Genomic DNA, 57,671 nt, shown 5'->3' with positions numbered 1-57,671 from the left:
CAGTCCAAAGCCGCAATGGATGCAGATGAGTTCATGCGGTCTGGCATACCGGAATGGAATGCGGCTCATCAGGAGGAATTGAACGAGCAGGAGATGCAGGAAGCTCAGCTGGAATAGGTTAATATCATTTCTCTTCTCCAACGAAGGGGATATTGAATAAAGAGAGCACATCACGACTGTACAGGTCAGGATGTGCTCTTGGTGTTTTGGTCTCAACTGTGAATATTTCTTCAAATTAACAACGGTCTGCAGGGGATTCGTACGTTATACTGTGAGAAGAAGATGAACCGTACTCGGATGGTCTGAGTGCTGATAGATTTACGATAGATACGGATTAAGACTGAAAAGATTGGAGGATGCACATGACCCCGGTACCTCTGGACATAATGTCCTATATTACGGAAGAGAATATTCGATATTGGCTGGAGCAGTTTCGTTCCCTGGGGCCGCTGCCGGGGATATTGCTTACGTTCATGAAGTCCTTCATACCTCCGCTGCCGACCCTGCTGATCGTGGGAGTTAACGGTGCGGTGTACGGACTGTGGGCAGGATTTTTATACTCGTGGATTGGAATGGTGCTGGGCTGCACCCTGACATTCCTGCTGGTGCGAGAGATTGGAAAATCAGCCTTTGTGGAGCGATGGGCGAGCAAACCTCGTGTTCAGCGGAGCATGGTATGGATTCGGCGGAATGCCTTCAGTTATGTATTTTTGCTGAGCATCTTTCCGGTTGGTCCGTTCGTCATTATTAATGTGGCAGCAGGCATAGCCCGGATGAGACTGATGTCTTTCCTGGTGGCAGTAGGTTTCGGCAAAGCCATCATGATTTTCTGTGTAACGTATATTGGCTCCAATGTGGCACAATTCCTGGAGCACCCGGTACGATGGGGAGGCGTATTGCTGTTTATCGCTGTATCCCTGTGGGCCAGTCGGAAGCTGGAGAGACACTTTACCCGTTCATCGGCACAGGAGGAACTGAACGATTCCAAACAACCTTCGGGAAACTCCATCTCTTCCTGAAAATGAAGCGTCTGACCTATAACAAGGACGGCAAAACACACACGATGCGGTTCTACGGCCTCCGGTTACGCGCATAATCTAAACAGACTGTTATCGAGGATATAGATATGTCTCGTTAACAGTCTGTTTTTCTTTTTGAATGACTCATATACGGCTTTACCTCTTATTTTCTCTTGTTCCACAATTCCAACAATGGCCCCTCATTCCCATAGACCGGATCGGCATCAGGAATCGGCACATCCCGAATTTCTCGAAGCACCTCTGGCCTCTCACCGGGTTCACCTGTACGTGTATTGTAGTCCGTGCCACCAGGATAGGCACCCGCAATCCGGAAATCAGGGCTGGCCTCAAGCCGTTTATGCCCGGTTCCTGCAGGAAGCACAACAACGTCTCCCGTTTGCAAATAGACCCGCTGTCCTTTCTCCCCACCCAAAACAAGCTGTACGAAACCGCTTACCACAGCAAGTGCTTCATGTGCATTACTGTGATAATGATGGTAATCAAATACACCGTTAAGCCAGCTGTTTCCCCAACCATTCCGGTTCAGCAGTGACTCTGCTCGGGACGGCTCTTTTGCCCATACTCCCTTATACAGGAGAACTGGCAGGTTTGGGTGATTGGGAATCACACCATCATCCGTAAAAAATAACGTCTCTATGTTCTCTTTTCGTTCATTCATTATAATCACCTCTCTATACATTACCCGCTCAGGAGAAAGAGAATAAAAAAATGATTGGAAAATGATACAAAACGTATCACATTAAGGGTATACTCTATACATACGCTCGACTCATGAGCCCGCCTGAGTAAATCCAAGGAGGAATGGTTTAGTGAACATTGTCATTACAGGGGCTTCCGGATTTGTGGGATTCAATCTTTCTCATTATTTGGCGCAAAAAGGGCATCGTATTACCCTGATTGACAGGGATGACTATTGTCAGAGACTTGTTCACAGCTCTCCACTGCATGAGATGACCTTCACCTGTTGTGACCTCGCTTCAGACCGATTCAGCTTGCCGCACGGAACAGATTATATTATCCACCTGGCCGCCATGCCGCATGTCGATTATTCCTACCATCATCCAGGAGAAGTATTTCGCAACAATACACTGAGCACGCAGGCCATTTTGCAATATGCTGCCGATCATCGTATTCCAGTTGTACTGGCCTCCTCGGTAGAGGTATACGGCGGGCAGTTTGGCAGAGTTTACTCCGAATCAGACGTGTATGCCCCGGTATCGCCCTATTCTGCATCCAAAGTAGCCTGTGAGACACTGGCTCATTCCTATGCCCAATGTTATAACCTTCCTGTTAAAATCTTTCGCCTGACTAACCTCTACGGTCCATGGCAGCTGCCCGACCGGATCATCCCCCGGAATTATGGACGGATGATGGATGGCTTACGTCTGGATATCCAGGGATCGGCTGTACGTGATTTTCTGTATATTGATGATGCACTAAAAGCCATCGAACAGATCATGCTGCATGGACAAGATCGACATACCTATAATATCTCCACCGGTCAGGGTACAACGATGCAGGAGATAGGACAGCTGCTGCAGTCCCTGCAGCGCTCGACAACGGGAGCTGTAGAGATCCGTGATCAGGAGCCGACACAATCCAGAGGTTCCAGTTTAGTGATTCATTCGGGGAAATTAAGAGAAGAATTGGGATGGAGACCGCAGGTTACATTGGAGCAGGGTTTGGAAAAAACATACCGATGGTATCAGGAACATCCGGATTGGGTGCGTCAGTTCAGCAGGCATTATCAAACGTCACGAGGAAGCCATGATTTCATTGTTGATATGGCGAGGTATATGGTACCGACTGTCTGATGCAAGCCAAAAAAAGCCAGGGAAGGGTGATTGGAATAACACCTTCCTTGGCTTTTTTGTGCCCCCGTATGACAGCAAGTGCATGCTATATGTCTACGGGTGGACATACTCTGTTATATATTGCATGAATTGATCATGCGAAACGATCTAATCCTGATGCCTAGTGTCGATCTTTCACATCAGCAATTTTGTCTTGAACAGCACCTTTAGCTTTGTCCTTTTTACCCTCAGCCTGAAGGGATCTGTTATTAGTTGCGTTACCGATCTGATCCTTCACTTCGCCTTTGGCTTTATTCACGCCTGCTTTGATCTTATCGCTAGTGGAATTACTCATATCGAACATCTCCTTCATTTCTGGTGTAGTCCTTATTAACCGGGTTCCCGGAGTTCTAAACGTAACGCAGCCAAAACCGATATGATATGGGCCCGAATGAAGGCGAAGATACAAATCGGGAAGAAATGAGCGGAATAGGGAATAAGCCTGCATCACTAGCTGCATAATAACGACAGTGACCAAATTCGTTGCGTGAAATTCGTGATTTTGGAAAACAATCCCTAAACGTATGGCTGAAAAAATCCTCGCGTATGTACTTTTTCGCACATATGGACATATGTGATCTTGTCTTAATACCACATGTGGTAGAAATGCAGATCTTGGACAGAAGGATAAGCGGTTACATCCCGATTGCGATGCTTGACAAAAAGATCGATTTTGTTACAATGTTCACAATATCTTCACAAGTGTAAAAAATTTCTTTTTCATGTTCATGTGTAAGAGGTGTAATATAAGGGTATAGAGTTCGGTTTCGGCCTGCTTGTCGTTTTGCGTCAACACATGTTGTCCGCAATAGACCCAATACAATACATGATCCGGGAGCGGCCTTTTGGACTTCGCTCTTTCTATTGTGTGAAATTTGGTACATTTCATTGTATCGCTTGTATTCGTGGTTCGGCTCTGCTTGACAGGCATCATGAAAGTCGCGGACTTCTATCCCAAAGTAAAGGAGGACTTTCTCTTATGTCACAATCGCCTACTCAACAAGAGGTGCCAGTTACAGAAGGTGCCAACGAGCGCCAGTCCTTGGACGTGCTCGATCAACTGATGAAGCCTGAGGTACAGGAATCTCTGACCGTTCTGGTGGAAAACCTGCCTAAACTGGCTGAAATGGTCACTGCCATGACCAAAGCATATGACTTTGCACAAAGCGTAGCTACAGACAAAGTTCTGATCAGCGACACAATGAGCGCAATGGGTGAATTCGCTAAACCAGTTGTAGAAAAAGCTAAAGGTGTAGCTTCCGCTGCAATCGAAGCAAATGACCGTGCGCAAACAGAGCAAACTTCGGTTGGTCTGTTCGCTATGCTCAAAATGCTTAAAGATCCAAACGTACAACAAACGCTGCGTTTTGCTCAATCATTCCTGAGCATTCTGAACGAGCGTCAACAACAGCAACGTTAAGATTAGAAGAACGGAGGATGGATATGTCGAAGCAAATTTTGATCTTGGGCGGAGGTTACGGTGGTCTTTTGACTGCGCTGACTGCGCGTCAATACCTGACACCGGAAGAAGCGACAATTACAGTCGTGAACCGTTACCCTACGCACCAAATTATTACGGAGCTGCACCGTCTTGCAGCAGGAAGCATTGCTGAGAAAGCAGTTGCTCTTCCACTTGAAAAATTGCTGCGTGGTAAAAACGTGAACTTGAAAATCGATACGGTGGACACAATCAAGCCGGACGAGAAAAAAGTTCTGATGACTAGCGGCTCCACTTACTCTTATGATGCACTCGTCGTTGCCCTGGGCAGCGAAACGGCATTCTTCGGAATTCCGGGATTGCAGGAGTACAGCTTCACGCTGAAATCCGTTAGTGATGCAAACCGCATTCGTGCACACGTTGAAGCACGTCTGGATGCTTACAAACAATCCGGCAACAAAGCAGACGCAACGTTTGTTATTGGTGGCGGCGGTTTGACAGGTATCGAGCTTGTCGGCGAATTCGCAGACCTTCTTCCAGGCGTATGCCAAGAGAAAGGTATCGATTTCAAAGATATCTCCCTGTACACGGTTGAAGCAGGTCCTTCCATCCTGGCAGGATTCCCGCCAGAATTGGTTGACCGTGCTAAATCAAGTCTCGAGAAACGTGGCGTTAACTTCATCGTTGGCGTAGCGATCACGGAGATGAAAGAAAACGAAGTATTGCTGAAAGACGGCAGCTCGATCCCTACGAACACACTCGTATGGACAGGTGGCGTACAAGGTAATGCGGTAGTTGCCAACAGTGGAATTGAAGTGGATCGCGGCCGTGCAAAAGTTACGGAAGTTCTGCAATCCACATCCCACAAAGATGTGTTCGTTGCTGGTGACAGCGCAGTGGTCTTCCCTAGCGAAGGCGCTCGTCCATACCCACCAACTGCACAACTGGCATGGCAAATGGGTGAAACCATTGGTCACAACCTGGGCGTAATGTTCAAAGGTGGCGCAATGGAATCCTTCACACCAGTATTCTCCGGTACACTGGGAAGTCTGGGTCGTAAGGATGCTGTCGGCATGATCGGTGGCAACCAGACTCGTCTGAAAGGTCTGCCAGCAACCATGATGAAAGAAGCAAGTAACATTCGTTACCTGTCTCACATCCACGGATTGTTTGCACTGGCTTACTAATTTAGTAGCCATCCATATAAGGGTGCCCCTTGGGGCGCCCTTTTTGCGTTTCTTGCTTCTGATTCAAGGCAGAGGTGCCAAGATGAATGGCAGCGGGAACGGATGTAACAGGCAGGTATAGACAGTGCAGGATGTATGGTATATTAAGAAGTATATTGAATGAATGTTCTTGCGCGGGCGATGCGCTGGACGGATTGAACAACAGCAGCCGGCGCTTAGAAGCGTCGGCTTTCGTTTAAATTAAAGACAAGTCCAGGATAGAATATAAAATCAAACGGGAATGCCCCGTTTAACCGAGAGGAGCATGACAATGAAAGTTTTGGTTATTGGAGCAAACGGACAGATTGGCAAAGTTTTAGTGGAACAGCTGGCCCGGGAAGGCAAGCATCAGGTGACGGCGATGATTCGCAAACCGGAACAGGCAGATGCATTGAAAGAGCTGGGTGCAAATGTGGTCATCGGCGATCTGGAGGGCAGTGTGGACGAGCTGGCCGAGGCAATGAAAGAGCATAATGCAGTTGTATTTACAGCTGGTTCTGGTGGCTCTACAGGCGCAGACAAAACACTTCTAATTGACCTCGACGGGGCGGTGAAAACAATGGAAGCCGCACAGCAGCAAGGCATTTCAAGATACATTCTGGTCAGTGCCTTTGGCGCAGATCAGCGGGAGAAGTGGTCGGATGCGATTAAACCGTATTATGTGGCGAAGCATTATGCAGATCGTGCTTTGTTTGCGAGCGAGCTGAATTATACGATTATTCGTCCAGGCGGCTTGAAAAACGAACCGGGAACAGGCAAAATCGCCGTAGGAACGGATTTGAAACCAGGCAGCATCTCACGTGAGGATGTAGCTCGCGTGATCGCTGCTTCCTTGCAGGAAGAGAAGACGTATCGAATGGCTTTTGATCTGATTGCCGGGGATGACCTCGTGGAGGATGCATTGGGCAAATTATAGACTCTATTGTAATATATCGGGAGAATGGAATGAGGGGGAACGCTGTATGAATGAAGCCGTGCTGGTAATTGAAGATGAGCCCAAAATCGCGCGCCTGCTTGAGCTTGAGTTGCAGTATGAAGGGTATCAGGTAGGCAAGGCAGAGAGTGGCACGGAAGGGCTGGAAATGTACAATGATGGCCAGTGGGATCTGATCCTGCTGGATATTATGCTTCCGGGTCTGAGTGGAATTGAGGTATTACGGCGAATTCGTGCCAAGGATGCCATGGTACCCATCCTGATGCTGACAGCGAAGGATTCTGTCGAGGACAAGGTATCCGGACTCGACCTCGGTGCCAACGACTACATTACCAAGCCCTTCCGAATTGAAGAACTGCTTGCCAGGGTGCGAGCAGCGCTCAGGCTGAGTGCAGCCGCCGCGGCTTCTTCATCAGGGGTTTCACCGCATGCCTCGCACGAATCATCAGGCCATGCAAGTGAAGACGAAACAGGCTGGCTAACGGCCGCTGGATTAAAATTGAATGAGGGTACTCGTGAGGTATCCCGGGATGGTACACCGATTGAGCTTACTCCGCGTGAGTTTGATCTGCTGGTCTATCTGCTTCAAAATCAGCGTCAAGTATTAAGTCGTGACCAGATTGTACAGGCGGTTTGGGGTTACGATTATTATGGAGATACCAATGTGGTGGATGTGTATATCCGTTATGTGCGCAAAAAAGTAGATAACGGATTCAATCCACCCTTAATACATACGGTTCGGGGTGTGGGATACGTCCTGAAGGAGCAATCATGAGCCTGCGCAGCAAAATCTACGGATACTCCTCGGTATTGTTTGCCGTGCTGCTCATTGCTGTGAATCTCTCGGTATACATCGTGTTCGAACGTATTTCGCTGGATAACGAAATCAAACGGGTGGAAGCTGAGGCTGCGGCCATTGTAACGGGAGTACGCGATTCTGCCGAATCCATTCCACCGGACGACCTGCTGCGTGCCTATGCACCAGTGGAAGGAATGCTCCGTATTGTCAATGAGGACGGCACCAGCTCTGACCCGGTAACGACAGCAGCAGAGCCTCAGTTAAACGTAACGCTGAGCAAGCTGCCATACAAGTATGAGAGTCAGAAGAAATCGGAATATAACCGGGTTGGACAAGTCGATTATGTATGGGTATCCGTGCCGGTGATCTGGCCTGACGGTGAAGTGGTGAATGTGCAAGTCACCGAAAGTGTTGCAGATACCGAGAATGGCCTATCGGTGCTGCGTACAGTCCTTGTTGCCGTGACGATCATCGCGCTAATCCCTGCCATTATCTCCAGCCGGATTCTGGCCAACCGGATGACAAGGCCCATTCAGCAGATGACACGTACGATGAGTGATATCCAGTCAAGCGGTCAGTTCAAGCGGCTTCCGCTGGCAGCTCAGTCCAAGGATGAGCTGAGTACGATGGGCCAGACGTTCAACCGCATGATGGATTTGCTGGAATCCAACTTCGAGCGTCAGGAGCGTTTTGTATCGGATGCCTCACACGAGCTTAAAACACCGCTGACCATCATCGAAAGTTATGCCAGTCTGCTGCAGCGACGAGGCAAGGAGCGGCCAGAGGTGTTTGATGAAGCCGTAGAAGCGATATTGTCCGAATCAGTCCGCATGCGGGAGATGACGGAACAGCTGCTCCTGCTGGCGAAGCAGCCAGAGCAGTGGAATGTGCAGCTGGAACGGGTAGATATCACACGGCTTGCCCAGGAATCGACTCGTGCGTTTCGTGAAGCATACCACCGTGAGGTTTATTGTGATGATCCGGGCAGTATATGGGCGATCAGCGATGAGAGTAAGCTGAAGCAGATGCTGTTTATTTTGCTGGACAATGCCCGTAAATATAGTGAAGCTGCCATTGAGGTCCGACTGGAATCCATAGGGCAGGAATGCCGGATACGCATTGTGGATTCAGGGATCGGAATGCGGGAGGAAGATCTGTCGAAAGTCTTTGACCGTTTCTATCGTGTTGACCCGGCCAGGACACGCAGCGGAGGAGCAAGTGGATCCGGCTTGGGATTGTCTCTGGCGAAGGACATCGCGGGGGCTATAGGGGCACGTGTTGAGCTGACCAGCACCGAGGGGATCGGAACCGAGGCTTCGATTATTTTGCCAGTATCCGTTCATACCGCTCCATTCTCATGAAATTCTCATTCTTCTCTTATATACTGATGGCAAGAGTATTTCGGGAGTAGATGAACGTGTGAAAGGAGGAGCCCGATTGGAAAAATCACAGATGCCACCGGAAATGAAACGAGAACAGCAGCAGTCCAAAAGGAGTTCACGGCGTCCATTATGGTGGGGAGCAGGTCTTGTGGCTGTACTGCTTGTGATAGTCGTTGGCTGGTGGAAACCATGGCAATCAGGCCATGTCATGCTGAGTGCAGAGGCAGCCGCTCAGGCAGTTTTGGAGCAGTACCCCGGTGAAATTGTGAATTCCACATTGAAGGATGGCACATATATCATGCAGCTCCGTTCCGAGACGGGGCTGTACGATGTACAACTGGATGCAGAAACGGCTACAGTCAGTGCCATTAAACGACTGGAATCCAATCCTCAAGCGGAAGAAAAAACATTGCTGAGCCGGGAGCAAATCAAGACAGAGCTGCTCAAGCAAACAAATGAGCAGCTGGTCTCATTGGAGCTGGTGGAGCAGCAGGGGAGCCCGGTATATCTGGCCGTTCTGAAAATGAAGGACAACAGCCGTGAGCAATGGACGGTTGATCCATATAACGGGGAGAAGCAATCTTCCAAAACGTTGGACACACCCGCCTCGGAACCGACAAAAGAGGACGATACGCCCCGGTTTCTAAGCGAAAAGGAAGCTGAGCAAAAGGCGCTTGCCAGGGTGCCTGGGGAAGTGGATGACACCGAACTTCGTGGAACGAATAGTGGAAATCCGTATTATCTGGTGGAGATCGATCTGGAGGATGGCCGAGAGGCCATCGTGCAGGTGAACGCAATCTCGGGCGCGATCCGGTCCGTGACTTGGGATGAGGACGAAGAAGATTAAACGGAAAATAGAATAATGTGAATGTTCTACTCATTTTCTCATCAAATTCTAATCTGACTCTCGCTAATCTCTCATCCGCAGGGGTTATTCTATAACTGTAGACGAGAACGAGAAAAACAACGAGGAGATGAATAATGATGATGAACAAACACAAACTATGGATTGGCAGCCTTTCGGCAGCGGTGCTTCTTGGAGGATCAGCGGTAGCAGCAAGCGGCAGTGTAAACGGACAATCGGTGGAAACTACGCCAACATCGACTTCGCAGTCGGTCACGCAGAGCAGCACAGGCAAATTGCTGACTGGAGCACAAGCAAAAGCGGCGGCCCTGAAAGCAGCGGAAGGTAAAGTGGATGACATCGATCTGGAACGCAGAAACGGCCAAACCTACTACGAAGTCGAGATTGACAAAAAAGGAAGCAATGATGTCGTGGTTCGTCTGGATGCATACACAGGCAAGATCCTGGCAGTTGTGGACGATGAAGACTATGATGACGATGATGATTACAATTACAATGGCTCTGCCAAGAACACTTCTTCCAGCCAATCTGCTGCGAAACAGGTTAAACTGACAGAAGCACAGGCTTCTGCCATTGCCCTGAAACAAGTGACTGGTGGAAAGGTAACCGAAATTGAGCTCGACCATGATGACGGTCGATATGTGTATGAGATCGAGATCAGAACCGCGGATGGCGAGGCCGACGTTGACGTGGATGCCAATACAGGTAAAGTGCTGTCCTTTGACCAGGATTTTGATGATGAGGATTAAGCAGTAAAGCTAAATATTACACGTTTGAACAAATACAAGTAGGCATGCTCCTACATCATAAGAGGGTACACATCTAGAATCTGAGCATGCACACGGTAGAGGCGCTTCATATGAAGCGTCTTTTTGCTGTTTTTTCTGCAGTCTGATACACAAATTACATATTCGGACACCACCTAAACTGTGGTAAACTAGTAGAATTATAGAAATAGATAGAGACAGGAGGCTGGATAACGAAGTGGGCGAAGAACAAGTACTGTCCATTGAAGGCTTGCGTATGCGATATAACGGACGTTATGTCCTGAACGGAATCGATCTTGAGGTGAATCGGGGAGAGATGATCGGGTATATCGGTCCGAATGGAGCCGGCAAAAGCACCACGGTCAAGATCCTGCTTGGTCTGGTTGAAGGATATGTAGGCAAGGTTTGCATCTTCGGCAAGGATATCGCAGATGGCGATGTGGAGTATAAACGCAGAATCGGTTATGTACCGGAAGTTGCAGAGCTGTATGAACAACTAACGCCAGCAGAATATCTGACATTCATTGGAGAATTATATGGCCTGTCCTACGACGATGCCGATTACAAGGCCAAGCAGCTGATGGATTGTTTTGGACTCGAAAAATCCTATCATTCCCGAATTGCAACCTTCTCGAAGGGGATGCGCCAAAAAGTATTGCTCGTCTCAGCATTGCTGCATGACCCGGATCTGTTGTTTCTGGATGAACCGCTCAGCGGACTGGATGCCAACAGTGTGATGGTGGTCAAGGAGATTTTGTCACAGTTGTCTGCTAAAGGTACAACCATCTTCTATTCCTCACACATCATGGACGTGGTAGAGAAGATCAGCAGCCGAATCATCCTGATTGCGGAAGGCAGGGTATTGGCTGATGGATCGTTTAAGCAGCTGCAGCAGCAGTCCATGGAAGGCACGCTTGAGGAAGTGTTCAACCAATTGACAGGTTTTAATGAGCATAAGGCGATTGCCGAACGCTTTGTGTCGATTGTGCAGGAGGTGTACTGATATGGCGGAATCCTCCGAATTCCGTACGCTGAAGATTCTGGATCGTTTCCGACATGTCATCGCCAGGACAGGGGCAGATTATGATGTGCTGCGGCTTATTTTGCGGGTAAAATTCCAAATCGATCAGCGCAGGGTACCAACCGTATTGTCTGCGCGCAGCAGTAACAAGGAGCAAAAAGAAGGAAACCTGTATCTTCGCTCCCTGTGGTTGTACGGACTGATGGGTTTGATTCTGGTGCCTTTTATCGTCTGGGATACCGGTCACTATATGCTCCAGATGAGTCTGGTCACCGCAGTGCTGATGTTTATCATCATGACGTCCATGATTTCGGACTTTTCGTCCGTGCTGCTGGACATCCGTGATCGAAATATTATTATGACCAAACCGGTAAATGGACGCACCGTTGGTATGGCTCGTGCCATTCACGCCGGGATCTATTTGCTGCTGTTAACAGGTTCCCTGTCGGCTGCACCGCTAATTGCGGGATTGATTACACACGGCATCGTTTTTTTTCTGATTTTTATCGCAGAACTCATTCTGATCAATATGTTCATTCTGGTGACCACATCTCTGGTCTACCTGTTCATGATGAAATTTCTCGATGGAGAAAAGCTGAAAGACATGATCAATATGGTACAGATTCTGTTATCCGTTGGAATTGCTATTGGATACCAACTGGTTGCACGCTCGTTCAGTATCATTAATTTTGACATGGTCTTCACACCTGCCTGGTGGCAGCTGCTGCTCCCTCCTATGTGGTATGCGGCTGTGTATGAATGGCTGTTCGGCGGTGGCGGAGATGCGTGGCTGTATACCTTCAGCGCTCTGGCTGTTGTAGTTCCCATCGTCTGTCTGGGCGTGTATGTGAAGCTAATGCCGTCCTTTGAATTGTATTTGGAGAAAATGACCTATTCAGGATCCACTTCAGGACGAAGAAAAGGGTTGTGGGATCGTACACTCGCCAAGCTATTCTGTAGGTCGGGGGAGGAGCAGGCCTGTTTCCGGTTGTCAGCGAGTATGATGCGGAATGAACGGGAATTCAAGCTTAAGGTGTATCCATCAATTGGCTTATCCTTTGTTTTACCTTATGTGTTCTGGTTCACCGAATTGCAGTCATCCTCGTGGGCAGAGCTGAAAGAAAGCTCGTTTTTTTACACGCTGTATATCATGTTAATCCTGGTTGTATCGGTAGTGATTATGCTTAAGTATTCAGGCCAATACAAGGCGTTCTGGACGTTCCGGGCTGCACCAATTGCAAATGAGAATGTACTCTATAAAGGTGCGTTGAAGGCATTTTTATGCAATATGTTTTTGCCCGTGTTTCTGCTGAATGCCCTCGTGTTTGCCTGGACATTTGGAGTTCGGATTCTGCCTGATCTGGCCGTAATTCTGCTGGTCGCTACGGCCCTGATTCCGTTAACAGGCAAACTTTTATTGCGTAAACCGCCGTTCTCCCTATCCTTTAGTATTGCCCAGCAAAGTGATGGCTGGTTCGTTTTCGCCGCCTTCCCGGTGCTTGCCCTATTATGGGGAATACATGTTTTCTTCCGTACGCTTCCTGGAGGCGTTTGGATCTTCGGGGGGCTTCTGATTGTGGCGAATGTTATGCTCTGGACCATGTTATTTCGGGTCAAGCGGGTACAAGAAGTACAGGTCTGAAGCAAAATAGGGAATATAAAAGAAACAACAACAAACAAAGCTAGCTGGAATTAGAAAGAAAGCCAACCTTGCTTACCTCAACCAGGTTGGCTTTTTGTGTGTGAACATTACTATCGCTCGTGTTCTTCACGGTTCGTTCTTCTTCACGCCGGGACAAAGGTGAAAAGTAGCTTCCAGCACTCGCAAAGGGGAAGTTAAATTCAACTTATGGCTGTGCGAGTCTGGCTTCAGCCATCTGGTCTGCGGCATCAGCAGTCGGGATGCTTGATGTGGCAGCTCTTTGGTAGACCTGGGTGAGTGTGTCCGCGATTCCCGCCACTCGCTGGCGGATCTGGTCTGGACCTGCACCCTCAAGCTCGTAGGCGGTGCTGATGATGCCGCCTGCGTTAAGCACATAGTCAGGCGCGTACAGGATACCCCGCGCCTGCATGCGGCGAACGACCAGCTCCCGGTGGCTGAGCTGGTTGTTCGCCGCCCCGGCAACGATGGAGCAGCGCAGCTCCTCCACCGTTGCCGGGGTCAGTACGCCCCCCATGGCACAGGGGGCGAACACCTTGCAGTCAGCGGCGTGAATATGGGCCGGATCGGCCGGAGTGGCGCCGCTGAACTGCACAAGGGCACGTTGTACACGTTCCGGTACAACGTCTGCCACAATGAGCCGTGCCCCGGCTGCATGCAGGTGACGGCACAGGGCATACCCAACCTTGCCCAGTCCCTGGACGGCAACGGGAATGCCCTGAAGAGAAGGGACACCTTGGTGACGCAGAGAGGTCACAATGCCCGTGTACACCCCATAAGCGGTCATCTCGGCTGTGAAGTCATTCTGAGCGCCCAGCGATCCGGTGGTATCTGTCACATATGTGGTCTCCATTCGGATCTGGTCCATGTCTGCCACCGTAGTACCCAGGTCAAGGCCTGTGACATAGCGTCCATTCTGTCGTTCCAGAAATCGTCCCAGAGCACGGAAGATGTCGGCGCGTTGAGAGACATTCAGGTTCATGACCTGACTGCCCGACGGATCAACTCCGGGTAGCTGTTTCACTGTCTTCGGGTCTGCAGTGGATTCAGTGGCACGCTTACTGTCTTGGCTGTCTTGATTGCCGGTATCCAAGTTATTCGCCTGCACTGCCGCCGGCATCTCCCAGACCACGGCTTTTCCGCCGCCATACGGCAGGTTGGAAACGGCATTTTTGTAGGTCATGCCCTTGGCCAGCTTAATCGCGTCCCGAACGGCTTCTTCCTCCGACGCATACGCCCAGCAGCGGCATCCTCCCAGCGCCGGCCCCAGTACAGTGCTGTGGATGGCAATAACAGCTTTCAATCCGCTGTGAGGATCATGACAAAATACGAGTTCTTCCAGGCCTTCCCGCTCCATCTCCTGCCATAGCTGCATGGCCCTTCCCCCTTTTGTCCCTTTGTACCGAACTTGTAGTCTGAAACGTTTGCTATCCGTTTGCTGATCATTCAGCATATTCACCAAACTTTGGTTTCGCCCTGGGTCTTCGGCCGGGTTGATAATCGGTACAAACGGTTCTATAATGGCAGTTCCAGCTTGTCATCCGACAGGAATGCCCGGAGATTTATATTCAACCGTTTAAAATGACCGTATAAGGTCCAATGATGGAGATATAGGAAAACGTACAGGAAATGGACCGAAGTCGGAAAGTGGGTCCAATCGGTGTGCAGCCAGGAAAGAGGGATTGCTGTTGTTTAAAATATTATTGTTTATCTTTTTAATCCAGATCGTATATGTGTCAGCGTATACGCTTCGAATGATTCTGACACTGAAAGGGCAAAAATACATTGCTGCGTTGATCAGTATGGGTGAGATCGTAATCTACGTGCTGGGGCTGAATCTGGTCCTCCAGTACTTGAAGCAGCCTTCCGCATTGATCGTATATGCCGTAGGCTATGGCCTGGGTGTATTGCTTGGTGCCTGGATCGAAGAGAAGATTGCGCTTGGTTACGTTACCGTTAAAGTAATCTGTAATCAGATGGGCGGCAATGTAGCCAATGCACTAAGGGATAAAGGTTATGGTGTCACCGCATGGGTGGGCAGTGGACGTGATGGAGATCGGTTGGTCATGGAAATCCTGGCCAAACGCAAAAACCAGAAATTGCTCTACCAGACCATTTTGGAACTGGATCCGAAGGCGTTCGTTATCACCGTTGAGCCGAAGCAGTTCCATGGCGGGTTCTGGACACGCTCCATCAAAAAATAGGATAAGGCAGGCCTGCAGTGTTGCAGGCCTGTTTTTTTGTGGGCAGTGTAACGGTTTCATTACGCATTCTCCATGTCCCTGAAGTTCCTTTCAGGTTAATTGCGTACGATTTGAGGTTGCATACAGTACACTCCATGCAGCTCCGACAACGGTTATCACGAATGTAAAATAGGGATTATTGTTGTAATCGCTTCCAAGATGTACATTGTGGACATGTCCTTCATGACATGCGCTGGCAGAGATGGACGGACATGCTCATTATAATTCAGGGAGGAATGGTTTTATGAAAAGCAAAATTCGTACATGGTGCAGTGCAGCGCTGGCGTTGACGTTGGGTTTTACCCTACTGTCTGGACCCGCAAGTGTACAGGCAGCGGGCAATGCAGATTACAATCTTACAGGTTTCTCCCAAGGGAACACGGGTGGAGGTACCATCAGCGAATCGGATACGTCCAAGTATAAGAAGGTATACAATGCAACCGATCTGGCTGCGGCGCTGAAAAAGAACTCCGGGGTCAAAGTCGTCGAGATCATGAACGACCTCAACCTGGGATGGAATGAAATACCGAGCTCAGCTCAGACATCTCCTTTTGCCAAGCATAATGATGCACTGACTCACCCTGTGTTGAAGCAAACGGGCATCAGCAAGCTGACGATCGACAGCTTTAATGGCCTGACCATATTTTCGGCCAACGGGTCCAAGATCAAACATGCAGCCATCAGCATCAAACGCAGTTCCAACATCATCATCCGCAATCTCGAATTCGATGAGTTATGGGAATGGGATGAAGCAACCAAAGGCGATTACGACAAAAACGACTGGGATTACATTACCCTGGAAGAGAACAGCAACGTATGGATTGATCACTGTACCTTTAATAAAGCTTATGACGGGCTTGTCGATTCGAAAAAAGGAACCAGTGGTGTGACCATTTCCTGGTCTCTCTTCAAAGGGGATGACGGCAGCGCGAACAGCTGGGTTACCCAGCAGATCAACGAGTTGGAAGCGAACAAAGCTTCCTATCCAATGTACAACTACCTGCGCAGCAGCGCAGTTGGACTCAGCAAAGCGGACATTATCGCCATTTCGGGACCGCAGAAAAAAGGGCACTTGGTTGGCTCAACCAGCTTCGAATCAGCTAACGCCAATCTGTCCATGACCCTGCACCATAATCTGTACAAGGATATCCAGGATCGCATGCCGCGTCTGCGCGGAGGGAATGCTCACGCCTACAATATCGTGATGGATGCGGCAGGGGCACGTGCGGCCAAATCCAGAATCACTTCTGCGATGGCAACGGCGATTTCGTCCAAAGGATATCATTTCGATATCATCGGTAACGGAGCGATCTCCACCGAAAGCGGTGCAGTGCTGGTCGAAAAATCGGTGATCAGAGACGTACTGTTCCCTGTTCGCAATAACCAGACAGACCCAGCTGATGCAACGTATACTGGTAAAATCCAGGTGACTGACACGATGTATTCTCTGGATGGAAGCTCATTCCGTGGAAACAGTGATACGTCCGGCAGTCCGCTCAGCCCGGTTCCGGCTGCGGTGAAAGCCTTCTCCTGGAATGGGTTCTCTTCACTTCCTTACAGCTACACTACAGATGATCCAGCGACGCTGAATGCACGCCTCACCGGTTCAAGCGGAGCAGGTGCAGGCAAATTAACTTGGTCTAAAGATAACTGGCTGAAGACGAGTTACTAGACTGCAACAGGAATCGGGTACTGAATCGAGTGGCGAGTGTCTGTGATCAAAAGGGGTTCCTGGCCGCTTCATCGTTTTTTCATAAGCAAAGAGTGCTCCTGCAGCCGTATTGGCCGGGAGCACTCTTTTTGTGGAATGGGAAGTCTTAGTTCCTTTTTAATTAGACGCGGCATCCGAGAGAGCAGGCGCAGCACTTACCGAATCCCGATAAATGATGTTGCCCTTCACATGCACACGGCCGAAGCTGCGATGCGGATTCTCAATTTTTTTGAGCATGGATTGAACGGCAGTGCGCGCCATCTGTTCAATATCCACTTCAACCGTAGTCAGCTTGGGATCGGAGAGCGTGGCATAGATATCGTTATCGAAACCAACGACCGAGCATTGAAGTGGTACCTGAATACCCATTGTGGTGAGTTTCTGCACCAGTAGATGAGCAACCTGATCACAGTTGCAGACAAAAGCGGTCGGCATCTGCTCCGGCAGATCAATCTCAATGAAAGTTCCCCGTTCATCACGGTCGTTGAGAACAAAATCCTGATTCATGGGCAGCCGGTGTTCGAGCAATGATTTGTAGTAACCGAGGAACCGGTCCTGAATACTGCTCGTGGAATACAGATTCCCGACATAAGCGATGTTTCGGTGTCCCTGCTGTACGAGATAGTTCGTCAGCTCATAAGCGGCATAGAAGTTATCCGTAACGACAGAATCGATCTCGGAATGCTCGTCATAGAAGTCGAGGAACATTTTGGGGACATCCATGGACTGTACCAATTCGATATATTCCTTGCTGATCTGTCCAAGCACGATGAAGCCGTCTACCTTGGAGTCGCTGTACAGCTTGGGCAGTGTTAATTCCTCTTCGTCCTCCACATTCAGAATGTGCAGAATACCATAGTATCCCTGATCCTCCAGGTGCTTGGTGATGCGCTGGAATACACGTACATAGAACGATTGTGTTGGCCCGGTAAAACGTTCCGGAATGATAACGCCGATATTATGAGTCAAGCCTTCCTTCATCGAACGGGCTGCAGCGTTATATCGATAACCCATCTGAACGGCAAGTACTTTGATTTTTTCCTTCAGTTCGCCACTGACGCCATCTTTGTCATTTAATGCTTTCGAGACCGTCACACTGCTAACCCCGAGCCTGTCGGCGATATCCCGCATGGTGATATTGTTTTTCAGCTTTGGTCGCCTCCTTCAAGCCGGTTTAAGTACAATGTGTTGTCATTATGCTTAGCGTTTACTTAAACATAATAACCATCCATATCAGTATACATCGTTACCAACGTGGAATAAAGAAAATCCGGCTCAAATCATGCAGACGGGGTCCATTTGTCGGACAAATTCATGCGAATTGCTTCTGCAAGAGCAGTTCATTACGCTCGATCAGGTCACCGCGCTGGACAGCACAGTCCAGGGACCGATATGGATCTGCAGGTGTGTTGAAGGTATAGTCGACCAGTTTATCAAGGGTAGTTGTGGCTACATGACAGCGGGTATCGCTGGACGCGTAATAAATGAAGACCTCACCATTTTCATTGACCACGGCCCCATTGCAGAAAATAACATTGGACACATCGCCTACACGCTCATCATCGTAAGGAGCAATAAAGTGTCCGCCAGGCTTGGCAATGATACGTGCCGGATCATTCAGATCTGTGGCGAACGTGTATAACACATAACGCAGACCAGCTGCGGTGTTCCTTACCCCGTGGGCAATGTGAATCCAGCCCCGTTCCGTCTTGAGGGGAGCGGGCCCCTGTCCATTTTTCACTTCATACACCGTATGATATTTTCGTTCGTCAATAATGGTCTCTTCATGAATAACCGGATTCAGGATATCATCACACAGACCAAAGGCAATTCCGCCGCCGCTGCCTGTCGAGATGAATCCGTCCTGTGGACGTGTATAGAACGCATACTTGCCATCGACAAATTCCGGGTGCAGTACCACATTTCGTTGTTGGGGTGAGTTGGTCGTGATGTTGGGCAGACGCTCCCAGCTGACCAGATCTCGTGTTCGGACAAGTCCTGCTTGCGCCACCGCGCTGGATGTATCAAACGCCGGGGCCTCGGGATCTTTACGCTCAGAGCAGTAGATGCCATAGATCCAGCCGTCTTCATGCTGAACAAGTCTCATATCATACTGGTTGGTTTCTTCTGCATCGATATCTTCCCATACTAATGGCTTGCCTGTGAAGCGGAATCCGTCGATGCCATTGTCACTCTCCGCCAGGGCAAAAATGGATTTGCGGTCCAAACCTTCCGTGCGGATGACCATTACGTATTTGCCATTGAAATAGATGGCTCCCGGATTCAACGTAGCGTTAATGCCCAGACGCTCCATAAAATGCGGATTCGTTGTTTCATCCAGATCAAATCTCCAGTGCAGCGGTACATGATGACGTGTAATCACCGGATAACGATACCGATCATATACGCCGTTGTAAAATGATGGATCGATCTCATTTTGGCGTGTAAGCAGCTGCTCCTGTTTCTCCAACAATTCATTGTACTTTGGGTGTATCATCGTTATCCCATCCTCTCAATTAGTTCAATGCAGAACCGGCTATTGTGATACGGGCATTTCCAAGGTCCGGCGATTTCACTTTGATCCGGTGTGCCGTCCCCGTCCACCGACCAGTACCATTCCCCGCCGGCGCGGTGATCGATAATATGTTCCTTTGTATATGTCCACAAGCGTTCCACTCTCTCCAGAAACAAAGGGTCACCTGTACGCTGATAGGCATTGTAGAAGCCGACCATCGCCTCTGCCTGAACCCACCATATCCGTTTCTCATCCACATGATCCCCTTCTTGTTCATTCATCAGGGAGCCATCTGGCTGTACGGCCACATTGGAAATGTTATAGGTAATATCCGTGACCATCGTGGCATACTGCGGGTGCTGCTCCAGTCCCAGTACTTTCAGCGTTTCATCGATCAGCCAGCTGGCTTCAATGTCGTGTCCGAATGATCGCAGATCGATAATGGACTGCCACTGTTTGTTGAAAAATACGCCGAGAAACTTGGTGTCCTTGTCATACACTCGTTCATACAAAATGCCAAGCAGGCGCTCCAGTGCTGCCTTCACTTGTTGATCCGGCCACACTCTGTAGAGCGTGGTATAAGCTTCGAGCACATGGATATGCGTGTTCATGGTGTAGTCTGCAATGACACCGTTCTCACTCAGCATTTCATTGGGCTGTTCATTCCAAAACCGGTCAAACTGCTCCTTATATGCAGGTAATTCTGTATTCAGGCCACGATCCTCAATAAGAGCAAAAAGCGTTTTCGCCAGTTCCAGTGCAGAAGCATCCCCGGTTGCACGATAGTACTCACTGAGTGAGTAAACCCCGAAAGACTGCGTGTACACATGTTTACTCGTATCCAGTGGTTCCCCTGTGGCATCTACCATCCAGTACATGCCGCCGTATTCCTTGTCCATCACATGGTCTGCAAGAAAACGATACGCGTGCTCGGCGTGCTCGCGCCAGACTTCATTTCCGGTAACCCGATAGGCTGCGGCAAAAGACCATAGTTGACGTGCAGTGGCAATTCCGCCCTTGGGCGCGAGCCGATCTACCTGAAGATCGTTGCCGACCCACCCGTAGAATCCGCCGTGAACAGCGTCTTTGAGGTTGGACCAGAAGGGAAGGATGTGTGTTTCCCAATGTTCCTTTATTTCTGTTTTGACATAAGTCATTTGAGTCATCGTGAGCGCTCCTTCAACATAACAAGAATCATAATTGATTAAGTTATCGGTAACTTTATTAAACAATATTAGTGATCTGAAAAAGCGTTGTCAACGCATCCGGTCACAAAACTTTTTTGTTAAGTTATAAATAAATCAATTGACAGGTAAGCGTTACCATAATAAAATTCATTTTGTAACTTTATCGATAACTTAATTTAACTTAAGAAAGGGGCCGAAACACATGAGAAAAAATAAAGGTTGGACGTTGTTGCTTACCATGCTGCTCATTACTTCACTGCTTGCCGCTTGTTGATCAGGAGGTGAGTCTTCACAGGCTGGAGAGGAGATTAGCACAGATCCCGCAGATATTAAGGGTGAGATTACTGTTCTGACGCAGCGGACGGATATTGTTGATACCGTATTCAAAGATTACGCAGCAGAGTTCAACAAGGAGTACCCTGATGTAAAAGTGAACTTCCAGGCACTCGCCGACTATGAGGGCCAAGTGAAAATCCGGATGAGTACCAAGGATTACGGTGACGTGCTGATGATCCCCACCAGTGTACCGATTGCTGACATTCCCGACTTTTTCGAACCGCTGGGCACGTATGACGAGTTGAAAGACAAGTACACGGGGATTGAAGAACGGATGGTGGACGGTCAGGTATATGGTATCCCTACGGTTATCACATTCTCCGGCATCATCTATAACAAACAGGTATTCAAAGACGCCGGCATTGCGGATGTACCAAAGACGCCGGAACAATTTCAGGCGGCTCTGCAGTTAGTCAAAGACAATACCGATGCCATTCCGCTCTACACCAATTACGCTTCCGGCTGGGCATTGACGCAATGGGAATCGGATCTGCCAACCGTTGCAGGCAGTGTGGATTACGTCAACATTGACCAACCGAACACGGATGAGAACTTTGTGCCAGGCAAACCACACTATGAGCTGTACAAAGTGCTGTATGATGCAGCGAAAAACGGCCTGATCGAGAAGGATCCAACAACAACCGACTGGGAAAGCTCGAAGGCCGATCTGGCTAACGGCAAAATTGCGACGATGGCGCTGGGATCTTGGGCCATTACCCAAATTCAAGGTCTGACAGATACACCGGACAACATTGGCTTCTTGCCCTTCCCTACAAATGCAAGTGATGTCGTCGTTCCGCTTGCTGCAGACTACAACATCGGGATGAATGTGAACAGCGAGAACAAACCGGCAGCCAAAGCCTGGATTGACTGGTTCCTGGCGAAGTCCAACTATGCGGTAGAACAAGGCGGAGGCATGAGTGCAGACAAGAATGCTGAACTGCCGCCGATTCTGGATCAGTTCCAAGATGTGGAGTTCTCCACGCTTACACCTGCGAAGGAAGGGCAGGAAGGGCTGGTCGACAAAATTGATAACGAGGGTGAAATCGGCCTCTGGCAGCCCGACTTCAAGAAACGCATTATAGAAGCCGCTATTGGAAACCGCAGCGAATCGTATGATGACATCATGAAAGATCTGAATGACAAATGGGTGAAAGCACGGGCAGAACTCGCGAAATAACAAGAAGTGCGAGCTGATTGTGCCGGGATGAAAGCTGCCGGGAGAAAAATGGCTGAACTAACCTTTGCAGCAGGCATTTTGTATCGCATGTATGGTGCAAAATGCCTTCTTCTGGCTGTCTTTAATCCTGAATGTTTATTGGGCGGGAGTCTTTCGATATAAAGCGGTTGAACCGCTTGGAGGTGTGGAGAGCATGAAATACTTAAAAATTTCGAATTGGGGTTACTCAGCGCAGCGCATATTTATCATCTGTGCCTTCTCGATCATTCCGTTGGCACTGCTGTTCACGTTTGCTTACTTGCCAGTCATTAACATGTTCAAATACAGTTTTACCGATTGGAATGGTTACAGCAAAAGGTTCGACTATGTCGGATTCGAAAACTACACGCGGATTTTCAGTGATCCAGAATACTTTAAGGTGTTTATAGTCAGTTTGTATTATTTTGTGGCTACCTTCGTGCAAATGGGCTTGGCCCTATACTTTGCAACGATTCTGAGTTTCAAAATCCGAGGCAAAAACTTTTTCAAAGGCATACTGTTTTTCCCTTATTTATTAAACGGGGTAGCGATCGGATTTATCTTCCTGTTCTTCTTTAAGCCGGACGGCACACTGGATACACTGATGCAAGCGATCGGGCTTGGACAGTACACCCAACTCTGGCTCGGTAATCCGGATATTATCAACGTCTCTCTTGCAGGCGCATCGGTATGGAGATACATGGGCTTCAACTTCATCATCTTCCTGGGTGCGATCTCTTCCATTCAAAAGGATGTCTATGAAGCTTCGGATATCGATGGTGCGAATCGCTGGCAGCAATTCCGCCACATTATCCTGCCAAGCATCACACGTATCCTGCAGCTCAATCTGATTTTGGCGATCAGCGGCGCAATCAGTGCGTTCGATATTCCATATATTATGACGGATGGTTCCAACGGCAGTGAGACGTTTGTCATTCAGACCGTTCACTTGGCCTTTAAGTATGGCAAACTGGGCTTGGCATCAGCCATGGCTGTCGTCCTGCTGTTTATCGTTATTCTGGTTACGCTGGTTCAACGTGTCACCATGAAAGGGGAGGAATGAACGTGCGACCATTCAAATACACCCTCGCGAGCATATTTAAATATGCTTCACTCATTCTCGCAGCGTTCATTGCGCTTGTGCCTATCGTTGTTGTTCTGTTTGCGTCACTCAAAACCAATGCCGAATACGCGACAAGCAGTCCGCTTGCTCCGCCTGAAAACTGGTTCAATTTTGCGAACTACACGAAGGCTTTTGTGGACGGGAACATGTTAGTCGGTTTTAAAAATACGATTATTATCCTGATCATCTCCATCGTGGGGGCTACCTTAACAGGCTCCATGATCGCGTATGTACTGGATCGTTTCAAATTCAAAGGCAAAAAAATCATGGTCGCGGCGTTCCTGCTTGCTACCCTGATTCCGAGTGTGACGACACAGGTCGCCACGTTCCAGATCATTAACGCACTGGATCTGTTCAACACCCGTTGGGCCGCGATCGTCATGTACCTAGGTACGGATATTATTGCGGTGTACATTTTCCTGCAGTTCCTGGGTTCCATCTCAAATGCGCTGGATGAATCGGCCATGCTGGACGGGGCATCGTACTTTACAATCTATTGGAAAATTATTTTGCCACTCCTGAAACCAGCCATCGTAACAGTCATTATCGTGAAGGGTGTCAACATTTACAACGATTTCTACACGCCGTTCTTATACATGCCCAAGACCGATTTGCAGGTCATATCCACCGCCCTGTTCAAATTCAAGGGGCCATTCGGATCCCAGTGGGAAGTCATCAGTGCCGGCATCATGATTGCCATCATTCCAACGATGATCATCTTCCTGCTGCTACAAAAGTACATCTATAACGGCTTCGCGCAAGGCTCCGTGAAATAAAAAAACGAAGGTTACGTGAAATGGATATGAACATGCACAGGAACGGAGAGGGCAGAAAAAACCTGGAGAAACGGAGTGTTCGCCTTTATCGCCGGATTTTCCCCTTTCATAGGGAATCAAAAAAATCTGGAGATAACAGCGATCGGAAGGTTGTTCTGCCATCGGAGTGGTCTCGTGCAAGTCATAAGTTCATCTCACATAACCTCTCACCGAAGGGAGAAATGAATCGATGACAGTTGTTGAAACGAAAAGTGTGCACATTATTGGAGATGCATTGCCAAATATGCCTTGGGAGGACAAACCGGAGGGTGCGGAAGGGCCGGTATGGAGACATTCAGCGAATCCGGTTGTACCGCGTAACCCGGTCAAGGGTGTTGCCCGTATTTTCAACAGTGCAGTCGTTCCTTATGAAGGGAAGTTCATCGGCGTATTCCGTGCCGAAACGGTTAATGGCCGACCGCACCTGCATATGGGTTCCAGTGAAGACGGATTATCATGGACCATTGAGGAGGAGCGCATTGCTTTTGTAGATGAGAATGGCGACTCCTTCATGCCGAACTATGCGTATGACCCGCGTCTGGTCAAAGTGGAGGACACATATTACATCATCTGGTGTACAGATTTCTATGGCGCAGCACTGGGTCTGGCAAAGACCGACGATTTCAAAACGTTTGTCCGTCTCGAAAACCCGATGCTGCCGTTTAACCGCAATGGCGTGTTGTTCCCGCGCAAAATCAAGGACAACTACGTCATGTTATCCAGACCCAGCGACAGTGGACATACGCCGTTCGGAGATATTTTCCTGAGCGAAAGCCCGGATCTCGTGTACTGGGGTAAACACCGTCATGTCATGAGCAAAGGCGGCCAGGGCTGGTGGCAATCGGTCAAAATTGGCGGCGGGCCTGCTCCGATCGAAACGTCTGAAGGCTGGCTGATGTTCTACCATGGCGTAACAGGTACCTGCAACGGTTTGGTGTACAGCATGGGTGCGGTCATTCTGGATCTGGAGGAGCCATCCAAAGTGAAGTATCGTTCCTCCAATTTCGTGTTGACGCCAGAGAAATGGTATGAGGAGCAAGGGTTCGTCGATAATGTCGTCTTCCCATGTGCAACGCTGCATGATGCGGAGACAGGGCGGATCGCGATCTATTATGGTGCTGCAGATACGTACGTTGGCGTTGCGTATACAACCGTCGAAGAGATCGTGAACTACGTCATTGAGACCGACGAAGTGATCGCCGGAGATCGCGAGGAAGGGAAACTTTAATTGAACAAGAAAGGGGCTCTAAAGCGAAATGCAAATGGAGTACATCAAAGGTTTTACATTTGGCTGGATGAGCGGCAGGGGGGACTTCCGCAAGCCGGAAGCAAGAGAATCCCTGCGCCTGATGGCTGAACGCACTGGCAGTTCACATGTCATTTTTGCATTGGCGGCCCATCAGGATCATCCGCAGGCGACAGAGGTCAAGTACCGGGGTGAACATATGGTGGAAGATGATGAATTGGTAGACATGATGCGTTATGCCCGTACGCTCGGACTGCGTGTCATTTTGAAACCAACCGTCAACTGCACAGATGGTACATGGCGTGCACACATTAACTTTTTTGATATCGATGTGCCGTGTGAGCCGAAATGGCAAGACTGGTTCCGCAGCTATACCGCGTATCAGAAGCACTATGCAGCGATTGCAGAGCAAGAGAAATGCGAGATGTTCATCGTTGGCTGTGAGATGGTACAGTCTGAGCGCCGGGATCAGGAGTGGCGCGAGGTGATCGCGGGAGTGCGCGAAGTATATTCCGGCCTTGTATCCTACAACACCGACAAGTATCAGGAAGGACATGTGAAATGGTGGGATGCCGTGGATGTGATCTCGTCGAGCGGGTATTATCCTATCGGGGATTGGGAAGCGCAGCTGGATCGCATTGAACGGGAAATTGCGCCTTATGGCAAACCTTTTTTCTTTGCAGAAGCGGGCTGTCCGAGCCGCAGTGGATCGGCGCAGGTGCCGAATGACTGGGGATTAGAAGGTGAAGTGAATGCGGAGGAACAGGAGCGGTTCTATGAAGCCATGTTCCGTCATTCCAGCCAGCGGGAGTGGGTCCGTGGCTTTGGCCTGTGGGACTGGAGCGCACATCTGTATCAGGAGCAGGATGCCCTGACCGATGACGGATACGGCGTTTATGGTAAACCGGCAGAGAAAGTTATTCGTCATTTTTATGAAGGTATTGCGGTCGAAGTTTAACCTTTCTCGGTGTGGAGCAATTCACAAATTGCGAGATATAAGTGAATATGCAGAGGAGCAATCACGAAGAAAAAGACGTAAATGTAGATGATCTCAGGATTATCTCCATGTGCGTCTTTTTGGATTACTTTTTTAAATTTTATGAATTCATTCAATGCTCATTTTGTGGGCCGGTTTATCCGAAAAGCACTCTGTTCAATGCTTGCAGGCTTGTGTGCAGCAACGTATGATGAATAGAATATATCAATGAACAGGCACGGAAAGACGAATGGACGGTGTTGATCATGAACGAACATGCACATGGCTGGGTCACGGCTGAGGGGACATTGAATGAACAGTCAATAACGAGCCGGGAGCGGCTCTACAAGGGGATGAACGGCAGGTATGTGGAGCGATTCACGGTCCACACCGGGGAAAGTTATATTTTCAAACCCCTCACGAATCTCGGACAGCACGGGCGTGAACGTTGGATATCCCGGCATGTACTATCCGTATTGCCATCCATCTATCCGCAGCTAATCGCTTCTTCTAACGAAGAAATCGCTCCAGAACGGAGCTGGTTGATTTACGAGGATCTGGGGCCTCTGGTGCACCATTCGCAGGAAAATACGATGCTGTCTGCTGCGGTGCATATGGCGCAATGGCATACGCTCTGGGCATCCCGTTGGGACGAGCTGCCGCGTGTAGGTCAGAAGCCGCCAATTGGTAACATGCTTGAAGATCTCTTGGATGCCAAGGAATCAACGGGTGACTTGCTGTCCAAGCTTGGAATGACGCTGTCTGCATCCGGCTGGGCCGAGATTACAACACTGATTCAAACGGCAGAGACAGAACTTCCGCTGGTTCTGTGTCACGGGGACCTGCATCCCGGCAATATGGCAGATGTGAATGGCAGACTTGTCATTATCGATTGGGAACATGCCCATCTCAATATACCGCTCTGGGATTTGTATCATTTGATTGATCTGTCTCATCCACTGTTCCCAAGACATGTTACCTCGCAGCTGCGGGACCGAGTGATTCAGGTATATCTGGACGGCTTGGAGTGCCTCGGTAGAAAAGTACAGAGGGACTCTTTCAAAAGATGGTATGAAGCGTACGCCATTGTATTTTCTCTCTGGATGCTGCGATTGATCGATTCTGATATGGAGAATCCGGATTGTGTATGGCCCGAGGAGCAATTGCGCAATCAGTGGAATGAGACGGCAGCAACGCTGGAACAGTGCATGAAACAGTTATTTACGGAATAGAAATGAGGGGGCAGAACATGCGTAAGGTTGGACTCGTTATGCGTAAAATTCAATTCACCGAAGCACAGGGGCCGCGCGTATTCGCCGATCGCCTGAAGCAGATTGGTTTGGAGCTGGGGGTGGATATTGTGTTCATATCGCCGGAGCGCCATGTGAGCGGGTACGACTGGCTGCCAGGTTATGAGCATGAGAAGGGTGACCTGGTGAATTACGACATCGTACTCGACCAGATCTACAGCCAAAATATAGAGCATGTCATCTACACCGTATCCGGTTTTACGTTTCTCAAAATGTTCTTGCCGAAGAGTGTATTGTTTCCGCACAGCTTCCCTGACCCGGCGCTAACAGGGTATGAGATGATGAAGCCATTCTATACGATGGTCGATAAAGCAATTGTGCAGACGGAGTTTCTAAAAACAGAGCTGGGCCGCAATTTCGGTGTGCATGACGTGAACGTCATTCCCATCGGCTTCAATGAAGAGCTGGCACATCGTCACTACGATCCAAGTCAGGTCGTGCATAACCGTGTGCTCTGGATCGGTCGGGATGAAGCGAACCGCCGCCCGGATCTGGTGCTGGAATATGCACGGCAGAACCCGGACAAGGAAGTCTACATGGTATTTGGTGGACGGCGTTACGAGGAGAGCATGAAGAAATACAATATTCCGGACAATGTACAACTTCAGTTTGCATTGACTCAAGATGAGGTATTTACGCTAATGAACTCTGCCAAGGTATACTGGAGCTGTTCAGCGTTCGACACGTTCGCGATGCCTCTGACGGAAGCGATGGCGATGGGCAAAATGGTGGTGAAGCCGGAGCATGCGTGCTATGGTCATATACGATCCACACATGCCTTTGCAGGCAATGAGGATAACTGGTTTGAGCTGGTGAACATGGCCGCGGCAGCACCGCGAAGTGTATCGGAAGATAACCGGGAGTATGCGTTCGGTGCGTTCTCGCGTACAATCATGAAGGAAGGTTACCGGAAATTTTTCGCAGATTGGTTGAAGTGACAAGGCTGTAATAAAGGGGTTTGACCATGCAGCAGAACGGAGGAGAACCTGATGGATGTACTCATCCTGTGGACGCTAGGCATGTGGGCAGTTCAGTTATTGATCGTTTGGCTTATATACCGGATGCAGGGACGGCGAATGACCTGGGGTCAATATATACTGCCATGTGCAGCCTTGCTCGGGGGAGCCATTGTGGTCATGATTAGCATCGATATTGGGGGATGGAATGGTATCGGGTATGCCTTGCTCGGCGTATCTCTGGGTACAGCGGGAATGCTGACACTGATTACGGTTGTGATCGCGGAGTTGGTACTTCGGCGACGGGGAAGGAATTGATCGGGACGGTTGAGTCTCTATAAGGATGAATTGGGCAATTGGGATGGTTGCAGGGATGCATTCGTTTGTGATATATTGACAATAATTATGACAAGGGAGGTGAAGACAGGTGAATCACGAGATGCTTAACAACCGTATTAGCCAGCTGCCGATTGCTATGGCTGGCATTGTTCACACTTTTTTCTACAACGGGAGAAGTCTGTCCAATTTTGAATATACGGAAGTTAACCATTGCGAGAAGATGCCTGCCTTGACCTCATTCGGACGATAAGCAATTTTGCTTGAATTCTGAAGGGCCGCGGAGCTAACCTCTGCGGCTCTTTTTGTGTTGCGGTCAGGATCTTCCATACCATAGGAGGAACCTTATTATGATGATCATTAGCGCGCAACAACTGACACAATATCACGGAGCACATCTGGTGCTGGACGGCATTACCTTTGAAATCATGGAGGGTGACAAGGTCGCCCTGATCGGCCGCAACGGAAGCGGCAAAACAACACTCATGCGCCTGATGGCCCGGCTGAATCAGCCGGACGAAGGGCAATTGATGATCAAGAAAGATACACGGATCGGCTATGTGGCTCAGGTTCCGGAAGGACTGGATGATCATTCGGTACTGGACGTGTTGGGGCTTGGATTCAAGGAGCTTGCGGAGTGCCGCAGCCGAATGAAGGAAATGGAACAGCAGATGTCTGACCCGGACTATGCAGCAGATCCAGACCAATTGGACCGTCTGTTGAAAAGATATGCCGCACTGCAGGAGCAGTTTGAACGTGAGGGCGGTTATGAGATGGATGCTCGGATTGATCAGGTGGCGGACGGTCTGGATATCGCCAAAGCGCACTACGGCTGGCGGTTCGGTTCCCTGTCCGGGGGAGAGCAGACCCGGGTTGTGCTCGCTTCACAGCTGATCGTGCTTCCTGATCTGCTGCTGCTGGATGAGCCGACCAACCACCTTGATCTGGAGCGAGTGGAATGGCTGGAAGGATTTCTGCGAGAGTATACGGGCACAATCGTGCTGATCTCCCATGACCGTTATTTTCTGGACCGGGTAGTGTCCCGAACGCTGGAGCTGGAGGATGGCGAAGCGCAAACGTCTGCTGGCGGCTACACGGAATACATGAAAGTGAAGGAACAACGGCTGCTGCAGCAATTTGAAGAGTTCAAGGAACAGCAGAAGGTCATGAAGAAAATGAAGGAAACGATTCGCCAGCTGGAGGAATGGGGACGCATCGGCGGGAACGAGAAATTCTTCCGGCGGGCCGCTTCGATGCGCAAAGCACTGGAGCGGATGGAGCAGGTGAAGCGGCCAGTGCTGGAGCGGCGCAATGCGGATTTCGATGTACGTCCTACAGACCGGACGGGACGCCGGGTGGCGGTGCTCGAACAGGTCGAAAAGGCCTATGGAGAACGTCCGATCCTGCGCGGTGTTTCAGGTTTACTTGAGCATGGGGACAAAATTGCCCTGATTGGCCGTAACGGCTCAGGCAAGACCACATTGTTCAAGCTCCTGCTTGGAGAGGAGCAGCCGACTGCCGGCCAGCTTGAATGGGGAGCACGCGTGGATGTGGGCTATCTGGCCCAACAGGAGGAGCCTTCCAATCCGAAGCTGAGTGTGCTTGAGTATTTCCGCCTGGAGGCAGGTGTGGAAGAAGGCGAAGCGCGTGGAATCCTCGCCAGATATCTATTCTATGGCGCAGACGTATTTCGCTCGGTAGGTCAGCTATCCGGCGGTGAATGGACCCGTGTGCGGCTGGCTCTGCTGGTGCAGCGCAAACCCAATGTGCTGCTGCTCGATGAACCGACCAACCATCTGGATATCGCCTCAAGAGAAGCGCTGGAAGAGTCGCTGGTGGATTTTGGAGGTACGGTGCTTGCCATTTCTCACGATCGTTACTTCGTGAATCGCCTCGCTTCACGTGTCTGGGAACTGGAGAACGGGGAGATGACCACTTATCTCGGAGACTATGAAGACTATCGGGAGAAAAAGCTTGATCTGCAGGCGCGTGCAGGAGCAGCAGCTCTTCAGCATACCGTTACTGCTGCAATTCCATCTCGGGCAAGTGTCAAATCAAAGGATCAGTCTGCTTCCCATCAAGCGGGGAACGGTACGGGGAAAAGGCAGTCGGCCGAGCAGCTGGAACAAAAACTGGCACGTCTTGAGGCGCAGATTCAGGAGCTGGATCAGCAGCTTGAATTACTGGCCAATTCACCTGATCTGGAACAGTTATGGAACGAGCGTGAGCAGCTGTCCGGTGAATACAATGAGATGTTGGCCCAATGGGCTGAGATGTGAGTATAGCTGGACATCGAATCTGTTTTGCAAGGCCGGAGAATGTCTCCGGCTTTTTTATTTTTGGATAGTGGTAGCAACCTGCCACATGGTCGATCGTCTAGCGAACCATTCATTTGCAACATGTCCTTATTTACATGTCATGGAGAATAGTGTAACTTTTTCCCTTCTCGTGCGTTAAATACGTTTGTATGATTTGAAGCGGCTCATCTTAGAGCTACACAAAAGGGAGGTTATCGTTATCTATTATGCATTGACTTATCGAAGCTGGTCGGATGATCGGCAGGTTGAGACGGGGCAGTTGGAGCAGGTATCCGTTACTCGGGATGAACTGTTTATGCGCAAACTGGTGGATGCAACCCTGATGAAAAACAAACTGTGGGCCCACCTGTCCAATGAATGCGAGGATCTTCGGGATCATGCCATCTATGTGACTGCGTACAACAACCAGATGCCTGCAGACTACGGTACAGCGATTGCGGACGCTGCACTGGCCATGTGCAAAATGACCTCCATGTACAGCGCAGAGTATATGCTGTGGAATGGAAAGGCATTTCAGGAGCTCGATCTGGCAGATTCCTCTTCGTATACGATGGAACTTGCCGAACGGCTCTTGGACCACTACATGGTGCGTAGCGGAACGACCTATGAATTTGTGTATTCCGTGCTCGATGCGGATCGCAGGAAAGTGTTATTTTTCATGAAGGAGGTAGATCTGTAATGTCAGAAGAAGAGCGGAATAACACGGCCAAACCGGGGTCACGGGCGAAGCTGGTTGCCTTTTCCCTGATACTCGCCGTGCCTGCAGTGTTGTCCGGTTGCGGCAGCAACGACGAGTGTGACCCGGAATATGATACCGGATGTGAGTACGATTCCAGCAGTGGCCATTATTATTATGGTGGCTCATACGGCGGCAGTAGCAGCAGCAAGAACAGCTCCTATAGTAAATCAAAGTCCAAATCGAGCGGCTTTGGCAGCTTCTTCCGCAGTTCGGGAGGCTAATGTTATGAGGCAAATACACTCATTGCCCTATCGTCACGAAGAGGTGTTTGCGGGCGAAGCTGGGCAGCATGTCCCCTATCACCGGATGTATGGCAAGCAATATTGTGTACCTGCGCTGACGATGTATACCCCTGAAGAGATACATGAGCTGCAGTATGCAGTTGAGCAGATCGACGGGATATATTGCAAAGTCATGCGGTTTATCCAGCAGTATATGCCGGACAGCTTCCTGGAACACCAGCTGGGTATTCACCCAGGACTAATTGCGGCAGCTCGAATGGAGACCGTGGCCGGTGGCATTACACGTCAGGACTGGATTATCGGTGAGGCCGGGTTCAAGTGTATCGAAAATAATACCGACACGCCTACAGGCATACCCGAAGCGGCCGTTCTGGAGCGTATTCTGGTAGGCATGGCTGAAGATGCTGCATTAGCTGCGCCATCCGCAAACATGGATGCATGTATCCGGAATTGCTTCCGTAAGTGGCTGGAGGAATATGCCGGGCAAGGGCTGCAAGGGCCCGTGACGTTTACTTCATTTGGTGAGCATGTGGAGGATCGGACCAATACGGAATACCTGATGGAACGCTGCCGGGAAGCCGGGTATGAGGTACGCTACGCTCCCCTGGAGGAATTGGAGATTATTCCAGGCGATGCGCTGTATCATGATGGACATGAGATTCAGCTGCTGTACCGCCTCTATCCGCTGGAGTACCTTGTGGATGATCGGGATGAGACAACAGGTGTGGACATCGGTGCAGCTCTGCTAGAACTGGTACAGGAAGGTCGTCTTGGCCTGATGAACCCCGTACAGCATGTCCTGATGCAGAGCAAAGGCTTCATGGCTGCAATCTGGTCACTCTATGAACGCAATGAGCAGACGCCAGAGTATTGCGGTTTTCGGCTGTTTACCGATGCAGAACTGGATTCAATTTCACGGTATCTGCTGCCCACCTATTTTGAAGCAGGACCCTTTGAGCTGGAATCCACTCCTTATGTAGAGAAAAGTTATTGGGGCCGTGAGGGTCGAGGCACCCTTTTGCTGGGCGAGGAAACGGAGATTAACACGGCAGGACCGGATGAAGATGAAGAAATGGCAGCCTATTATAACAATCAACCGAAGATCTATCAGCAGCTTGTTCCGATGGAGCAGGCGGTGATTCAGACAGAGGACGGGGATTATAGCGGCTATCTGCTTACAGGTGTGTTTGTCATCGGTGGATGTTTTGCCGGCGTGCTGCCCCGGATCGGTGAGAAAGTAACCGGAGATATGGCTTATTATTGTGCAGCTGCAGTCAATGAACGTAATGAATAATGAGGAGGAGTAGGAATGGAGAACTTGGGACTGAACCTGCTGAATGTTGTGATAGGTATTGGCATTCTGCTGGTTGTATTGGTATGTGGGTATTTTGCTTTTAGCAAATTGACCCGGTATAACGATAGTGAGGAAATCGCCAAAGGCAACGAAGCGGCGGGCATGTACATGGGCAGCAAGCTGTTGGGACTATGCATCATTGTAGGAATGGTATCCTTCTCCACGCATTCGTGGCTGGATATGCTGCTGTGGTCTGTGCTTGGAATCATTATTTTGTGTCTGGTCTATATTATATTTGATTTCCTGATTCCAAAAATGCGTGTATGTGAAGAGATCGCAAGAGGCAATATGGCGGTGGCACAGCTGCTGCGTTCCATTATCATCGGTGTTTCCATCGTCATTGGTACATTTTTGATGTAAAATAAACCCTAGTGTTTATTTTTGGAATGAATATCAAACGGAAGAAGGAGCGCAGCATCATGAGAAAAGTCATCATCGATACAGATACAGCAGGAGACGATACGATTGCGATCCTGACGGCTTTGCACCATTTTCAGGTGGAAGGCATCACAATTACGGGTGGGAACGTTCAGTTTGACCAAGAGGTTGAAAATGCCCTGTACACCGTACAGGTTGCTGGACATGGCGGCAAGGTGCCTGTATATAAAGGATGCGAACGTCCACTAATGGCCTATGGGCAGGCACAGCACCGCACAGTGGAAGACGTGCATGGTGACGATGGCATGGGCGGCGCGCATTTTCCCAAGGCAGATCAGCGTCCCGAGAGCGGCCATGCGGTTGATTTTATCATTGAGAAAGTGCATGCCAATCCGGGAGAGATCTCTCTTCTTGCCATTGCCCCTCTGACCAACATTGCGATGGCGATTCAAAAGGACCCGACCATTATTCCGGAGATTGCTCATCTCTACATCATGGGCGGAACGAATAATGCACTGGGTAACATTACACCAGCTGCGGAGTACAACTTCTATGTGGACCCTGAGGCAGCCAAGATCGTACTGCACGCCGGCATTCCCACAACGATGGTTGGCTGGGAGATGTGTACCCAATACTCCGTCATGGATGATGACGATCATGCAGAAATTGCGGCTCTTGGCACAGCTGGAGCAGACTTTTTCACGGCAATTAACAAAGTGGTCATGCAGTTCAACAAATCGGTACATAAGCTGAATGGTACTACACACCCGGATACATTGTTGATGGCAGTAGCTGCAGACGAATCACTCATGACCAAATCGGGACAGTATTATGTGGATGTGGAAGCGGCGGGAAAGCTGACGCGTGGATACAGCGTAGTGGACATCAATGGACGTTTCGGAAAAGAGCCCAACGTACGCGTATGCGAGGCCATCGATCGTCCGAAATTTAAATCCATGCTGCTGGATGTTCTATCTGCTATTCAATAACCCGGAAATACCTGGGCCATATTTCCGATTACCGGAATAATGTCCGGTAGGTTTAGCAATATATATCAACTTATGAAATGCAAAAATCCTTCCTAATCGTTGATAATGATTGTCTGACTTATCGGAAGGATTGCTGTGACATGGCAAGTACACCTGATCCATAAGCATCAGGTGTACTTTTTTTGTATACCCAGGTTAGCCTTGCTGCAACAGAAATGAGCGGATTCCGGTGGTCACCAGATCATGATCTTCCTCATCTGGCAGACCGGATACCGTAATGGTGCCGACTTGTCCCTTACCCTCCACAATCAATGGAAAAGCACCTCCAGCCAGTACGAAGTCAGATGAAGGCAGGCCAAAATTCTGTTCAAGTGTTTTATTCTCACTGCGCAGACGCAGAGCGGTATGCCATGAACTGGAGGAAAAGTGGTTCACCACGTTATTTTTGCGCCGAATCCAATCTTCATTGTCTGGATGAGTGCCTTCCATGGCATGTAAAAAAAGTCGATGCCCCTGAAGTGTGATGTCGATCGTAACCGCCTGTGAGCGTTGTTTGGCTTCCTCGATCAAATGGAGTCCGAGCTGGAGTGCCCGTTCAGAGTCGAATGTATGAAATACCAAGTCCGTTTCTTCCTGCTGCATTTCCTTTAGTTTCTCTGTCATCGTTAGGTTCAATTTACAGGCAGCCCCTTTGCATGTATAGTTCATGTCTACATTCGACACGGATCAGTGTGGTCCCTGCCGGGTACGGTTTTGGGCGGTAATCGTTTCCCTGCTTGGTTATCGTGCCAATCCATTTGGAGAGACGAGTTCGGCTGTGTTAAAGTGAAGGGAACATACACTGGAGATCCCACAGGTTAACATAATATGACTAAGCGAAGTTAGGCAGGAGGAGAGGCGATATGCTGTTTTATTTTATAGCATTGCTGGTTACGCTGGTGGATCAGGGAACCAAGATGGCAGTGAGGATGTATATGGAAGTTGGCGACATGATGAGGCTCGGTGACTCGGGCATGCAGCTGCAGCATTATGAGAATAGCGGGATGGCGGGCAGCCTGTTTCAGGGAAATGCGCGTCTGTTCGGCGTAGTCGCCATTTTGTTTATTGCAGGTATTCTGTATTACCGGAAAAAAGGTGAAATTCGCGGTTTCTGGATGCAGGCCGGGGCAGGTTTCATGGTTGGTGGAGCTCTGGGGAATGCCATTGATCGTTTCGTTTATGCGAAGGTCACAGATTTCCTCGTATTTCCATCCGGCCGGGGGATTCTTAACCTGGCGGATGTAGCCATTAACATCGGTGTGGTACTCCTGGTGATCGGCATGTTAATCCGAGCATACCGGAGTCACCGGGCCAAGCGATTGCGCAACGCATTGCCCAAAATTGAACGTTCTTAAAGCGAAATAAATCAATTTTTTGTAATTACGTGAATTGAAATAAAGAAGGACATTGGACTATCCAATGTCCTTCTTTTTGTTATGCGGACAGTACCCTTGGAAAACAACACCATGATTCATTTTTGTCGAAACCGTTTTAGAAATATAAAAGGGTAAATTAGCCCATCCTTATACCATGGACTGTGTGTAAGGATTAACCATGTGGTTATTCCACCAGTTAAATGGGTAAATCTTTACGTATATAATGCTGAGGGAGGTACAACATGAGAACATCGCTTACCAAGGCACTCGGGACAATGTTGCTATGTGGAATAATGGCTGTGCTTCTATCTTCCTGTACAAGCGGGGATAGCGCGAGTGGCAAAGTACAGATTGAATTTTTCCAAAACAAACCTGAAGCCAAAGCAACCTTTGACGAATTGATCAAAACATTCAATGCGGAGCATACGGATATACAGGTCACTCAGGTGAATCCGCCAGATGCGGAAACTGTGTTGAAGACCCGTGTAGTAAAGAACGATGTGCCGGATATTATGGCCATGGGTGCAACCGATACATATTCGATTCTGGCTCAGAGCGAGATTTTTGCCGATCTGACGGACAGCTCGCTGACCAAGACAATCGATCCGAATTACATACAAATGCTGAAGGATGTCACGGGCATGGAGGAAGTGACAGGCATTCCTTACGCAACAAATGCAAACGGCATCATGTACAACAAAACGCTGTTTAAGGAAATGGGACTCGACGTTCCCAAGACATGGGACGAGCTGATTGCTACCGCTCAAAAGATCAAGGATTCGGGCAAAATTCCATTTTACTTCACATACAAGGATGACTGGCAGACGAATCTGCCGTTCAATGCACTCGGACCTAACTTGGTCGGTATTGATTTCTATCTGGATCGACGCGAGAACAAGGTAACCTTCAAGGAGAAATACCGCGAAGTGGCCGAGAAACAGCTTGAACTGATGAATTACGGTCATGGCGATAACTTCGGTAAGGCCTATTCCGACGGTAACCGGGCTTTTGCCAACGGCGAAGCATTCATGTATATCCAGGGAACCTGGGCGATCTCCGAGATTCGCAAAGCGAATCCGAATGTGGATATCGGTTTCTTCCCGTTCCCGACCGGAAATGATCCAAGCCAGATCAAGTTGGTAAACGGCATTGACTCCCTGTTTACGATCTCGGCGGATACGCCAAACCGGGAACAGGCTGAAGAGTTTATCGCATTTCTGCTGGAACCCGAAAATATCGGGAAATACATTGAAGAGCAAACGTTGTTTGCGGCGGTCGAAGGCGTGGAGCAGGACGACCCGGCGGTGCAGGAGCTGACGCCATATATCGAGCAGGGCAAAGTTATTGATTTTGCCGATCACTATATTCCGGCTGCGGTGCAGCTGAATTCCATCGTACAGTCCTTTTTGCAGAACAAAGACATCGACAACTATCTGGATACACTCGACAAAGAATGGGACAAGGTAGCGAACCGGCGTTAAGCCTTGCCCGAAGGAGGATGGAGTATGAACAAACGTATCGCACCCTATTACTGGATGACGGTTCCGGCGGTGATATTGTTCTTCGTATTTATGACGCTGCCGGCTCTCCAGGGAATTTATTATTCCTTTACGAACTACAACGGTTTCGGGAAAGGTTATGATTTTGTTGGCTTCAAAAACTATTTCAATCTGTTTCAGGATGACAATGTGGGCAATGCCTACTGGTTTACGTTCAAGTTTGCGATTGTGGTGACGATCCTGACGAATATTCTGAGCCTGCTCATCGCACTCGGGCTGAATGCCAAGATCAAGTTCCGCAACTTTTTCCGGGGCATTTACTTCCTGCCGAATATCCTGAGTGTATTGATTGTAGGTTACATATTTAACTACCTGTTCTCCAACGTATTTCCGATCTGGGGACAAAACTTGGGAATCAACGCCTTATCGACCAACATCCTCGGTAGCGAAAGTTTGGCTTGGATCGGGATCGTTATCGTGGCGGTTTGGCAGTCTGTAGCCTTGAATACGATTCTGTATCTGGCGGGATTGCAAACGATACCAACGACGCTGTACGAGGCATCCAACCTCGACGGTGCGGGCAAATGGCGCGAATTCTGGAGCATCACGTTCCCGCTGATTGCCCCGTTCTTCACCATTAATATGGTGCTGGCCATGAAAAACTCCCTGATGGTCTTCGATCAGATCGTAGCCTTGACCAACGGGGGACCTGGCCGGGCGACGCAATCCATTTCCCACCTGATCTATACGGGTGGATTTGAAGGCGGCGAATATGCGTATCAATCTGCGAACTCGGTTATTTACTTCATCGTTATTGCGGTGATTTCGATTCTGCAAATCCGGTTCCTGCAAAGAAGGGAGATGGATCTGTAATGAGAAGCCGTATACGTACAAACTGGCTCGTTATGCTGCTCGTTGTTCTGGGTACTCTGTTTATCCTGTTCCCGCTCTATATGACGGTAACGATCGCCTTGAAAAATCCGGAGCAAATGGCTCAGTCAGTATTTGCCTTCCCGACTACGCTGCACTGGGAGAATTTCGCAAGCGCCATCGACATGACAAACTTCTTCCAATCGTTCCGTAACAGTGCCATCGTTACCGCATCTACCGTCATTTTGACACTGCTAAGTAACTCCATGGTTGCCTATGCGATCGCGCGCAATATGGAGAAACGGAAGTTTTTCAAAGGGCTGTACTACTACTTCGTCAGTGCGATGTTCATTCCGTTTCCGATCATCATGCTGCCGATTGTTAAACTGACGTCTTCGCTGGACATGACGAATCTGCTTGGCCTTACCTTATTACATACGGTGTATGGACTCGCCTTTAACGTATTCGTTTATGTTGGATATATCCGGTCCATTCCGGTGGCGCTGGAAGAAGCAGCTTTTGTGGATGGAGCGACAACCTGGGGAACGTTCTGGAAAATCATTTTCCCGCTCATGGCACCGATCAGTGCCACGGTTGGTATTCTGACATGTCTGTCTACTTACAACGACTTCCTCCTGCCGCTCATTATTATCAGTGACCCGGCGCAGTACACACTGCCACTGGTGCAATACGTCTTCCAGGGTCAATTCAATACCGACTTCAACCTGGCGTTTGCGTCGTACCTGCTGGCCTTGCTGCCGATGATTATCATCTATCTGTTTGCTCAGAAGTGGATCATTAACGGGGTGACCCAAGGTTCTGTTAAATGAATAAAGGGATATGACTATAGAGAGGCGGACCCTAAGAGGTCCTCCTCTCTTTTTTCATTTTAAGAAAGCATTCTGAACGATTCAAACGGATTGATTAACCCAGGAAACTGTGCTATTTTTTATTCGTTAGTTTAATCGATAAACAAAGAAAGTGAGCTATTTTTTTTGCAAGCGCTTTAATTAAATAAATGGAAGAATCCAGCATCGGTCGTACTCAGTCTCCAAGAGCAAGGGCGTAAGATGGTGGTTTCTTTTATATGCAGAAAGGAGAATTGGAGAAGTTGCAGGGGAAAACAGGGCGCTTTAACTCGCTTCGCAATCAGATCTTCGTCGGTTTCGTCTTGGTGATGCTCATCGTTCTGCTGCTCGCAGGTGTAACGGCCTATGACCGGGTGGCTGCGTTATTGAAGAGCAATGCCGAGAAACATATCCATCAGACCGCAGTACAGGCCAGTGGACGATTGGATGCGCTCATTGCACAAGTGAACTCCCTGACGGCTCAGGTCGCGGATGATTCGTACGTGCAGCGTCTGCTCAGTGACGAGAAGCGGGGCAAACCTGCCACCTTTAACCAACGCCAAGCACTGCTGCAGATTGCAGGCAGCTATCAATGTTTTATTAACGGGGCACAAAGTATGGAGATCTACACAACTGGATACAACCGTATTTTCCCGATGGATGACCGATCCCTGGATCTCCGAGTGGAGCGCAGCTGGATCACCCAAGCGGACGAAGGCAAAGGCAGATTAGTGTGGGCAGGCTCTGACCCTGAAGATCCGGGTGTCCTTCTCGCCATTCGTCGAATCAACCTGCTGGATCATGCCTTTGAACATGGGGGCTATGTTGTGGTGCGGATGCAGCGCAGTTTTTTTCAACTGAATGATTCGGATGAGACAGAGGGTTTGCAGGATTCCATCCTGTTGCTGGACGGAGATGGTGAAGTGGTGACTTCCAATCTGGAGATTAACCTTGATCCCGAGGCCATCATGGACAGTGGGTCCGTCGTTCAGAACGGAGAGGAATCCTATATCGTTGTCCGGCATAAGTCCGAGCTGACGGGATGGACACTTGCTGTGCTGACACCGCTAGGAGAAACGACCGAAGGCGTATCCATCCTGAGAACAGCCTTGCTCGTTTCGGGAATCATTGGCGTGGTGCTGTTTCTCGTGATGTCATTCTTTCTATCCACGATGATTACACGTCCGCTGATTCGGCTGATGCGGGCCATGCGCGGGGCACAGCCGGGGGCGATGAGACCCAATCTGATGGTCAGCTCCACGATGGAGATCAATGAACTGAATGACGTTTATAACCAGATGGTCTACAGACAGAACGAATTGACCCGGGTGGTGCATGAGAAGGAAGTCATGCAGTCCCGGGCCGAGCTGAAGGCGCTGCAATCCCAGATTAATCCCCATTTTCTATTCAATACGTTAGAGGCATTTTATTGGTCACTGGAGGAGAAGGGGGACGAGGAAATGTCACGTATGGTGGTAGCGATGTCCCGGCTGTTTCGCTACATCATCTCCAGTCCTCATCAGGATGAATGGGTCACGATAGCTGATGAGCTGGAGCACGCAGAGCGTTATTTGAAGATTATGCAGATGCGGTTGGGCGAGAGGATGCAGTGGGAGATCAGGCTGAGCGAGGAATTGCGCAGTGTACCCATCCCTAAGCTGCTCATACAGCCATTAGTGGAAAATGCGATACTGCACGGGATTGAAAGTACGTTAAGACCGGGAAAGGTGGAGATCTGTGTTGAACCTTCCTCGGCAGAAGGTCCGGTACGCGTCGAGGTTCGCGATAATGGGCCGGGCATGGATGAGGGGCGTCTCCAATCCATCCAGTACGCTCTGGATGGTGGTCCCGCTATGTCCGGCAAAGGAACCGGAGTGGGACTGCTCAACGTGCATCGCCGGCTGAAAGTTTATTTTGGCAGCCAACTGGGTGACTCAGCCAAACTTGTAGTGGAGAGCGAAGAGGGGATAGGAACAGTCATAAGTTTTGAAATTCCGAGGGAAACGGGGGCTGCACATGATTCATGAGAAAACGATTCTGATTGTGGATGACGAGCCGCGCACGAGAGAAGGCATTCGCAAGACGCTGGAGGGATGGTCTGCGGGAAGGAATCAGATCCAGACAGCCGCAAGTGGTGTTGAAGCCAGGGAATGGCTCGCCAGCCAGCCTGCAGACCTCCTAATCACCGATGTACGCATGCCGGAGTTCTCAGGCTTGTCGCTGGTGGAGGCCATTCAGGAGTTTCCCATCAAACCGGCTGTCCTCATTATGTCGGGGTATGCGGACTTTAATTATGTCCATCAGGCGATCAAGCTCGGTGTGGTCGATTATCTGCTCAAGCCGATTGATAAAGAGCAGCTCCTTCAAACGGTACAGAAGGCACTGCTTGTCAGTGAACAACAGCGGCGTATTCAAACAATGCAGAAGATGGTTGATCCCAAGCTGATCGATGTCAGGGAGCGAAGGGAACAGCGCGGGGATACGCCGATTGGCGAAGCTTTGGCTTACATTGAAGCACATCTCGGGGAGAACATGACCATGCGTGAAATTGCCGATTCCCTGCATCTGAATTCCAGTTATTTCAGCGTACTGTTCAAGGAGCAGGTCGGGCTGAATTTCAGTGAATATCTGACGCGCAAACGGATCCAGCGAGCGAAGGAATTGCTGGTGCAGACCGCCCTGCCGATCTCGGAGGTAGCCGAGCGAGTCGGATACCAGACGGATAAATATTTTATCAAGGTATTCAAAAGTCTGGAGGGGCTTAGTCCCAGCAAATACCGTCATTCTGTCCATGAAAAGAACTAACAAATACACCTTAAAATAGTGGAGTTTTTCCAAATCATCCTGGTCTTATGGAGTGATTGTGCCCATGCTACAATTTTGTTAAAGCGGTTACATTAACCGAAAAACCACTATTGGGGGCTGGAATTATGAGCAAAAAAACGCTGGCAATGCTTCTGTCATGGACGCTGGTTCTCGCTGTCATTTTATCGGGGTGCAATAATGCGGGTTCTGGTGGAAACGGTGAATCCGGTGGTAATGCTAGTGGCAGCGGCGCTGACGGAAAGGTGACCCTGAAATTTATGCACCTCTGGCCAGCCGGCAGTTCTGCACAGCAGAACAAACTGGTCAACGATATTATCCAGCAGTATCAGACGGATAATCCAAATGTAACCATCAAGCAGGAAGTGCTGGAGAATGAACAATACAAGAACAAACTGAAAATCCTGTCCGCATCCAATGAACTTCCTGATGTAGGGGTAACCTGGGCCGCGGGATTTCTGGAACCCTATGTCAAGGGTAATCTGTTCGCACCACTCGATGATCTGCTGAATGGATCGCTGGGCGAGAAGTTTATTGCCGGAACGACAGAAGCTTATGCTGTAGAAGGTAAAACGTATGCACTCCCGATCGAACTGAACATCTCACCCATTTATTATAACAAAGCTATTTTTGCCAAATATAATTTGCAGCCGCCAGCCACATACGATGAATTCCTGAATGTGCTGAACACGCTGACCGAGAACGGCGAAGTGCCAATCGCACTGGGGAACAAAGATCGTTGGACCGGCTCACTCTGGTACATGTATCTGGCAAATCGCTTAGGCGGCGATGCGCTGGAAAAGGCAATTAGCGGATCCGGCAAGTTTGACGACCCTGCTCTGACACAGGCTGCTGCAGAAGTACAGAAGCTCGTGGATATGAACGCCTTTAACAAAGGCTTTAACGGGCTGTCCAACGATGAGGGGAAATCTGAATTCATGAATGAAAAGGCAGCCATGTATTTAATGGGTACTTGGGAATTGCCGAACTTTACAACCAACCCGGACATTCCGCAGGAATTTAAGGATAAGATCGGATTCTTCAAGTTCCCGACGATGGAAGGCGGAAAGAGTGATATTAATAGTTGGGTAGGCGGACCGGGCGTAGGTCTGTTCGTGGCCCAGAACTCCAAAGTGAAGGACGAAGCACAGAAGTTTGTGCAGTATTTTGTGGAAAAATGGGGCGAAAGCTCCGTGACCGAAGCAGGGGTCATTCCGGCGACCAAAGTCGATACAGCTGCAGTACAGCTGCCTCAGCTCTATATCGATCTGCTGAACGAGTTGAATCAGGCGAGCAGCCTGACACTCTTTGCAGACGTTCAGATGAAACCGGCAGCAGCTCAGGCCCATCTGGATATGATTCAGGCGTTGTTTGGCAAAGCCGTGACACCGGAGGACTTTGTGAAAAATCATCAGGCAGCGATTGATAAAGGCAACTGATGTACCCCTCACTTACCCCACTTGGATGCTTGATTGCTTGAAGGGAGGTTCATGTTTTGAACAGAGTCATGTCAAACCGTCTGGTTGCTGCGTTGTACGTGCTTCCTGGACTGCTTCTGCTGCTGGTCTTAATCTACATCCCGATTGTACTCACTGGGTATTATGGCTTGATGCAATGGGATGGGATTGGTGCAATGACATTTATTGGATTGGATAATTACAGCAGGCTGCTTCAGGACGGAACGTTCTGGCAGAGTGCGAATCATACTTTTTTACTGGCCTTGTTCTCCGCGCTGAGCCTCATCGGCTATCTGATGATTGCTTTGGTGCTGTCGGGCAAGATCAAGGGCGCAAATCTGTTTCGAAAGATATATCTGATTCCGATGCTGCTGTCTTCGGTCGCTATCGCCCAGTTATGGTTGAAAATCTATCATCCCAGCAACGGTGTACTGAACACGTTTCTGGAAGCGATAGGATTAAGTAATCCGCCAGCCTGGCTGGCGGAGCCATCGCTCGTGCTGTATGCGCTGTTTGTACCAATTCTGTGGCAGTACGCGGGCTTCTATATTCTGATCTATTATGCAGCACTGAAAAATATCCCGGAGTCGCTGGTCGAGGCCGCCCGGATTGACGGCGCAAATCCGTGGCAGATTGCGTTCCGCATCAAGCTGCCGCTGATTACGGAAGTGATCAAGGTAACCATTGTGCTGGCTGTAGTGGGCTCACTCAAGTATTTTGACCTCATCTACGTCATGACGGATGGAGGCCCGAACGGCTCCAGCGAAGTGATGGCCTCCTACATGTATCGTCAGGCGTTTCGTAGCTTTGACTTTGGGTACGGCAGTGCTGTGGGCTTCTTCCTGCTCCTGATCTGCCTGGTCGTTACATGGCTGCTCCGCAAGGTGACAGCCTCCAAAGAACCAATTCAGTATTCCTGACGCGATGTAAAATGAAAGGAGGTTCATTTCGGTGAAGACAGACACGGCTGTTCGGCTGCCAGTCCATCCGGAGACAGGCCCAGGCTCGGCATTGCTGAGAAGATTCGGGTATGTCCTGCTGTATGTGCTCCTGTCCCTGGTGGCTTTGCTTCAAATATTGCCATTAGTCTGGCTGCTGCTATTCTCGCTCAAAAATAATCAGGAAGTATTCGACATGGCGCCTTTTGCGCTCCCGGCTACGCCGCGCTGGGAGAACTATGTCAAGGTATGGACAGAAGGCAATATCAGCTTATACTTTTTCAACAGTGTATGGATTACGGTGGTTTCAGTGGTGTTCACGGTTCTGTTTGCCAGTTTGGTGACCTTCGCTATCACACGTATGCATTGGAAGGGGCGTTCACTGGTGTTGGGGCTGTTCATGGTGGGGCTGATGATTCCTGTGCACTCCACACTGATCCCGCTGTTCAGCCTGTTTCTGAAGCTGAATCTCACGGATCATCCCCTATCGGTTATCCTGTCTTACATTGCATTCAATATGCCGATTACGATTATGATTCTGCTCGGATTCTATTATACCCTTCCCAGAGAGGTGGAGGAGGCGGCGGTCATGGATGGTTGCTCGGTGCATCGGATTTTCTTCCAGATTGTGCTGCCGATGACGGCTTCCGTACTTGCTACGACAGCAATCATCAACATGATTTATGACTGGAATGAGTTTATTTTCGTCAATACGTTTATCAGTACGGATGCTTACAAGACCTTAACCGTTGGGGTGCAAAACTTCATCGGACAGTACACAACCGATTGGGGGGCTATCGGTGCAACGCTGATGATCAGCATTCTGCCAATCCTGATAGCGTTTCTGGTCCTGAGTAATCGAATTGTAGAGGGGATTGCTGCGGGGTCTGTCAAAGGTTAAGTCGTACAGACCCGGTGCTTCACTGCATCATACGCGTTCTCTGAGATTGAAGACCCTTTCACCTCTCCTTCCGGAGAGCGATGAAAGGGTTTTTGTTAGGTTTGTTTCGTCGTCCATAACCTCTACGAGGCGCACGGAGGACGATTTAATGAAAACGGTGAAAATACCTTTTTATGGGATTTCAAAAATTTTTCAATTATTTTCGCAAAACTACTGCATTTTCAAACCACCTGTGCTAACATACCCTATGAAATCAAGCCCACGTTGGAAAGGTGAGAAAATGACAGCAATATCCTCGACCAAAGAGTCCCTCCGTTCAGATGCCAAGGATCTGAAGCTCATTCGGCTGACCTGGCCTATTTTCCTGGAACTCTTCTTGTTTATGTTGATGGGGAGCGTAGATACGCTCATGCTTAGCTCGGTATCGGATAATGCCGTCTCCGGGGTGGGCGCGGCCAACCAGATTATCTCGATTGCCATTCTTGTACTCGAAGTCATTGGACATGGTGCTGCGATTGTTGTAGCCCAATATATCGGTTCGAAAAAGCTGACAGAAGCAGCTCAGGTTACAGGTAATGCCATCACACTTAATCTTGTGGTCGGATTAATCCTGAGTGTGATCTTCCTGGTGTTTGGCGGACATTTGTTGTCGCTTTTAAATATACAAGGTGAAATTTACGATTATGCTCGTTCGTATATAAGCATTGTCGGGGGCGGGATTTTCCTGCAGGCCCTCATTAATGCGCTGGCTGCAACCATTCGTACACACGGGTATACCAAGGAAACCATGTACGTATCCGTGTTTATGAATGTCATTCACGTTATTGGTAACTATGCCCTGATCTTTGGACATTTCGGCCTGCCGAAGCTGGGTGTGGAAGGGGCAGCGATCTCGACGGTGGGAAGCCGTTTCATCTGCCTGCTGATCTTCTTCTGGCTTTTGTACCGTGTGAGTGAGGTTCGGGTAGAATTCGGTTATTACATTAAACTGTCCAAAAATTTTATCGGCAAAATCCTGCGAATCGGCATTCCGTCTGCGATGGAATCCATGGTGTATCATTCCTGCCAGCTCGTATTTACATTGTACGTGACCTATCTGGGTGCGGAAGCCATGGCGACCAAGCAATATGCGGGCAATATCTCCAGCTATATTTATCTGTTCAGCATGGCGATTGGAATGGGAACGTCCATCATTGTTGGCCGTCTTGTGGGGGCACGCCGCAAAGATGATGCGTACAAACGTGTATTCGACAGTGTAAAATGGGCCCTGCTGGCCACCGTGATCATTGACGTGATCATTATTATTTTCCGCGTGCCATTAATGAGCATTTTTACGGATAACCCGGAGATTATCAGGCTGGGTGCTCAGGTACTCCTGCTCAGTCTTCTGCTCGAAACCGGACGTACCTGCAACATTGTCATTATCGGTTCCCTGCGTGCGGCAGGGGATGCCAAGTTCCCGGTATATATGGGACTGATCTCCATGGTGTGCATGAGTCTGCCGCTTGGGTATCTTCTAGTATTTAAGCTTCATCTGGGGCTGGCCGGGGTTTGGCTCGCGATTGCGGCGGACGAATGGACACGTGCGGTCATTATGTACTTCCGCTGGAAGAGCCGGGCGTGGGAAAAACATGAACTGGTGGAGCATGATGAGGATGAGGTTGGTGCACAGCCGGTTCCGGCCGTCTGATCTCGTTAGCCTGCGGTAAGGGGTTGTTGGAGTTTGAATAAAAGCATCTGTTGCTGGAAGGTTGTGCATGCAGCTCTGAGGAGTCATACACCTTCTTCAGCCGCAATACCCGAGAAGAGTCGGTTAAGGACGATGTTGTCCCTAATCCGGCTCTTTGTTGTTTCCAGGGAGTGCGGATTCTTAGTTTAGCAAAATTGATCAAAACGGTTTCATGCCCATCCCGTATAGTATGGATATGGAAGGGGGCGTTACTTCATTTTGAACCGCTACAGCGCAATGATTCAGCAGAGTTTGTATTTTATAGAGACACACCTGGATGAGGATATCGGGCTTGAAGAAGTGGCATCCGAGGCGTTGCTGTCGCCCTACCACTACCATCGGGTTTTCCGCAATGAAGTTGGCATGACGGTGGTGGATTATATTCGGAATCGCCGGATGAGTTATGCGTCCACTGCACTTCGTTCCACTGATGCAGGTATTCTGGACATCTCTCTGGCATGCGGATTTGAGAGTCAGGAAGCATTCACCCGTGCCTTTCGCAAAATATATGGTATGCCACCGGGGCGTTTTCGCAAATTATTCGATCTGAAGGTATTCGATCAAAAAACCAGAGGAGGAGAATTACAGATGAATTCTGCAACAGCAATCAAAGGCTGGATGTTAACCGGAAGCCACCCGCAAAACTATGAGATGGGCATTGACCCTGCCGAAGTTCATCAAGGGAAGGCCTCGGGGTATCTAAAGGCCGTTACACCAATGGAGCCGAATGAGTTTGCCACGATGATGCAGCAGTTCAAGGCGGACAAGTATGTGGGCAAACGAATGAAATTATCCGGATTCGTGAAGACCGAACGTGTTGATGGGTTCTGTGGGTTATGGATGCGCGTGGATAACAATGCACAGGATGTGCTTCAGTTTGATAACATGCACGACCGGCCGATCACGGGCACACAGCCATGGAATCAGTACAGCATCGTACTGGATGTGCCAGAGGACAGTGCCGTCATTTCATTCGGGGTCATTCTGAACGGCAAAGGTAAAGTGTGGGTGGACAGCTTCCGCTTCGAAGAGGTTGATCCAAACACACCGCTGACCCACATGGCGACGGAATATGAGATGGCGGATGAGCCGATGAACTTGTCATTTGAGGAATAGTTCATCATGTATTCATGCTATAACCTGAATTTAATGAAATATCGAGTCATGGGTCGATCCAATAGCGGATTGGCTCTTTTTGTCGTGTACGGGTATAAACAAAGTGGGGCGAAGTCCAAGCTGAGAGGATACAGGCTTTCTTGCAAGATTGTATCGTCCTCCATGGATTATCCGGCCAGACCTTGTTAACATAGATCCAGGAATAAGGAACTTATGACATCAATAAAGAGGATGAATCCGATGAATAAAAAAGTGCTTGTGGTAGATGACGAATCAAGCATCGTCAGTGCCATTGCTTATGCGCTCCGGCGCGAAGGATATGAAGTGGAGACAGCCAATGATGGCGAGGAAGCGCTGGTCAAGGTGGCGTCATTTCACCCACAGGTAATGATTCTCGATGTGATGATGCCGAGGCTCGATGGATACGGCGTATGCCGCAGACTGGAGGACCGCGATGATATCGGGATTATTTTGCTGACCGTAAAAAATGACATCGTGGATAAGATTGTTGGCCTGGAAATGGGCGCAGATGATTATATGACCAAACCGTTTGAGATCCGGGAGCTGCTCGCCCGGGTGAAGGCGCTTATGCGGCGGGTGGAGAAGAGCAGCCCTCCAGCAGACGAGCAGAAGAGTCAGGCCATCGTAAATGGTGACTTGCGTATTCATGTGGCTCATCGAACGGTGACGGTAAAGGAAGAGAAGCTGGATCTGACCCCCAAAGAGTTTGACCTGCTTACCATCCTGATGTCCAATCCGGAGCGGGTGTACACACGGGATGATCTGCTGGATCGGGTGTGGGGCATGGAATACGCGGGAGGCACACGGACGGTGGACATCCATATTCAGCGCTTGCGCAAAAAAATCGGTGATACGGATCAGCAAAAGCTGCAGACCGTCTATGGCATTGGCTACAAGGCGTCAGCCCCTGAACCAGGCGGTCCGGCATGAGAGTCAGCATCAAGCTGAAATTCAGCGTATTTCTGGCTGCATTGCTCATTTTGACTGTTGTGGTGCTCAGTTCCCTCGTGCTGCGAGGCATCGAACGCAATCAGCAATCACAGATTGAGGGCATTTTGTCCCAGCAGACACGTCTGGTCAATTTGAATGTGCGTCAATCCTACTACACCGAAGCCGTTCGGCTGGAGACGGATGCCTTTCTGAAGCAAAATGGCCGCAGGCTTGCACAGGAACTCGCGAACTCCACGGGTTTGCCGATTGCTCTCTATGACATGACTGGGAAACAGGTGGGCTCGTCCATTACACCGGGGGAGAGTCTGGAATTCCAGGAGACGCTGAACTATGCACTGCAAAATAAAATTGCCTACCATGAACAGGGCGACACCCTGCTATATGCAGCACCGCTGGACGGTCCGGATGGTCAGATGGGTGCGATCTGGATGCAGTACCCGGTTCAGAGCTACCATGAATTTTATGCGCGTATACTACAGTTGTTCATATGGGCGGGGATTGCCGTCGTTGCATTGAGCTTTATTCTCGGGTATCTGTTCTATAATCGGTTCGCAGTCGCTATTACCAAGCTGAAGAAATCGGCCGATTCCATTCGGGAAGGCGAGTATATTACCGAATCTCCTGTAAAACGCAAAGATGAACTGGGAGAATTGGGGCAAGGCATTTATTACATGAGCACATCGATTCAGCAAAATATTACAGACATGCATGCAGAGCAGCAGAAGCTGCAGCTGGCCATTGAGAAGCTGCAGGCACTGGAACAGCAGCAGAAACAATATATCGGCAACATCAGCCATGAATTCAAAACGCCGCTCACCTCAATCAAGGCATATGTGGAGCTGCTCGACATGTACCGGGATGACCCTCAGCTGCTTGAGGATGCCTCCAGCAACATTGGCAAGGAAACGGAGCGGTTGTACGAGATGGTCGAGAAGGTGCTGCATTTGTCAGCACTGGAGAAGTACGACTTCGAGAATCAGGCGGAGGATGTAGAGGTGGGTGCGCTGCTGGAGGATGCATGCGGGCGCATGCGAGGCAAAGCCGAGAAGTTTGCACTACGCATGGAGCTGGACATCCAGCCTGCTGTCATCCGCAGTGACCGGGAGAGTCTCATGCATATTTTCATCAACCTGCTGGATAATGCGATCAAGTATAACGTGCCTAGCGGTGTCATTCGGGTACAGAGCGGACAGCGGCCACAGACGCGTGAAGTTGTGATCCGCATCTTCAATTCGGGTATGCCGATTCCGGAAGAGGCAAGAGAGAAGATCTTTGAACCTTTTTACACGGTCAACAAGGACAGGGCGAGAAAAACAGGCGGAACCGGACTCGGTCTGTCGCTTGTGAAGCAATTTGTAGAGAAGCAGGGCGGGACGATCACACTGCTGCCCGGGGATATGAACAATGAGGAAGGAACAACGTTCCAGCTTGTTCTCCCGCTCGCTGATTCAAGTTTACAAGTTGGAAACAAGTCTGAATAACTTTGGAAGTATGGCATGTGTATGCTTGGTCTATAGCAGAGAAATCAGGGGGGACCATGATGAATTGGAAACAGGCAGCATTGGGTGCATTGGGAGCGTTAGCTCTCTTGTCGGCAGCGGCTTGCGGGGGAAGCACTGAACCGGAAGGGAATGCTGGAAGTGGGAAAACGGGTACGGATATTACGGTAAAAGACAATCCTAATACATCGGTGTACCAGAGTTTCAAACTGGAGAAAATCGATAAATTGCCCAATATGCGCGGTGTAGCCTGGCTAAGTGATGACTGGATCGTATCGGACAAGGAAAACACGTCGATGAAACCCGTCACGGTTGAAGGCCAGGAGAGATACCCGCATAACTTATATATGTATGACCTGACAAAAGGAACAGATACACCGCTTAAGGAGAGCGAAGTCAGTCTGGGCTCACCGCTCGTCTCACCGGATGGTCAGCATCTATTCTACCGGGAGCCCGAGGAATCGACGGGTAGAGGGTTCTTTCTGAATCTGCATAACGGGGAGACCGTCAAAGCAGGCAAGGAAGATGGTTTCGTTCAGGAAGGTGCATGGCTGGATAATGAGCATGTTGTTTTTCCGAATATGAAGGGTGACCTCGTCTCAGCCAGTGTGGACGGAACAACGAAAGTATTGGTGGAGACAGGCAATTTCAACGTGCGGAGCGTCAGGGTTTCGGGCAGTATGATCTACTATATTACCGGTGAAGACGGGCAGCTGAATGCATACGATACAACCACGGGTGATGTGAAGCAGGTGCTGAAAAGTGTCGAGTGGGTTATTCCGTCCAATGATGGGACCAGGCTGGCCATTGTGAAAAAAACAGCTGATACGAAACGGGCGCTGGTGCTTACCGATCTCGAAGGCAATGAGAAGGCGACACTTGCCAGAGGCACACAGATTTTCGGTACCAGTTGGTCCGGAGATGACTCAAAGATCGCTTATACGATCAACTCGGAGAGCGATGATGAGAAGGGATTGTTCGTTTCCAATACGGAGTCCACGGAACAATTCCAGATCTCGGCCGATATGGACAATGTCTCCGATCCTCTCGCCTGGAGTCCGGAAGGTAACAAGATCCTGCTGTCCCAAGCGTTGCTGCAGAATGAATCGTACCACTTTGTCACATCCGTTATCACGATCTCGGAGTAAATATCAGGATGAGCCTGGTCCCAGAAGGACACAGGCTTTTTCTTATGCTGATTGGTAAGTATTAAAGGAGAGACACGTTGTCAGGGCTGCAGTAAGTTATACTGGAGAGACGAGAAGTGAAGGAGGGGCAATGTCATGGATGAAAAGGACTGCCGTTTGCTGCTGAGCGTTTCCGAAGAAAGCAGTCTTACCCGTGCTGCGGAACGCATGTTTATGACTCAGCCGGCATTGACTTACCGTTTGCAGCAGCTGGAGAAGGAGTTCGGCGTACCGCTCATCGACAAATCGCTGAAAGGAGCGAGGTTTACACCTGAAGGTGAACATCTGGCGATCTACGCCCGAAAAATGCTGCGTGACCTCCATCAGGTGAAAGAGCAGCTCTCGAATATTCGCAATGAAGTCAAGGGAACACTGCGACTCGGGATCGCCAATCATTACTCATTGTACAAGCTTCCGCCGCTGTTAAAACAATTCAGGGAATTGTATCCTGAGGTGGAGTTTGCCGTAACCTGCGCACTGAGTGTAGAGGTGATTGAACTGTTAATGCGGGATGAAATTCAGGTGGGCGTCATTCGGGGAGAGCACCCTTGGTTTGAGTGCAAACATCTGCTGCACGATGAAGCGGTCTGTATTGTATCCCGGGAACCCATCGATCTGAATGAACTCCCCAAGCTGCCGCAGATTGCATTTCAGGAACCCGTGACCAAAGCAGGGGGAGCGGCTATAAGTCCGTTTCGTGAAGCAGTGGCCGCCTGGTGGTATGAACGCTATGATCGCTCGCCAGCGGTGTCGATGCGGGTAGATAGCTATGAGACCTGTAAGGAGATGGTGCGGTATGGACTTGGCTACGCCATTATCCCGGGGATCTTCGTCACGGATGCGGACAGGCTCCATCAGCAGGAGCTGATTCGACTGGACGGGCAGAGCGTGAGACGCAATACATGGCTTGTCTATAAGAAAAGTGTGCTGCAGCAAGCTACAGTGAACCGTTTTATCGATTTGATGAGAACGGAAGGGACTCAGACTGGATTGAACAGTAATTAGATGTAACCATCTCGGCGGCTGCATGCCATTATGCATAATTATTCGTGTTATTTGGATCATAAAGGCAGATTTTTGCGGGGCAGTATGATACGAATTCTATGTGAGTGCTTGTTTAAAGAGGGATGTACATACAGCTGAATGGCTCAAAAGACAACTCAGCAGTGAAGGTCAAATGACTGTTTATACTCACAAATCATGATATTCATATGTTAGTAATCGAAGACCCATAAAATTTTTTATGGGTCTTTCCTTAATTTTTTTGAATTTACTTATGGCATGGCCACACATACAATATATGAAATTCGCATTGTATATTTATTCGATTGAATTGAATATAGAAATAGGTTAGTTCGGAGAAAGGTGGCAAAACTTTATGAATCATGACCATGCTCATATGAAGCAAAAAATTAAGGAAGCTGTGGATCAGCTTGACCAACAACTAAGGGAGTTATCGCTTCGCATTCATGCCAATCCGGAGCTTAGTTTTAAGGAGGTCCAGGCACAGCAGTGGTTGACTGAACCGCTTGAAGCAGCAGGATTTCAGGTGGAGAAAGGGATTTCCGGTCTTCCAACCTCGTTTCGAGCTGTATGGGAAGGACCAACAGATGGTCCTACCATCGCTCTATTGGCCGAATATGATGCTCTGCCTCGCATTGGACATGCTTGCGGACACAATCTGATCGGAACTTCGGCAGTAGGTGCAGCGCTGGCTCTCAAGGAAGCCTGCCCTCAGTTGCCTGGACGGATCATCGTTCTGGGCACTCCAGCGGAGGAAGAGGGCGGCGGCAAGATCATCATGGTCAATGATGGTGTCTTCGACGGAATTGATGCCGTCATGATGTGTCATCCGCAGCAAAAGACGATGGTACTCCGGGGAGCACTGGCATGTGTAGATGCAACCTTTACGTTTCATGGCAAACAAGCGCATGCAGCCTCTTCTCCCGAAAAAGGGATCAGTGCGCTGGATGCACTGGTTAATGCCTATGCGGGTATTAACTCGCTTCGTCCTTATTTGAAGGATGACGTGCGGGTGAACGGAATTATCACCAAGGGCGGAGATGCTCCCAACGTTGTACCTGAACTGGCAGAGGCGGTATATATTATCCGGGCAAAAACAGTTGAGGAATTGAAGACAGTCATGGACAAAGTGTACCGGGTAGTACGCCATGCTGCCGAGGGTGTAGGTGCAACGGTAGATATTTCGGAAGGACTGATCTATGCCGAACGCAATAACAACAAGGCGCTGGCGAGTCTGTTTCAGCAGAATCTGGAGGACATGGGCATTGAAGTACATGATCCGCCGCAGACGGGTGGCGTGGGTTCATCGGACATTGGCAATGTGAGTCAGGTAACCGCAGCGATTCATCCGTATATCCGGTTGGGAGACGCAACGACCCATACCCCTGAGTTTGCCCGGCTTGCCGGAGAAGAAGAGGGGATGATCGAGATGAACCGTGCGGCCAAGGCACTTGCACTGACGGCGTATGACCTGTGTGTGGACAAGGCGGCATTGCAGCAGGTAAGGAACGAATTTGAAGATTGGAAACAACAGAAGGACGAGGGATGACCAATTGGAAAACATAACAAAACCACCACAACAACGACGCAAATGGTTCAAGATGCCGCATACCTTCGTCATCTTGTTTATTCTGGTGCTGGTCGCTACCGTACTGACCTACATTATTCCCGCGGGTGAATTCGACCGGGTTAAGGATGAGGCCACAGGCAAATCTCTGCTCGTCCCGGGTTCATATCATCATGTCGAGGCCAATCCGACAAGCCTGTGGGATATTCCCAAATCCATCGTCCGCGGGCTGGTTGATTCCGCTGACGTCGTATTTTTTATTTTCATCATTGGCGGGGCCTTTCAGATCATTACAAGTACGGGTACGATCGAAGCCCTCACTGGCAGGGTGGCGCGTTCATTCGCCAATAAGGGATTGTGGGTCATCCCAGTGTTTATCACTCTGTTCTCGGTCGGCGGGTTTACGATGGGCATGTCCACAGAGGTCATGGTATTCGTACCCATAGGTATCGCTATTGCCCGGGCACTGGGATATGACGCTCTAACGGGTACAGCGATGATTTCACTTGGCGCCTCCTGTGGTTTCACCGCTGGACTGCTGAATCCGTTCAATGTGGGGCTCGCTCAAGCCATTGCCGAAGTTCCGATCTTCTCCGGTATGTGGCTGCGTGCGATCATCCTGGTATGCTTGATTGCCATTACAAGTATCTATATCATGCGCTATGCTTCCCGGGTGAAATCGGACCCGACTCGCGGTTTGGTTCATGAACTGGAACAGGAGCAGGCGGGAGATACACCAGCCGTTGATTTGAACAAGCTGCCAACCATTCGCATCACACATATCCTTACGATTATTACGATTGTTGCCGGGTTTGCCCTATTGATCTGGGGCGTATCGAAGGAAGGGTGGTGGATGGAGGAGCTGGCGGCACTTTTCCTGAGCATGGGCGTCATTTCCGGTCTGGTTTCGGGTTTCGGACCGAGCCGTATTGCGAGTGAATTCGTCAAAGGAGCAAGCGGTATTGCTTACGGGGCCTTTATCATCGGTCTGGCCAGAGGGATCATGGTTGTTTTGGACCAGGGCAATGTTATCGATTCGGTTGTGTATGGGATGTCTACAGCGGTTGGTGAACTGCCGTCATCCGTTCAGGTGTTGGGCATGTACTTTTTCCAAAATATCATGAACGTGTTCATTACATCCGGTACAGGCATGGCGGTAACAACGATGCCGATCATGGTTCCGCTATCCGATCTGCTCGGCATTACCCGTCAGACAGCCGTACTGGCCTTCCAGTTCGGTGATGGCTTCACCAACATGATTCTGCCAACGTCTTCCGCATTGATGGGCAGTCTCGCCGTATCTGGCATTCCGTATCAGAAATGGGTCAAGTTTTTCTGGCCTCTGATGGTCATTTGGATTGCACTAGGCATTATTTTCATGCTGATTGCGAGTACCATTCAGTATTCCTAAATAAAGTAAAGAGCCTGTGTTCTGAGGCAGCTCCTCTCCAACTGTTATATACAGTTCGGAGAGGAGCTGCCAGAACACAGGCTCTTATTTATGGATTTAATTTTAATTTTGCATGCTCAGCAGTAACTTCACTGCTTCTGCACGTGTAGTATTATCTCTTGGAGCAAAGGTATTCAAACCTTTACCGTTCAACAACCCGGACTTTTGCATTTCAGCAACAGCTGCCTTGGCCCAAGCAGGAATCTGTTCATCGTCTCCAAAAGTGGAGCTGGTCCCCGATTCTGCCTTCAATTGCAAGGCGTTCGCTACCATTACGGCCATCTCGGCACGGGTTACGGCATCATTCGGACGGAAAGCACCGCCTGCGTCTCCCTGAATGAATCCTGCTTGCACAGCACGCGCTACAGCAGACTGTGCCCATGCTCCTATTTTGGAACGATCAGTAAAAGATAAAGTGGCTTCTGTGTACTCTGTTTTCAGTGTATTCATCAGCATCACCGTAAACTCTGCACGTGTAATGGACGCGTTTGGCTTGAATGATCCGTCCGCATACCCTTGCACGATGCCATCACGGACAGCTTGCTTAATGAGGTCTTCCGCCCAGTGACCCTCGACATCGTTTAACGCAATGTCTGCTGGGGTATTGGGTTGATTGACTGCGAATACAGCAAATTTGGTGAAATGGTCTACGTCCACCTGGATCTGGTTGCCATCCATAGAAGGTTCTCCCGCGGAGAGCCATTTCTTGTTTTGTTCATCAAAATAGAATAGTTCAGCCCGTTGATTGCTTCGCAAGCTTGATCCATCAAAGGCCATCTTCAATGTTACGGGTTTAATAAAATTCTGTGAGACATTTTTGAGCAGTTCATATACCGGGCTAAGCAGTTGTGTCTGATTGGTCAGCAGATCGGATGAATCTGCAATCTGATCGATGGTGATCTTCAGTTCCTGATTCATCGCCCCGGCAGGAACGGTTAACGTGATGCCGTTGCCCAAACTTACTTGCCCTGCCTGCCCCGCTGCCAGTGTTAAACGGCCATTAGTTGATGAATTCGTCGTGTTAGGTGGTGAAGGATTACCGCCCGACCCGTTGTTGCTCTGGCTGCCAGAGCCGCCGCTGCTGTTACCACCACTACCACCTGACGGTGGGGAAGTATTAACATTCCATTTGGCATATAAAGTTAGGTCGGCAGTAATCTCCGTTTGATCAAAGTTGAACTGTGTTTGCAGTTCAGAGTCTGTGTACCAGCCTGCAAACGTAAAGCCTGAACGGCTTGGCGAAACCGGAACTGACAGTTTCTTCCCATAATCAACAGCAACATCAGCTACTGCAGATCCTCCGAGAGTATTGAAGGAGACGGTGTATTGGTTTGCATTCCATTTCGCATACAAGGTGATATCGTCGGTTACGGTTGTGTTGTCAAAGTCAAAAGCCTGACTCAAACCCGAATCGGTATAC

53 protein-coding genes and 1 pseudogene (1 of these 54 running past the window's edge) are annotated in these 57,671 nt (G+C 49.4%); 46 read left to right on the top strand and 8 right to left on the bottom strand.

Annotated features, from left to right (window positions below):
• Nucleotides 1-117 (top strand): annotated as a pseudogene (locus AB3N00_RS21460) (HNH endonuclease); its annotated part reaches 321 nt to the left of the window's first position; the annotation flags it as partial.
• Between the two features lie 245 nt (nucleotides 118-362).
• On the top strand, nucleotides 363-1,019 hold the full coding sequence (locus AB3N00_RS21455) for a TVP38/TMEM64 family protein (RefSeq protein WP_413036401.1): 657 nt from the start codon (nucleotides 363-365) through the stop codon (nucleotides 1,017-1,019).
• A gap of 163 nt (nucleotides 1,020-1,182) precedes the next feature.
• Here the strand turns inward: AB3N00_RS21455 and AB3N00_RS21450 are convergent, their stop codons facing one another.
• Nucleotides 1,183-1,698: a cupin domain-containing protein gene (locus AB3N00_RS21450; RefSeq protein WP_413036400.1), complete on the bottom strand. Its 516-nt coding sequence runs from the start codon at nucleotides 1,696-1,698 to the stop codon at nucleotides 1,183-1,185.
• Between the two features lie 151 nt (nucleotides 1,699-1,849).
• On the opposite strand from AB3N00_RS21450, the gene AB3N00_RS21445 reads away from it, so the two are divergent.
• Nucleotides 1,850-2,854 carry an NAD-dependent epimerase/dehydratase family protein gene (locus AB3N00_RS21445; protein ID WP_413036399.1) on the top strand — a complete coding sequence of 335 codons (1,005 nt, stop codon included), beginning with the start codon at nucleotides 1,850-1,852 and terminating at the stop codon, nucleotides 2,852-2,854.
• A gap of 160 nt (nucleotides 2,855-3,014) precedes the next feature.
• On the opposite strand, the gene AB3N00_RS21440 is transcribed toward AB3N00_RS21445, so the two are convergent.
• Nucleotides 3,015-3,188, bottom strand: coding sequence for a CsbD family protein (locus AB3N00_RS21440; RefSeq protein WP_082704104.1), 174 nt, complete (start codon nucleotides 3,186-3,188; stop codon nucleotides 3,015-3,017).
• Between the two features lie 684 nt (nucleotides 3,189-3,872).
• Between AB3N00_RS21440 and AB3N00_RS21435 the strand changes: the two genes are divergently transcribed.
• The 9 genes from AB3N00_RS21435 (at nucleotide 3,873) to AB3N00_RS21395 (ending at nucleotide 12,967) form a co-directional block, all read left to right on the top strand.
• On the top strand, nucleotides 3,873-4,313 hold the full coding sequence (locus AB3N00_RS21435) for a DUF1641 domain-containing protein (protein ID WP_413036398.1): 441 nt from the start codon (nucleotides 3,873-3,875) through the stop codon (nucleotides 4,311-4,313).
• Nucleotides 4,314-4,336: 23 nt separating this feature from the next.
• Nucleotides 4,337-5,518, top strand: a complete 1,182-nt coding sequence (locus AB3N00_RS21430) for an NAD(P)/FAD-dependent oxidoreductase (RefSeq protein ID WP_175396884.1) — start codon at nucleotides 4,337-4,339, stop codon at nucleotides 5,516-5,518.
• A gap of 310 nt (nucleotides 5,519-5,828) precedes the next feature.
• Nucleotides 5,829-6,473: an SDR family oxidoreductase gene (locus AB3N00_RS21425; RefSeq protein ID WP_413036397.1), complete on the top strand. Its 645-nt coding sequence runs from the start codon at nucleotides 5,829-5,831 to the stop codon at nucleotides 6,471-6,473.
• Between the two features lie 46 nt (nucleotides 6,474-6,519).
• Nucleotides 6,520-7,266 (top strand): response regulator transcription factor, encoded by a 747-nt coding sequence (locus AB3N00_RS21420; RefSeq protein WP_413036396.1) that lies wholly within the window; start codon nucleotides 6,520-6,522, stop codon nucleotides 7,264-7,266.
• Nucleotides 7,263-8,651, top strand: coding sequence for an ATP-binding protein (locus tag AB3N00_RS21415; RefSeq protein WP_413036395.1), 1,389 nt, complete (start codon nucleotides 7,263-7,265; stop codon nucleotides 8,649-8,651). Before AB3N00_RS21420 ends, AB3N00_RS21415 begins: the two co-directional genes overlap by 4 nt.
• A gap of 76 nt (nucleotides 8,652-8,727) precedes the next feature.
• Complete coding sequence (locus AB3N00_RS21410) at nucleotides 8,728-9,519, top strand: PepSY domain-containing protein (protein ID WP_413036394.1); 792 nt, start codon at nucleotides 8,728-8,730, stop codon at nucleotides 9,517-9,519.
• A gap of 140 nt (nucleotides 9,520-9,659) precedes the next feature.
• Nucleotides 9,660-10,286, top strand: a complete 627-nt coding sequence (locus AB3N00_RS21405; protein WP_413036393.1) for a PepSY domain-containing protein — start codon at nucleotides 9,660-9,662, stop codon at nucleotides 10,284-10,286.
• Between the two features lie 235 nt (nucleotides 10,287-10,521).
• Nucleotides 10,522-11,307 (top strand): ABC transporter ATP-binding protein, encoded by a 786-nt coding sequence (locus AB3N00_RS21400; protein WP_413036392.1) that lies wholly within the window; start codon nucleotides 10,522-10,524, stop codon nucleotides 11,305-11,307.
• Between the two features lies 1 nt (nucleotide 11,308).
• The gene (locus AB3N00_RS21395; RefSeq protein WP_413036391.1) at nucleotides 11,309-12,967 is read left to right on the top strand and encodes a hypothetical protein; all 1,659 of its coding nucleotides are present in this window, start codon (nucleotides 11,309-11,311) and stop codon (nucleotides 12,965-12,967) included.
• Nucleotides 12,968-13,172: 205 nt separating this feature from the next.
• On the opposite strand, the gene AB3N00_RS21390 is transcribed toward AB3N00_RS21395, so the two are convergent.
• The gene (locus AB3N00_RS21390; RefSeq protein ID WP_413036390.1) at nucleotides 13,173-14,360 is read right to left on the bottom strand and encodes a Leu/Phe/Val dehydrogenase; all 1,188 of its coding nucleotides are present in this window, start codon (nucleotides 14,358-14,360) and stop codon (nucleotides 13,173-13,175) included.
• A 313-nt stretch (nucleotides 14,361-14,673) separates the two neighbouring features.
• Between AB3N00_RS21390 and AB3N00_RS21385 the strand changes: the two genes are divergently transcribed.
• A complete protein-coding gene (locus AB3N00_RS21385) occupies nucleotides 14,674-15,189 on the top strand; it encodes a DUF2179 domain-containing protein (RefSeq protein ID WP_413036389.1) in 516 nt (171 codons plus the stop codon).
• A gap of 283 nt (nucleotides 15,190-15,472) precedes the next feature.
• Nucleotides 15,473-16,900, top strand: a complete 1,428-nt coding sequence (locus AB3N00_RS21380; RefSeq protein ID WP_413036388.1) for a hypothetical protein — start codon at nucleotides 15,473-15,475, stop codon at nucleotides 16,898-16,900.
• 156 nt (nucleotides 16,901-17,056) lie between these two features.
• Here AB3N00_RS21380 and AB3N00_RS21375 read toward each other — a convergent pair whose 3' ends face one another.
• From AB3N00_RS21375 to AB3N00_RS21365, 3 genes are all read right to left on the bottom strand, one after another.
• Complete coding sequence (locus AB3N00_RS21375; RefSeq protein ID WP_413036387.1) at nucleotides 17,057-18,070, bottom strand: substrate-binding domain-containing protein; 1,014 nt, start codon at nucleotides 18,068-18,070, stop codon at nucleotides 17,057-17,059.
• A 181-nt stretch (nucleotides 18,071-18,251) separates the two neighbouring features.
• Nucleotides 18,252-19,436 carry a glycosidase gene (locus tag AB3N00_RS21370; protein ID WP_413036386.1) on the bottom strand — a complete coding sequence of 395 codons (1,185 nt, stop codon included), beginning with the start codon at nucleotides 19,434-19,436 and terminating at the stop codon, nucleotides 18,252-18,254.
• A 2-nt stretch (nucleotides 19,437-19,438) separates the two neighbouring features.
• A complete protein-coding gene (locus tag AB3N00_RS21365) occupies nucleotides 19,439-20,611 on the bottom strand; it encodes an AGE family epimerase/isomerase (RefSeq protein WP_413036608.1) in 1,173 nt (390 codons plus the stop codon).
• A gap of 337 nt (nucleotides 20,612-20,948) precedes the next feature.
• Between AB3N00_RS21365 and AB3N00_RS21360 the strand changes: the two genes are divergently transcribed.
• The 15 genes from AB3N00_RS21360 (at nucleotide 20,949) to AB3N00_RS21290 (ending at nucleotide 34,957) form a co-directional block, all read left to right on the top strand.
• Nucleotides 20,949-22,157: an ABC transporter substrate-binding protein gene (locus AB3N00_RS21360; protein ID WP_413036607.1), complete on the top strand. Its 1,209-nt coding sequence runs from the start codon at nucleotides 20,949-20,951 to the stop codon at nucleotides 22,155-22,157.
• A gap of 193 nt (nucleotides 22,158-22,350) precedes the next feature.
• Nucleotides 22,351-23,238, top strand: coding sequence for a carbohydrate ABC transporter permease (locus tag AB3N00_RS21355; protein WP_175396871.1), 888 nt, complete (start codon nucleotides 22,351-22,353; stop codon nucleotides 23,236-23,238).
• Nucleotides 23,235-24,074, top strand: a complete 840-nt coding sequence (locus AB3N00_RS21350; protein WP_413036385.1) for a carbohydrate ABC transporter permease — start codon at nucleotides 23,235-23,237, stop codon at nucleotides 24,072-24,074. The genes AB3N00_RS21355 and AB3N00_RS21350 overlap by 4 nt, the downstream gene beginning before the upstream one ends.
• Nucleotides 24,075-24,303: 229 nt before the next feature.
• Complete coding sequence (locus AB3N00_RS21345) at nucleotides 24,304-25,341, top strand: glycosylase (protein ID WP_413036384.1); 1,038 nt, start codon at nucleotides 24,304-24,306, stop codon at nucleotides 25,339-25,341.
• 34 nt (nucleotides 25,342-25,375) lie between these two features.
• Nucleotides 25,376-26,317, top strand: a complete 942-nt coding sequence (locus AB3N00_RS21340) for a glycoside hydrolase family 113 (RefSeq protein ID WP_413036383.1) — start codon at nucleotides 25,376-25,378, stop codon at nucleotides 26,315-26,317.
• A gap of 284 nt (nucleotides 26,318-26,601) precedes the next feature.
• Nucleotides 26,602-27,567 (top strand): phosphotransferase, encoded by a 966-nt coding sequence (locus AB3N00_RS21335; protein WP_413036382.1) that lies wholly within the window; start codon nucleotides 26,602-26,604, stop codon nucleotides 27,565-27,567.
• A gap of 17 nt (nucleotides 27,568-27,584) precedes the next feature.
• The gene (locus AB3N00_RS21330; protein ID WP_413036381.1) at nucleotides 27,585-28,583 is read left to right on the top strand and encodes a glycosyltransferase; all 999 of its coding nucleotides are present in this window, start codon (nucleotides 27,585-27,587) and stop codon (nucleotides 28,581-28,583) included.
• Nucleotides 28,584-28,634: 51 nt separating this feature from the next.
• Nucleotides 28,635-28,919 (top strand): hypothetical protein, encoded by a 285-nt coding sequence (locus AB3N00_RS21325; RefSeq protein ID WP_413036380.1) that lies wholly within the window; start codon nucleotides 28,635-28,637, stop codon nucleotides 28,917-28,919.
• 109 nt (nucleotides 28,920-29,028) lie between these two features.
• Nucleotides 29,029-29,190 carry a hypothetical protein gene (locus AB3N00_RS21320; protein ID WP_175396865.1) on the top strand — a complete coding sequence of 54 codons (162 nt, stop codon included), beginning with the start codon at nucleotides 29,029-29,031 and terminating at the stop codon, nucleotides 29,188-29,190.
• Nucleotides 29,191-29,287: 97 nt separating this feature from the next.
• Nucleotides 29,288-31,216, top strand: coding sequence for a ribosomal protection-like ABC-F family protein (gene abc-f, locus AB3N00_RS21315; RefSeq protein ID WP_413036379.1), 1,929 nt, complete (start codon nucleotides 29,288-29,290; stop codon nucleotides 31,214-31,216).
• A 250-nt stretch (nucleotides 31,217-31,466) separates the two neighbouring features.
• A complete protein-coding gene (locus tag AB3N00_RS21310) occupies nucleotides 31,467-31,934 on the top strand; it encodes a hypothetical protein (RefSeq protein ID WP_413036378.1) in 468 nt (155 codons plus the stop codon).
• A complete protein-coding gene (locus AB3N00_RS21305) occupies nucleotides 31,934-32,215 on the top strand; it encodes a hypothetical protein (protein WP_413036377.1) in 282 nt (93 codons plus the stop codon). Before AB3N00_RS21310 ends, AB3N00_RS21305 begins: the two co-directional genes overlap by 1 nt.
• Nucleotides 32,216-32,219: 4 nt before the next feature.
• Nucleotides 32,220-33,530 (top strand): glutathionylspermidine synthase family protein, encoded by a 1,311-nt coding sequence (locus AB3N00_RS21300; RefSeq protein ID WP_413036376.1) that lies wholly within the window; start codon nucleotides 32,220-32,222, stop codon nucleotides 33,528-33,530.
• A 15-nt stretch (nucleotides 33,531-33,545) separates the two neighbouring features.
• Complete coding sequence (locus tag AB3N00_RS21295; RefSeq protein WP_413036375.1) at nucleotides 33,546-33,950, top strand: DUF350 domain-containing protein; 405 nt, start codon at nucleotides 33,546-33,548, stop codon at nucleotides 33,948-33,950.
• Nucleotides 33,951-34,009: 59 nt separating this feature from the next.
• A complete protein-coding gene (locus AB3N00_RS21290) occupies nucleotides 34,010-34,957 on the top strand; it encodes a nucleoside hydrolase (protein WP_413036374.1) in 948 nt (315 codons plus the stop codon).
• A 195-nt stretch (nucleotides 34,958-35,152) separates the two neighbouring features.
• Here the strand turns inward: AB3N00_RS21290 and AB3N00_RS21285 are convergent, their stop codons facing one another.
• Nucleotides 35,153-35,620 carry a heme-degrading domain-containing protein gene (locus AB3N00_RS21285; protein WP_413036373.1) on the bottom strand — a complete coding sequence of 156 codons (468 nt, stop codon included), beginning with the start codon at nucleotides 35,618-35,620 and terminating at the stop codon, nucleotides 35,153-35,155.
• A gap of 239 nt (nucleotides 35,621-35,859) precedes the next feature.
• Between AB3N00_RS21285 and lspA the strand changes: the two genes are divergently transcribed.
• The 17 genes from lspA to AB3N00_RS21200 all read left to right on the top strand — a co-directional run bounded on the left by lspA (nucleotide 35,860) and on the right by AB3N00_RS21200 (nucleotide 56,212).
• Nucleotides 35,860-36,351: a signal peptidase II gene (gene lspA / locus AB3N00_RS21280; RefSeq protein WP_413036372.1), complete on the top strand. Its 492-nt coding sequence runs from the start codon at nucleotides 35,860-35,862 to the stop codon at nucleotides 36,349-36,351.
• Between the two features lie 296 nt (nucleotides 36,352-36,647).
• Nucleotides 36,648-37,853, top strand: a complete 1,206-nt coding sequence (locus tag AB3N00_RS21275; RefSeq protein WP_413036606.1) for an ABC transporter substrate-binding protein — start codon at nucleotides 36,648-36,650, stop codon at nucleotides 37,851-37,853.
• A 24-nt stretch (nucleotides 37,854-37,877) separates the two neighbouring features.
• Nucleotides 37,878-38,744, top strand: a complete 867-nt coding sequence (locus AB3N00_RS21270) for a carbohydrate ABC transporter permease (RefSeq protein ID WP_379383787.1) — start codon at nucleotides 37,878-37,880, stop codon at nucleotides 38,742-38,744.
• Nucleotides 38,744-39,571 carry a carbohydrate ABC transporter permease gene (locus tag AB3N00_RS21265; RefSeq protein WP_413036371.1) on the top strand — a complete coding sequence of 276 codons (828 nt, stop codon included), beginning with the start codon at nucleotides 38,744-38,746 and terminating at the stop codon, nucleotides 39,569-39,571. Before AB3N00_RS21270 ends, AB3N00_RS21265 begins: the two co-directional genes overlap by 1 nt.
• Nucleotides 39,572-39,828: 257 nt before the next feature.
• Nucleotides 39,829-41,616: a cache domain-containing sensor histidine kinase gene (locus AB3N00_RS21260; RefSeq protein WP_413036370.1), complete on the top strand. Its 1,788-nt coding sequence runs from the start codon at nucleotides 39,829-39,831 to the stop codon at nucleotides 41,614-41,616.
• Entirely contained in the window at nucleotides 41,606-42,394 is a 789-nt protein-coding gene (locus tag AB3N00_RS21255) for a response regulator (RefSeq protein WP_413036369.1), read from the top strand. Before AB3N00_RS21260 ends, AB3N00_RS21255 begins: the two co-directional genes overlap by 11 nt.
• A gap of 125 nt (nucleotides 42,395-42,519) precedes the next feature.
• Nucleotides 42,520-43,851, top strand: a complete 1,332-nt coding sequence (locus tag AB3N00_RS21250; protein WP_413036368.1) for an extracellular solute-binding protein — start codon at nucleotides 42,520-42,522, stop codon at nucleotides 43,849-43,851.
• A gap of 56 nt (nucleotides 43,852-43,907) precedes the next feature.
• Nucleotides 43,908-44,789 carry a carbohydrate ABC transporter permease gene (locus AB3N00_RS21245; RefSeq protein ID WP_175396853.1) on the top strand — a complete coding sequence of 294 codons (882 nt, stop codon included), beginning with the start codon at nucleotides 43,908-43,910 and terminating at the stop codon, nucleotides 44,787-44,789.
• 55 nt (nucleotides 44,790-44,844) lie between these two features.
• Nucleotides 44,845-45,708, top strand: coding sequence for a carbohydrate ABC transporter permease (locus tag AB3N00_RS21240; RefSeq protein ID WP_413036605.1), 864 nt, complete (start codon nucleotides 44,845-44,847; stop codon nucleotides 45,706-45,708).
• Nucleotides 45,709-45,988: 280 nt separating this feature from the next.
• Nucleotides 45,989-47,398 (top strand): MATE family efflux transporter, encoded by a 1,410-nt coding sequence (locus AB3N00_RS21235; RefSeq protein WP_413036367.1) that lies wholly within the window; start codon nucleotides 45,989-45,991, stop codon nucleotides 47,396-47,398.
• 276 nt (nucleotides 47,399-47,674) lie between these two features.
• Complete coding sequence (locus AB3N00_RS21230; protein ID WP_413036604.1) at nucleotides 47,675-48,553, top strand: helix-turn-helix transcriptional regulator; 879 nt, start codon at nucleotides 47,675-47,677, stop codon at nucleotides 48,551-48,553.
• A 240-nt stretch (nucleotides 48,554-48,793) separates the two neighbouring features.
• Nucleotides 48,794-49,504, top strand: a complete 711-nt coding sequence (locus tag AB3N00_RS21225) for a response regulator transcription factor (protein WP_413036366.1) — start codon at nucleotides 48,794-48,796, stop codon at nucleotides 49,502-49,504.
• Nucleotides 49,501-51,006 (top strand): ATP-binding protein, encoded by a 1,506-nt coding sequence (locus AB3N00_RS21220; protein ID WP_413036365.1) that lies wholly within the window; start codon nucleotides 49,501-49,503, stop codon nucleotides 51,004-51,006. Before AB3N00_RS21225 ends, AB3N00_RS21220 begins: the two co-directional genes overlap by 4 nt.
• A 59-nt stretch (nucleotides 51,007-51,065) precedes the next feature.
• Nucleotides 51,066-52,172, top strand: coding sequence for a hypothetical protein (locus AB3N00_RS21215; protein WP_413036364.1), 1,107 nt, complete (start codon nucleotides 51,066-51,068; stop codon nucleotides 52,170-52,172).
• Nucleotides 52,173-52,307: 135 nt separating this feature from the next.
• On the top strand, nucleotides 52,308-53,216 hold the full coding sequence (locus AB3N00_RS21210) for a LysR family transcriptional regulator (RefSeq protein ID WP_413036363.1): 909 nt from the start codon (nucleotides 52,308-52,310) through the stop codon (nucleotides 53,214-53,216).
• A gap of 373 nt (nucleotides 53,217-53,589) precedes the next feature.
• Nucleotides 53,590-54,783, top strand: a complete 1,194-nt coding sequence (locus tag AB3N00_RS21205) for a M20 family metallopeptidase (RefSeq protein WP_413036362.1) — start codon at nucleotides 53,590-53,592, stop codon at nucleotides 54,781-54,783.
• 4 nt (nucleotides 54,784-54,787) lie between these two features.
• Nucleotides 54,788-56,212: a YfcC family protein gene (locus AB3N00_RS21200; protein ID WP_413036361.1), complete on the top strand. Its 1,425-nt coding sequence runs from the start codon at nucleotides 54,788-54,790 to the stop codon at nucleotides 56,210-56,212.
• Between the two features lie 102 nt (nucleotides 56,213-56,314).
• Here the strand turns inward: AB3N00_RS21200 and AB3N00_RS21195 are convergent.
• Nucleotides 56,315-57,671: S-layer homology domain-containing protein (locus AB3N00_RS21195; RefSeq protein ID WP_413036360.1), on the bottom strand; the 1,357-nt coding region annotated here is incomplete at its 5' end.

Origin of the sequence: Paenibacillus xylanilyticus (genome assembly GCF_047246825.1) — a bacterium.
In the GTDB taxonomy this organism is placed as follows: domain Bacteria; phylum Bacillota; class Bacilli; order Paenibacillales; family Paenibacillaceae; genus Paenibacillus; species Paenibacillus xylanilyticus_B.
This window is presented reverse-complemented; position numbering and strand designations above follow the sequence as displayed.

Coding starts and splice junctions, on each gene's coding strand:
- AB3N00_RS21215 (WP_413036364.1), top strand. CDS start 51,066: ATGAATTGGAAACAGGCAGCATTGGGTGCATTGGGAGCGTTAGCTCTC.
- AB3N00_RS21365 (WP_413036608.1), bottom strand. CDS start 20,611: ATGACTTATGTCAAAACAGAAATAAAGGAACATTGGGAAACACACATC.
- AB3N00_RS21300 (WP_413036376.1), top strand. CDS start 32,220: ATGAGGCAAATACACTCATTGCCCTATCGTCACGAAGAGGTGTTTGCG.
- AB3N00_RS21285 (WP_413036373.1), bottom strand. CDS start 35,620: ATGACAGAGAAACTAAAGGAAATGCAGCAGGAAGAAACGGACTTGGTA.
- lspA (WP_413036372.1), top strand. CDS start 35,860: ATGCTGTTTTATTTTATAGCATTGCTGGTTACGCTGGTGGATCAGGGA.
- abc-f (WP_413036379.1), top strand. CDS start 29,288: ATGATGATCATTAGCGCGCAACAACTGACACAATATCACGGAGCACAT.
- AB3N00_RS21450 (WP_413036400.1), bottom strand. CDS start 1,698: ATGAATGAACGAAAAGAGAACATAGAGACGTTATTTTTTACGGATGAT.
- AB3N00_RS21260 (WP_413036370.1), top strand. CDS start 39,829: ATGCAGAAAGGAGAATTGGAGAAGTTGCAGGGGAAAACAGGGCGCTTT.
- AB3N00_RS21230 (WP_413036604.1), top strand. CDS start 47,675: ATGATTCAGCAGAGTTTGTATTTTATAGAGACACACCTGGATGAGGAT.
- AB3N00_RS21425 (WP_413036397.1), top strand. CDS start 5,829: ATGAAAGTTTTGGTTATTGGAGCAAACGGACAGATTGGCAAAGTTTTA.
- AB3N00_RS21205 (WP_413036362.1), top strand. CDS start 53,590: ATGAATCATGACCATGCTCATATGAAGCAAAAAATTAAGGAAGCTGTG.
- AB3N00_RS21350 (WP_413036385.1), top strand. CDS start 23,235: ATGAACGTGCGACCATTCAAATACACCCTCGCGAGCATATTTAAATAT.
- AB3N00_RS21370 (WP_413036386.1), bottom strand. CDS start 19,436: ATGATACACCCAAAGTACAATGAATTGTTGGAGAAACAGGAGCAGCTG.
- AB3N00_RS21210 (WP_413036363.1), top strand. CDS start 52,308: ATGGATGAAAAGGACTGCCGTTTGCTGCTGAGCGTTTCCGAAGAAAGC.
- AB3N00_RS21345 (WP_413036384.1), top strand. CDS start 24,304: ATGACAGTTGTTGAAACGAAAAGTGTGCACATTATTGGAGATGCATTG.
- AB3N00_RS21440 (WP_082704104.1), bottom strand. CDS start 3,188: ATGAGTAATTCCACTAGCGATAAGATCAAAGCAGGCGTGAATAAAGCC.
- AB3N00_RS21355 (WP_175396871.1), top strand. CDS start 22,351: ATGAAATACTTAAAAATTTCGAATTGGGGTTACTCAGCGCAGCGCATA.
- AB3N00_RS21225 (WP_413036366.1), top strand. CDS start 48,794: ATGAATAAAAAAGTGCTTGTGGTAGATGACGAATCAAGCATCGTCAGT.
- AB3N00_RS21290 (WP_413036374.1), top strand. CDS start 34,010: ATGAGAAAAGTCATCATCGATACAGATACAGCAGGAGACGATACGATT.
- AB3N00_RS21250 (WP_413036368.1), top strand. CDS start 42,520: ATGAGCAAAAAAACGCTGGCAATGCTTCTGTCATGGACGCTGGTTCTC.
- AB3N00_RS21435 (WP_413036398.1), top strand. CDS start 3,873: ATGTCACAATCGCCTACTCAACAAGAGGTGCCAGTTACAGAAGGTGCC.
- AB3N00_RS21335 (WP_413036382.1), top strand. CDS start 26,602: ATGAACGAACATGCACATGGCTGGGTCACGGCTGAGGGGACATTGAAT.
- AB3N00_RS21405 (WP_413036393.1), top strand. CDS start 9,660: ATGAACAAACACAAACTATGGATTGGCAGCCTTTCGGCAGCGGTGCTT.
- AB3N00_RS21455 (WP_413036401.1), top strand. CDS start 363: ATGACCCCGGTACCTCTGGACATAATGTCCTATATTACGGAAGAGAAT.
- AB3N00_RS21275 (WP_413036606.1), top strand. CDS start 36,648: ATGTTGCTATGTGGAATAATGGCTGTGCTTCTATCTTCCTGTACAAGC.
- AB3N00_RS21295 (WP_413036375.1), top strand. CDS start 33,546: ATGGAGAACTTGGGACTGAACCTGCTGAATGTTGTGATAGGTATTGGC.
- AB3N00_RS21235 (WP_413036367.1), top strand. CDS start 45,989: ATGACAGCAATATCCTCGACCAAAGAGTCCCTCCGTTCAGATGCCAAG.
- AB3N00_RS21305 (WP_413036377.1), top strand. CDS start 31,934: ATGTCAGAAGAAGAGCGGAATAACACGGCCAAACCGGGGTCACGGGCG.
- AB3N00_RS21220 (WP_413036365.1), top strand. CDS start 49,501: ATGAGAGTCAGCATCAAGCTGAAATTCAGCGTATTTCTGGCTGCATTG.
- AB3N00_RS21395 (WP_413036391.1), top strand. CDS start 11,309: ATGGCGGAATCCTCCGAATTCCGTACGCTGAAGATTCTGGATCGTTTC.
- AB3N00_RS21430 (WP_175396884.1), top strand. CDS start 4,337: ATGTCGAAGCAAATTTTGATCTTGGGCGGAGGTTACGGTGGTCTTTTG.
- AB3N00_RS21390 (WP_413036390.1), bottom strand. CDS start 14,360: ATGCAGCTATGGCAGGAGATGGAGCGGGAAGGCCTGGAAGAACTCGTA.
- AB3N00_RS21270 (WP_379383787.1), top strand. CDS start 37,878: ATGAACAAACGTATCGCACCCTATTACTGGATGACGGTTCCGGCGGTG.
- AB3N00_RS21330 (WP_413036381.1), top strand. CDS start 27,585: ATGCGTAAGGTTGGACTCGTTATGCGTAAAATTCAATTCACCGAAGCA.
- AB3N00_RS21325 (WP_413036380.1), top strand. CDS start 28,635: ATGGATGTACTCATCCTGTGGACGCTAGGCATGTGGGCAGTTCAGTTA.
- AB3N00_RS21415 (WP_413036395.1), top strand. CDS start 7,263: ATGAGCCTGCGCAGCAAAATCTACGGATACTCCTCGGTATTGTTTGCC.
- AB3N00_RS21380 (WP_413036388.1), top strand. CDS start 15,473: ATGAAAAGCAAAATTCGTACATGGTGCAGTGCAGCGCTGGCGTTGACG.
- AB3N00_RS21375 (WP_413036387.1), bottom strand. CDS start 18,070: ATGCGGGATATCGCCGACAGGCTCGGGGTTAGCAGTGTGACGGTCTCG.
- AB3N00_RS21265 (WP_413036371.1), top strand. CDS start 38,744: ATGAGAAGCCGTATACGTACAAACTGGCTCGTTATGCTGCTCGTTGTT.
- AB3N00_RS21255 (WP_413036369.1), top strand. CDS start 41,606: ATGATTCATGAGAAAACGATTCTGATTGTGGATGACGAGCCGCGCACG.
- AB3N00_RS21340 (WP_413036383.1), top strand. CDS start 25,376: ATGGAGTACATCAAAGGTTTTACATTTGGCTGGATGAGCGGCAGGGGG.
- AB3N00_RS21420 (WP_413036396.1), top strand. CDS start 6,520: ATGAATGAAGCCGTGCTGGTAATTGAAGATGAGCCCAAAATCGCGCGC.